Below are 56,330 nucleotides of genomic sequence, written 5' to 3' on the forward strand. Positions count from 1 at the left end.
TCGGCGTGTAGAAACGGAACGTGTTGCGCTCTTCGGTCTTCGCCGTATACATCGCGGCATCGGCGTTGGCGATCAGGGCTGCCGCATCGGAACCATCCAGCGGATAGCCGGCCACGCCGATGCTCGCACTGAGCACGACCTCGTAATCGTCGACCACCAACGGCTCGGACAAGCTGACCAGCAGCCGGTTGACGATCGCGCGCGCATCCTCGCGCAGGCTGACCCGGTTGATCAGCACGGTAAACTCATCGCCGCCGATGCGCCCTGCCACATCACTTTCGGACAACTGTCGCCGTATGCGTTCGGCGACCTTGACCAGCAGGCGATCGCCGATCGCATGGCTGTAGCTGTCGTTGACGATCTTGAAGGCGTCCAGGTCGATGAACAGCACCACCACCGCCAGCCGCTCGCGCTCGGCTATTGCAATCGCCTCGCTGCAACGCCGCTCGAACTCCGCCCGGTTGACCAGCCCGGTCAGCGGGTCGTGCCGTGCCAGATGCTCAAGCCGGTGCTGATGCAGTTTCGCTTCATGGATGTCGGTGAACACCGCGACGAAATAAAGCACCTGATTGTCCGCATCGCGGATCGCGCTGATGCTGATGTGCTCGGGATAACTGCTGCCGTCGCTGCGCGTGCTCTGGACTTCGCCGACCCAGTTGCGACCGGCGGCAATCTCGCCCCAGATCGACTTCGGCAACGGCTTGCCGTCGGCCAGCCGGCGGCTGTCGTCGAAACGCCTGCCATGCAAGGCCTCGCAGGTGAAGCCGGTGATCTCCGTGTGCGCGGCATTGGTCGAGATCACGCGGCGGTCGGCATCGGCGATGATCACACCCTCGACGATGCTGGCTAGCGCCTCGGCCGCGATCTGTCGCTCCTGCTCGATCGCCACGCGCTCGGAAATGTCGCGGATGATCGCCTGGCGCACCGGCAGGTTGCCCCAGTTGACCACACTGCTCTGGGTCTCCACCGGTCGTTTCGTGCCAGCCTGGCCAAGCAGGACATTGCAGGCGGCACGACCATCGTGCTGCCCGCCCAGCGACTGCTTGAACAGATGCACAAAACGGTCACCGATCAGTTCGGTCACCCCGCGCCCGATCCATGCCGAAGCGGTACGGTTGACATCGAGAATCCGCCCGCTGGTCTCGTCGACCATCACGATCGCATCGGCGGCACTGTCGAACAGCAGACGATAGCGCTCCTCGCTGCCGCGGATGCTTTCAAGAATGCGCCGCCCCATGCGCAGCCACAACAAGGCCGCGATGATGGCAGCAGCCACAACACTTCCGAAGAGTACCTGGCCCAGCCACACGGCGCCGTTGGCGATCTCGCGCGAAAACAATTTGCTGCGAGGATCGATGTAATCATTTATCGCATGGATACGGGTGCGCTGCCGATTGATCTCCTCCCTCGACAAGCCACCTGCCGCATAGCTTCGTTCAAGCCCGTTGGAAATCGATCCCAACTCCGCAATCGAGCTATCCGTAGACCGCCATGCATCGAGCGCCTCCTTCATATAAGGGGCATCGGGAAAATGACGCAGCATGAAGATTACGCCCGGTATCGCTATGGTCACCGTCTTGGTTCGCTGCAGCGCCTTTGCGACCTCGTCATAGTCGAAATGATCCTGAGCGATCTTGTCCCGTGCCCAGCGGTCGGTCATCAAAATGTCGTAGTTGCTCTTGAAGGCAGCAAGATTTGCGGCATCGCCATTGGTGGCGTATGCATCGAGATCGACCACGATCTGTTTCTGGGCCTTGGACCAGATGCTCTCGCCGTTCAAGAAACCGGCGAGAGCGACCTGAACCTGCATGGCTCCCCAGGTCAGCACCAGAATTAGCCCCACGATTGCCACCAGCGCATAGGCCAATGGCATCAAACGCCGTAACAACGTCCTTTGAAATGTGATCGTCGAAGTACGCATCGCGTCCTTTGTATCACGAATGACGCATCACACTTTGGCCATGCATTTCCCGCGGACTGCTTTCCTCAGGCCACAGCACCGCTAAGCATTTCCAGAACGCGATACGGCTCAACGCAGCGATCAGCGAGTATCCGCATACTGATGTAACTGCGCTTGATGCATTCACTGATATGTGCCACTGCGTCGGTTGCCGGCGATGTTCCCATCAGGGTGCACACTATTTCCAATGCCTCCCACGGATGGGTGTCGTCGTACGCGGCATGCAACTGCAACCAGCGCAGTGAATGGGCCCTCGTGCTCGACGGAAAGCTTTCCGCATAGCTTTTACTCTCATAGATTAGTTGAGACCACTCGCCTGTGGCACCCTCGACCGCATAGTTGGTGGCAGCGATACCCGCAGCCAGGTTGTCTCGGCTGCTGACCTCCTCGCACCACTTGGCCAGAACCTCGGTACCGCGCGGCGGCCTTCCGAGCAGCACTTCGTCGCGGGAAACACCCGCTCCTTCCGCCCAGTGCAACCAGTACTCGGCATGATTCTGCTCGACTCGAATGTTGCGCACCAGCCACCGTCGCGCAAGATTGTCGCCCGGACTGCGGCCATACCGGGTTTTGAGCAGACTCAGCGCCATGTAAGCGGGAAAACGCTCGATGACGGGCCAGATGCCCGTCATGAAATTGACAGTACCTGCGCGATCCAGCGTGCCGTTGCTCATCATGCTCCACAGCTCATGCTGCACCACGCTCTGCTTGGTGCTTTCACAATCGGCCACCATGTCCTGCGCCCATTGCGGGTAGCTGGTCAATTCGGTCAATGCGCCGGTACGTTCGAAATGAGTGTTCATCTGATTCTCCTCGTGATTGGACTTTCGGGTGGGTTGCTGCGTTGCGCGGCCGGCACCAGAGGCTCTTGTGCCTGGCCATACCCCGGCATCGGGAAGTGATGCCGGAAATCCTGGATGTGTGTTTCCTGCTTCATGGCGCATGACGCGGAGGCCGGCATGATTCCTGGCACTCCGTCTAGCTGAAACAGCGATGGGCCGATGGCGAACCAGCGTAGCGCCCTGTCCACACCGTTCATGGGAATGAGGCTCCTGCGACGGGCTGCCCGTCTGGATACCGTGCCGCAATCCGATCGATGCATGGCGAGGATTGACATGCCGATGGGGCAGATATATTTTACCTTTAGGTAAATTAACCATAAGGTTTTCTCGATGCCCCCCGATCCGCTCAGCACCACGTTCGCCGCCCTCGCCGATCCCACCCGTCGCGCCATCCTGGCGCGCCTCGCCGCCGGGCAGGCCTCGGTCACCGAACTGGCGCAACCATTCGACATCACGCTGCCGGCGATTACCAAGCATCTCAAGGTACTGGAACGTGCGGGCCTGGTCGCTCGCAGCCGTGAAGCTCAATGGCGGCCGTGCCGCCTGCAGCCGCAGCCGCTGCGCGAAGTGGCTGACTGGGTACAGCCCTACAGGGTCATGTGGGAACAGCGTTTCGATCAGCTGGAGGAATACCTGCGCGACCTGCAGGCGCAGGAAAGCACTGTTTCCGCTGCCGCGACATCACATCCCCGCACCACAGCACCCCACCAGGAAAAATCCCATGCTGCCAGAAAGAAATGAGGCTGCCGCCACAGCGCCGGAACAGGAACTGCGCATCACCCGTGTATTCAATGCCCCACGCCACCAGGTATTTGCCGCGTGGACCGACAGCACACAGATACGTCAATGGTCGGCGCCACACGGCTTCGTCATCACCCATTGTGAGGGCGACGCCCGCAAGGGCGGTCACTGGCGTTGCTGCATGCGTACTCCGGAAGGTGTGGAACTCTGGCTAGGCGGGATCTACCACGAAGTGATCGAGGATCAACGACTGGTCTTCACCCACGCCTGGGACGACGAAGATGGCAAGCCCGGCCGTGAAACCCTGGTGACCGTGCAATTCGAGGATGCCGACGGTGGAACCCGCATGCATTTCCACCAGGCTGGCTTCGACTCGACCAGCAGTCGTGATGGCCACCGTGGCGGCTGGAACGAATGCTTCGAGCGCCTGGCTCACCGGCTGTCCGTACAGGCATGACCCGATCCGTGCCGATGTTCAAAAAGATGACGGGCTCACCGCCGCAGCAGTCCGTTTCCGTCCTCCTTCCCGTGCCTGCCGCTCATGCACGCCCCAGTGCGCCGATATCTGCCGCCTCAAGCACGGCCGTGGGTGCGCCACGGCGAGTCACCGCCAGCATCGCGCGACCGACGATCTCGGTACTCAGCACGGTATTCGGCAGCAACCGGCGCAGCAGCGGCAGCAAGGGCCGCGTCAGCGCATAGAACCAGCGATACGCACCCGTCTTCGAGCGGATGCCGTGCAACGGCTGGATGATGCCGGGCCGGAACACGTACACCGCCCTGAACGGCAGGTGCTGCAGCGCGTTCTCGATGCGACCGCGCACCCGCGCCCACATAACCTTCCCCGCCTCGCTGCTGTCCGCGCCGGCACCGGAGACATAGACGAAGGTCATCTGCGGGTTGAGCCGTGCCAGTGTCTGCGCCGCGACCAGGGTGAGGTCATGAGTCAGGTGCGCGTACTGCGTCTCCGTCATGCCCGACGAGGTCACTCCGATGCAGAAGAAGCAGGCATCGAAGTTTGTCAGCTCGGATTCGATCGCGTTGTAATCGAACAGATCCTGATGCACCAGCTCGCGCAGCTTCGGATGCTGCTGGCCGATGGGTGTGCGGCCGATGGTCGTCACCTGCCTCACGTCATCGGCAAGCAGGCATTCGCGCAGTGCCCCTTGACCGACCATGCCGGTGGCACCGAACAGCAGAACATTCATGATCCGATTCCTTCGGTACACCCGAACAGATCACAGGATAGAGCGGATCAGGTCTGCCCAACGCAGGGAACATGCTCCTTCCCTATCTGCCCGCCAGCCGCGTGAACCCATCCGCGCTCCACGCTTCACTACCCACACCGTGGTGGACGAAGAACAGGCCATCCGTATCATATTTCTGTTTCACGGCCACCAATTTCGGATAGTTCGTACCCCAGAACGACGTCTGCCACGCCGGCTCGAAATAATCGCTCTCCGAAACATCAGGAGCCGGCATGAGGCTGCCGAAGGTCATGTATCGCACGCAGGCGCACATCACCTATAAATGTGCGGCAATCTCCGCATGCCTGATCGACATGGCCAACCTGGAGCAGACATCATGCGCAAAACCATCCTCGCCTTGTTGCTGACCGTCGTGCCGCTCGCGGCCAGCGCGGCCGATTGCCGCTACAGCGCGCCGCGCAATGCCGACCTCGATGCCGCCGATTTGAACAGCCTGCTCCTGACGCTCGGCTCCGCTGACCTGGACATCCAGAGCGTACCGGGCTTGAACAGGATCGAGGTACGTGGCACCGCCTGCGCCTCGGATGCATCGTGGCTGAAGGATCTGCAGATGAGCGCCAGCCGCAATGGCGCCCAGGCCACGGTGGACACCCGGCACGACCGGGGCAGCATCACCTTCAGCCTGTTCGGTTCCAGCTACGCGTACCTGAAGTTGCAGGTGCACGTGCCGGCCTCGCTCGCTATCCAGGTCGACAGCGGTTCCGGCGACGTCAATGCGAGCAACCTCGCCTCGCTGGATTTCAGCTCGGGCTCGGGTGACCTGACGGCGGACCACATCACCGGTACGCTGGCCCTGAAACTCGGCTCGGCCGATGTCAAGGCGCAGCACGTCGGCAGCATCGACCTGCACCAGACCGGCTCGGGCGACGTGCACGTCGATGGCGTGAGCGGCGACGTGCAGGCAGAGCATTCCGGTTCGGGCGATCTCGACTTCCGCAACGTGGGCGGCAGCGTCAATATCGGTGCCACCGGTTCCGGTGACGTCATGCTCAGCAACATCGGCCACGATGCCCGGGTCGGCAGCACCGGTTCCGGCGATGTCACTGCCAACGGCGTCAATGGCAATTTCACGGTGGGCGCCAGTGGCAGCGGGGACATCCACCATGCAAACGTCAAGGGCAAGGTCAGCGTGCCCAAGAGTGACGACGACTGAGTCGCGGCATTCAAAAAGGCAGGCATGCCGGGAGAACATGATGAAGCTGTCCCGATCCATCCTCCATCCGCTCTTGGCCGGCGCTTTTTGCCTGGTGATGCTGCCAGCCTCCGCACAGTCCCGGTCGCAAGCGCCACGGACCGGGCAGGCCGAGCAACCAGACCGCACGGTGGCGGGCCAGACCCTCACCTCGACGCACGATCCGAAGGTACGGATACGCTTGCCGCCCACGGCCCGCTATGTGGGCGCCAGCCGCTGGGTGCTCTACGGTATGGCCGATTGCGAACTGCATGCCTTTGTCGAGGCGGACGCTCAAAAGAACGTACAGCGCATCTACTGGATCCAGTTCGAAGCTTATCTGCCGTCCCGGCCCGAGCTTCACCATACCTACGACTCGAAGCGGCACGCCACGATGGGCGGCATGGACTTCTACGTGGACACCTGGGCGGAGGCAAGCGACGCCAAGGATCCGCCGGGATCGGATTCGGAGCACATCAAGGCACTGATTCGTGCACAGGGTTACACGTTGCCGGCAACGCTGACCTCGGTGCGCTTCGTGCACCTGCTGGATGCCGCCAAGCGCAAGGAGCTGATGGTCATCTACAGCGAGAATGCCGACGCCACCGGTTTCACCGCAGCCGACCTGAAACCGGGCGGCAAGGCCTACGACCGGTGGCCCGCGGTCGAAAAAGGCCTGATCGAGCGAGGCGAGCGGAAGATCTCGTTCGACTGAGGTTGTGGCCATGCAAGCCACGCCCGGAAAGACCTGGGGCAAGTTGCAGCCAACGCGATTGCATTGAAGCGGACGCGCGAGGAAACCGGAAGCATCCCTAAAGCGACGCCGCGATGCGCCCTGCCTCCGCCAGCACGGCATCGCTTCCGGCACCGTCTACCGACGATGCGGCGTAATAGGCGGCCACCAGCAACGGCTTGCGCTGCGGCGGCCAGATGATCGCGATGTCGTTGCTCTCACCGTGTGCACCGCTGCCGGTCTTGTCGCCCACTTGCCAACCACTCGGTAAGCCTGCGCGCAGCTTGTCGGCACCGGTGCGGGTAGCGCGCAGCCATTCGGCCAGCTGCCGGCGCGAGGTCACGGAAAGCGCATTGCCCAGCAGCAGCGTGCGCAGATCAGCGAGCATGGCGTTCGGCGTGGTGGTATCGCGCACATCACCCGGAGCGCCCACGTTGAGCTCCGGCTCGACGCGATCCAGCCGCGTCAGCGGATCGCCCAGCCCGCGCGCGCAGGAAGTCACCGCGGCAGGTCCACCCAGACTGGCCAGCAGCAGATTCGCCGCCGTGTTGTCACTCACCGTGATCGCCGCCTGGCAAAGCTCGGCCACGCTCATGCCCGGCGGGCCGATGCGGTGGCTGGTCACCGGCGCCCAGGCCAGTACAGACTTCTTGTCGAAGACAATGCGCCGATCCAGCCGCTCCGCGCCGCGATCGACCCGAGCCAGCACCGCAGCCACCGCCAGCAGCTTGAACGTGCTGCACATCAGAAAGCGCTCATCGGCGCGATACCCGACGTGGCGCCCATTCCCGGTGTCCAGGATCGCCACACCCAGCCGGCCACCGTGCCTGCGTTCCAGCGCGGCCAGACGCGCCGCCGCAGTTTCCCCTGCATTGCCAAGGGAAAGCGCGGGACGAAACACCAGCGCCGCGGCAATTGCGGCGGCACCCTTGAGCAGATTCCGACGGTTCATGCCGTTACCTTTACGTAGAGGAAAACCCGCACCTGTCACGTGCGTCGCCCAACCCTACGTACCAGGGCGGGCATTTCGCGGCGTGGCCTGTGGCGATGGCAAGGCAGCTGCAACAAACAACAGTATCCGGCTCACCAGCAGGCCGAAACGGCCGAAGAAGGAACTGAAACGGCTCACAAGAAGGTCGGAGAAAATCAGCACGGCCCTTTGCCCGTACTTGCCGGCCTCATCAGCCTCTCCCGGGAATCTCCAGGCCTCGCTTCACCGCTGGCCGGGCGAGTGCACGATCGAGCCATGCACCGACGTTGCTGAAGTTGTCGTATGCCACCAGTTCACGCGCCTCGTAGAAGGTGATGAGGTTGTTGACCCAGCCAAGCGTCGCGATGTCGGCAACCGTGTAATCGTCGCCCATGATCCAGTGGCGGCCTTCGAGGCGAGTATCGAGCACACCCAGCAAACGCTTCGATTCCGCGACATAGCGCTCGAGCGGGCGCTTGTCGGCAATTTCCCTGCCGGCGAACTTGTTGAAGAAACCCACCTGGCCGAACATCGGGCCGATCGACGCCATCTGGAAGAACACCCACTGGATGGTCTCCCAGCGCAATGCCGGATCGGCCGGAATGAACCTGCCCGCCTTGTCCGCCAGATACAGCAGGATCGCGCCAGACTCGAACAGACCCAGCGGCCTGCCGCCGGGGCCAGCCGGATCGATGATCGCGGGGATCTTGCCGTTGGGGTTGAGCGACAGGAACTCCGGTGTGCGGCTTTCGCCCTTCATGATGTCGACGAGATGCGGCTCGTAGGGCAGCCCGCTCTCCTCCAGCATGATCGATACCTTCACGCCGTTCGGTGTGTTGAGCGAATAGAGCTGGATACGATCCGGATATCGGGCCGGCCAGCGAGTGGCAATCGGGAAATCGGACAGAGTGGACAAGTCGTGCTCCTGTGTCTTGAGGCAGATTGCCAGGACATGTGAGGATGGGTTGTTGAACGGCAAGAACGGAAACGCCGATCCGCTGGCGTCGGGGAACTTCAGCTGCCGTCCCTACTTGTAGATTCGGCCGGTCTTGATCACGAACGCGATTTTCCCGGTGTTGTGGATATCCCGCGTCGGATCGGCCGTCAACACAACCAGGTCGGCACGCTTGCCGGTCGCGATCGTGCCGCGTTGCGCAGTCTGCCCCATCGCTGCGGCACTCACTTCCGTGGCAGCGTGGATCGCCTCCACCGGCGTGAAGCCGCAATGCTCCACCAGCAACGCCATTTCCGCGTGTACCGACGGCAATGCGTTCAAATCCGGTCCGTGCGCATCGGCGGGCACTCCCGAACTGTCCGTACCAACATCGATCAGCACACCTTGCTGATGCGCCAGCCGGGTGACGGCATAGCTCCACGGCACGATGCCAGCGCCCACGCTTTGCGAATGATGCTGCGCCTCGTCAACAAAAGGCAGCAGCGTGGCATCGAGTATCGTGCCGCGCTGCTTCATCGCCTTGAACAGCGCGAGGATCTGCGGCGCATCCGGCCGGATATGCGCGAAATCGCCGAGGGCACGCACCCGATAGTCGTCCGGCACCTTCGGAGCCGCCGCCCAGACCAGGTAAGGGCTGTGCGAAATGGTGTCCACGCCGGCAGCCACAGCATCACCCGGTGTGGCCGGGAAAATCGTCGCATGGGTCCATACCCGCAACCCCTGTCGGTGCGCCTCTGCGGTGATCTTGGCAACCAGGTCGGCGGGCAGGTTGGCGTACAGCTTGAGCGCGGTCGCCCCGGTGCCCTTGGCTTCGGCCACGGCGAGCGGAATGTCGGTGGTCGACGTGATCGCCTGCATCCATGGTGCATGCCCCAGCGGCTCACCCGCGGAAGCTTCCTGCGCACGCACGTCCTCGACAAAGAACGTCGGGCCGGCCATCAACGCCACGTAAAAGATGTCCGGTGCTGCCAATTCATCCGAATTCGCCTGCCCGGCGAGATAGGCAAGCAGGCGATCGTCGCCGGCCATGTCGCGGATGGCAGTGACGCCACCACGCAGGAGCGCCTGCAGGTGTGGCTGGTAGTGCGCGAAATCCGGCTCGGCCCCGGTCAGATGTACATGCGCGTCGATCAGGCCCGGGATGACATAACGCCCGCTCAGGTCTTCCACGTGCACCGCCTTCGGTATCGCCCGGCTGCCATCCGGGTAGATGGCCGTGATACGTCCGTCCTCGATCGCGACGGACATGTCCGGCTTCGCCGGGGAGCCGGTGCCATCGATGATCGTGACGTGGGTCAACAGCAACGGTGGCTCGGCAGAAAAAGCCGGTACGGCCAGCGCAGACAGCATGAGCAGCGCCATGCGCTTAACGAAGACAGTGGCAGACATGCTTCCTTCCCGTTCGATGGCAGCGCAGGTGACGCGGGTACTGTGCTGTAACGGGCCGGCGGCTTGCAAGCATCGACAACGCGAATCCGACGAACGGGTGTCATCACGCAGTTTCAAGAACGGCTACTTGATTCCGCGGTTTTCCTTGTTCACTTCCTTGACTTCAGCCACGTTCGCCAACACATGCACGAATGAAGAAGGATGCGCACCGATTGTCCCTCATTGCGCCGCGTGCATTCGCCTGATGCGCACCGTGCTGCCGCCTTCGTAGGTCACCACATAGGTGGAGCCTTCATGCGTCTGCTGCGCCACGTTCACGGGGTCGGCCTGGATGGCTTGCTGCAGAGCGTCCTGGTGAAATGCAGCCAGATCGCCATCCGGAATCAGCATCAGGGGCGGGCTGACCTGCTGGAAGCTGGTGAAGTGGCCGCCGCACTTGGTTGTCTTGGCCTCGAACTTGAACCAGCCTTGGCCGCAGCTCACGCCAGATACTTCCGGCAGGCGCTTGAGCCAGATGAAATACTTGTTCTCGTGGGTGATCCAGACCCGATTTCGCCGAGTATCGGCGCCACCGATATCGTCCGACTTCCAGAGACGGACCAGCGAAGCCTCGTGGCAGTCGGCCGATGCGCATTCCTGCAGCACCAGATATTCGTTGTCCTGCAAATGGATCGGCTCGATGCTGAGGATGTCGTCCTTCACCAGTGCCTGTGCGGGGAACACCACCGAAGGCATGCGCGGATCGACCTTGAAGTCACCGGAGATCAGGTAGCCGCCATGTTGCGACGTATATCCAGGCGCGGTAACCGTCACGGGAGACAGGTTCGTCTGCGCCGCCGCCGAAAGGCCCAGCAGGCACAGACCAGAACCCAGCAACAGACTGTTTGCCATGGGCCTTTTCATGCGAACTCCTGTCAGCCATCGAACCTGATGGATGTCGAAACCAGCTACGCATCCCTGCATTGATTTGCTGTCCCGTCAGCAAGATACAGCGAAATCGACCAGCCCGGAACGCCGTGCATCTAAAGGGAATCTCGAAGAGCCTCTCAAGACGCCATCCCTGCGAAAGCCTGAATCCAGTGCCGTTGTTGCTTCCAAAGCATTGGGAGCGGCTGGATCCCTGCCTTCGCAGGGATGACGAGCTTGATGCGAGAGTATTCGCGGTGCCCCGAGATGGGGCTTCGGCTCCGCCACGGCAGGGAAACCTTTTCGCCCCCAGCTTGGCCGCTTGAATCCATGGCAGGCTGACCGGAAACTGAGCGCTCTCGATGCGATGGAGCGACCTGGCCATGACCAGTTATGTGGCGCTGCTGCGCGCGGTCAATGTCGGCGGTACCGGCAAGCTGCCGATGAGCGAGTTGAAAACCATGTGCGAGGCGGCCGGCTTCACCGACGTTCGCACGTATATCGCCAGCGGCAACGTCGTGTTCACCAGCAGGCTCACCGAGTCCGCGGTGAAGAAGAAACTGGAGCAGCAGCTGCACGTCTATGCGGGCAAACCGGTCGGCGTCATCGTGCGCACGGCGGCCGAGATGGCCCAGGTGCTGGCCGGCAATCCGTTTCCGGACGAGCCCGGCAATCGCGTCGTCGCGATCTTTCTCGATGCAGCACCACCCTCGAATGCGCTGGACGCCGTAAAGCACCAGAAGGATGAACGCCTCGCTTGCGGCACGCGCGAAATCTACGTGCACTACGGCGACGGCATGGCTGATTCGCGCCTGACGATACCCGCCGCGAAAACCGGTACCGCGCGCAATATGAATACGATCGCCAAGCTGGTCGGGATGGCAGGCAAGTCCTGAGTAATACGCTGTGGGCGAGGTGTTCAAGTCATCGTTGCCTGCCACATGAACTCGGCACAGGTTTGCGCTTCGACGCATCCGGACTCGAACAGGAGTGGCCGGGCATGAATGAAGACATTGCAGCAATGCCCCTTCCAGGCTCCCGGTCGCCGGTCAGCATGTTCGAAGCGCCCGACCTGGGGCATTTTTCGTTCACTGTACCCGTGGGATGAGCAGCGAGCTCGCCCGTGGTCTGCCTGCTCTGGGCACGCGTTGCCACGATCATGTATCCGCCCTACCGCTGGCATGCCGGTGTGCAACGACGTCGAACGGAATGGTGGCTCAGTTACCTTTGAACCATGGCAGGGTCGCTGCAGAACGTGCATCCTTCCCTCTATCTCCAGGAACCTGACAGCCGATGCCCACACGCACGACGAAGTACCTGCTCTCGCTCACGGTTACCGCACTGCTCGCGCTCTCAACCGCTGCGACCGTCCAGGCGAACACCTCCGGTGAAGCCCAGTGGCAGCGTGAAGCACAGGCGGTCACGATCACCCGTGACGACTGGGGTATCGCGCACGTGCACGGCAGGACCGATGCCGATGCAGTATTCGGCATGGCCTATGCCCAAGCCGAGGACGATTTCAACCGCGTCGAGACCAACTACCTCAACGCCATGGGTCGCCTCGCCGAGACCGAGGGCCAGTCCGCCATCTGGCAGGACCTGCGGATGAAGCTGTTCATCGATCCGGCCCGGCTGAAGTCGCTCTACGCGAAGAGTCCCGGCTGGCTGCAGTCACTGATGAACAGCTGGGCCGACGGGCTCAACTACTATCTCGCCACCCATCCTGACGTGCATCCGCGCGTCATCAAGCACTTTGAACCGTGGATGGCGCTCAGTTTCAGCGAGGGCAGCATCGGCGGCGATATCGAGCGCGTTTCACTCAACCAGCTGGAGGCCTTCTACGGCCACAATCCCGCAGCGCTCGCCCGCGCGGATTCGCCGTCGAGCTGGCAGGAACCGACCGGATCGAACGGCATTGCGATCGCACCGAAGCTCACCGCCGACGGGCATGCATTGCTGCTGATCAACCCGCACACTTCGTTCTTCTTCCGTTCCGAACTGCAGATGACCAGCGACGCCGGGCTCGATGTCTATGGCGCGGTCACCTGGGGACAGTTCTTCGTCTATCAGGGCTTCAACCACCATATCGGCTGGATGCACACATCCACCGGCGCCGATGTGGTCGACGAATTCGCCGAGACGATCGTGCACAGGGACGGCAAGCTGTTCTACCGCTACGGCAAGGAACTGCGGCCGGTCACCACGCGCGAGATCAGCGTGCCCTATCGCGCGAAGGATGGCTCGATGGCCGAGCGCAGCTTCACCGTATACGCCACGCATCACGGCCCGATCGTGCGCGAGGCAAACGGCAAGTGGATCGCCATCGCGCTGATGAACAAGCCACTCGAAGCCCTCGAACAAAGCTGGCTGCGCACCAAGGCCACGGACTACGCCAGCTACATGAAAGTGGCCGAACTGAAGGCCAACTCGTCCAACAACACCATCTTCGCCGACGACAGGGGCGAAATCGCCTATATGCATCCGCAGTTCATCCCGAAACGGGACGACCGCTTCGACTACACCAAGCCGGTCGACGGCAGCGACCCGGCCACCGACTGGCAGGGCCTGCTTCCGCTCGATGCCGCGCCGCACCTGCTCAACCCGCCGAATGGCTGGATCTTCAACACCAATGACTGGCCCTACTCCGCCGCCGGCCCGTACAGCCCCAAGCGCGCCGACTATCCGCGCTACATGGACACCTTTGGCGAGAATCCGCGCGGCATCCACGCCACGCGCCTGCTGACCGGCCAGCAGGGTTTCACCATGGCATCGCTGATCACCGCCGCCTTCGATTCCTACCTGCCCGCCTTCGCGCGCCAGATCCCGCTGCTCGTGGCCGACTACGATGCGCTGCCGGCCAACGATCCGCTCAAGCACAAGCTGGCCGGCCAGATCGCGCTGCTGCGCCACTGGGACTTTCGCTGGGGCATCGCGTCGATGCCGACCTCGCTGGCCGTGTTCTGGGGCGATACCTTGTGGGACGAAGTCGACAAGGCCGATACCGCCGAGGGCCTGTCGATCTATGACGTCATGGCCGAGAAAGCTGGCGCGAAGGCGCGCCTGAATGCGCTGGTCGAGGCGTCTGACCGGCTGCAGAAGGACTTCGGCAGCTGGGGCGTGCCATGGGGCGAGATCAACCGCTTCCAGCGCATCAACGGTGACATCGTGCAGCCGTTTGACGATACGAAGCCCAGCATCCCGGTGCCATTCACTTCCTCACGCTGGGGCTCGCTCGCCTCGTTCGGCGCGCACCGCTGGCCCGGCACCAAACGCTACTACGGCACCAGCGGCAACAGCTTTGTCGCGGTGGTCGAGTTCGGTGACAAGGTTCGCGCCCGGGCCATCACGGCCGGCGGCGAAAGCGGCCATCCGGATTCACCGCATTTCAATGACGAGGCCGAACGCTATACCACCGGCAATCTGCGCACGGTCTACTTCTGGCCTGAACAGCTGAAGGGGCATACCGAACGGGTCTATCACCCGGGAGAGTGAGGCCGGCCCGATCGGGAATTCGGATCAGGGCTTTATTGCAAGGCTTGCGCAGCTGCCGGAGAGTTCAGCGGCGCGAGCGGAATATCGCTGCCCGACATGCATCCGGTGGTTCGACGGCCTGCAACCACGACTCCGCGGCAACGATCGACATACATGGACCAAACGCACAGACACGGATTTCGCGGCTGGTCGCCTCCCGACGCAGTGAATCCAGTACAGCGCGCAGGATCGTGCCGGTGAAAGGCGTATACAGATAAAACACCGTCCCGTTGGAAAGGTCCGCCTCACGCGCGTCCTGCCGGACAAATGTCACCCGGGCCAGGTTCAGCGCGCGGGCACTGCGCCGCGCACAATCGACGTAAGCTGACTCCAGCTCGATCCCGACGCAGCCTGCTTCTGTACAGATGGCAGCCAGCAACGGAACGTGGCCCAGTCCCGAGCCCAGATCGACCAGCACATCCCGCCCGGTAAGTCCGACGCGCTCGATCAGGTCAAAGGCGACGCGCGCCGGCGTAGGCTGATAGAACACCATCTCCGGCACCACCTCGACAGCCATGTCGTCGGGTTGATCGAACTGCAGGATCCCGCTGACCAGTTCGTCGAGATGGTCGTAACGATCGCCACCTTCCCGATCTGCGTCGTACTCATCGTGGCCGGATACATGTGACCATGCGCGCAACCGATCCTGTCCGGCACCCCGTTGAATCTCGCTGCGGATGCACAGGTACAGCTCGCGGTTCACCGCATCCAGCCGCGCCTGAATCGTCCGAGCCCGACGATAGAGTTCCGCTTCGCCCTCACTCCCGGCGATCCGATCCTGCGGAAAATGTGCGTCAAGACGGTCAAGTGCCTCGATGCGCTGGCGCAGCCGATCCGGTTTGTCCAGCAAGCAGTCCTGCTCCAGCTCCGTTAGCAGGTTGGATCGCATACTCAGCATTCGCATCGAACATTGATGGCCGTGTTTCGACAAAGCCTGCCGGAATCACTGCCGCAGGATTTCAGTGCGGCCGCGCGTGAAAATTCATCAGCGGAAAATGAGGATTCCGAATTAGTGGCCTCTCGCGATGCAGCAGCCACGATCCGACGATCAGATGAAGGAAAAAATGCAGTGCAGCGTGACATAGACGATCACTTCGGCAAGAACAAATACACAAAAGCCGACACAGAACTTCACGACCGGCCCTTCATTCCAGAATCGATGCAACATCTTTTGCACGGCTGCCGCGTCGCCTTCAGCTTCGGTCGTGCCCATGCGGATATCCTTTGACGATGGTTGCTTGCTCGGCCCCGGGAACCCCGTGATCACTCCCGCTGCGGGCATCATCACCGCTCAAGGATCGGGAGGCAATTGATCCCGCCTTATGCCTCTCCTATCTGCGCCGAGTCGGAAGACGTCATTCGTGCAACGACCGTGCAGCAAGCCGCTCATTACGCGCTGACGCCCTGGCCAGCTATCCCTTTTGATTCGTTCCATCAACCACGTCATTCGTTCCAGGAGCGGGCCATGAAACGTCCCCGCCCACCGGACAGCACATGCATCACCAACTGAAGATTGCGAGCCCGCGCCTGCGCTGACTTGAGTCGCGCGAAATAACGCAGGATCTCTTTCTGCAGGCTGGGGATCAGCGCGTCCCACGCCTTGCTCGCGTCGGGATTCCGCTCCAGCGCTTCACCAAACCACAACGGCATCGGATGCACGGGGCCACTCCGGTAGGCGTCGTCAAAGTCCACTTCAAGGCTGACAACATCACCTACAGCGGTTCCGGATGCCTTGCGCATATCGCCATGCAGATACAGATAGAACGTGCCGTCGCCGACCGGCATCATGTTGGTGTGCCATGGCATGCCGGGCGTGCCATTCACTCTTACCCGCACCGGCAACGGTCTGCGCCAGCCATGCCTCAGCCTTGCAACCTGCTCCGCACTGACCAGCACATAAGGATTGATATTGTTGATTTCGATTCTCGACCGAAAACGCAACGTACTCACATGACCTCCAGGCATGACGCGGCCGTCCATGGGCCGCATGGATGCTGTCCGAACGTTCACCCGAGCCAATGCCCCATCCTGCTGGTTATTGAGCTCAAGAGTTGTTCGATCCAGCTCCGGAAGAAGTTCCAACACTCAGCCAGGCCACTTCGCGATACGAATCGGCGACTACCCAGGCGCCACAGGCGATCGCCGTGGACATCAGGAGCGGCGTCCAGGATTCGTTGCCGGGCGCAGCGATGAGGCCGGGTAGCCAGACCAGGATGGTGATCACGCTCAGCATGGCCGCTTCCAGCGTCGCTGCCAGGCGCGGGCAGATCGCGAAGAGCACCCCGATGCCGGCGGCGATGCTGCCAGCCCCGGTCAGATAGGCCCAGCCGTAATGCCAGGGCAACCACGCCGGGATGAACTGGGCGGTCTCCTTGGCGTAGACAAAATGAGATAACCCGATCGTCGGCAGCGAAAGCACAAACAGCAGCCTCGCCCAGCGCACGCCGCTGGTGCCGACAAGGAATTCCAGATGACTCCTTGCCCATGCACCGGCATGCAAGACAAACAGAATCCACCCGCCGGCGAGGATCACGGTGATCTCGCCGAGGCCCAGCCAGGTGGCTTCCATCTGCGGCACGAACAGGACCGCCGGCAGTTTCAGCAACACGGCCCAGAGCAGCAGAAAGACAAACAGGACACCGGACGAAAAGGCGACCGTGCGCCTCACGAGCAGACCAAGACCAGCCGCCAGCTCGATCGCCGCAAACGCATAAACGAAAAACTGCCGCCCCGGCAAATGCTCGATGGGAATGCGCTGCCATACCGAGGCGAAGTCACCGTAGTGGAAGCCGCGAATACCCAGGCCGATCATCACGATCGCCAGCAGTACCTGGCCCAAACCCATGCCGGCAGTATTCCTGCTGGCAGCGCCGATGGACAGGTTGTTCCGGAAAAACGCAGACCTTCCGGAACGCACGTCACCCGGCAAACTTGATTTGTCCATACATCGTTCCCCCTATCAGAGCGATTGGAGCGTGCAGATTACGAAGAATCAGGGGCAAGAAACGTGATCCGGGATCAAAATGTTTCTGGCGTCCTTGTTGCGACAGGCTGTTCTGTCCCTTGGGCTGCCACATGCGGCCCCCATGTATGGCTGGACAGCAGTATCACCGGAAGCATTCTCCCGATCATTCCATGGAGGCAGCCCATGTCGAACTACCGCAAGACCCCGGAAGCGCTTTCGCGGCTCACTCCCGAGCAATACCGCGTCACCCAGGAAGCCGCCACCGAACGCCCCTTCGACAACCTGTACAACGCGCACAAGGAACCCGGCCTCTACGTGGACGTGGTTTCAGGCGAGCCGTTGTTCACCTCGCTGGACAAGTTCGACAGCCACTGCGGCTGGCCCAGCTTCACGCGACCGGTGCAAGCCGAACACGTCGTCGAACACCACGACAACAGCCACGGCATGAGCCGCACCGAGGTGCGCTCGCGCCACGGCGACAGCCATCTCGGCCATGTCTTCCCCGATGGCCCACGTGAAGCTGGCGGTCTGCGTTACTGCATCAACTCCGCCTCGCTGCGCTTCGTTCCGCTCGACCGGCTCGAAAGCGAAGGCTACGGCGACTATCGCAAGCTGTTCGACAACCGGGAACCCACCGCATGAGCACATCCAGCGAACGTGCCATCCTCGCCGGCGGCTGCTTCTGGGGCATGCAGGATCTGCTGCGCCGCCAGCCGGGCGTGCTTTCCACGCGCGTGGGCTATGCCGGCGGCGACGTGAAAAATGCCACCTACCGCAACCACGGCACGCATGCCGAAGCCATCGATATCGTGTTCGACCCGCAGGTCATCAGCTACCGCACCCTGCTGGAATTCTTCTTCCAGATCCACGACCCCAGCACGCCCAATCGCCAGGGCAACGACCGCGGCAGCAGCTATCGCTCGGCCATCTTCTACACCAGCGAGGAACAGAAGCGGGTGGCGGAAGACACCATCGCCGACGTGGATGCCTCGGGCCTGTGGCCGGGCAAGGTGGTGACCGAGCTGTCACCCGCCGGCGATTTCTGGGAGGCAGAACCCGAGCACCAGGACTATCTGGAACACTACCCCAGCGGCTATACCTGCCACTTCATCCGGCCCGAATGGAAGCTGTCACGGCGTGCGTAATGCGTAATGCGTGGAAGGCTGGCTCACGGTTGCCGCCAGGGCACCCCGAAAAACTCCCTCATGTCGTCATTACGACGAGGGGCGGAAGGGTTCCGAAACAACGGAGCTGGTCATCGCTTCGCTGTCGTACGGCTCCTCCTGTCTCCGCCGGAACGACGACAAGAAACGGCTGGTCAGGACTCAACCTGCCGCATTCGTAACCGCCTGCACGTGAGCTTGGCCAGCGGCGACCTTCGCCACGGTGACGTGCGTGGTGAGCATGGCGCCCATGGCCAGCACGCAAACCAGCAGGCAGGCACTGAACAGGGTCTGCAGCATCAGGGTCTCGAATTTCATGGTGGTTCTCCTTGGCTGGGATAGGAAGCTTTCGAGACTTAGGTGGCAAATGCCGTGCCAACCAGGCGCAACCCCGCGAAGCCGCATTCCCAAGCCATTTCCTCCACCGCCTCCGGAAACCGCCGACTGTCCGCGGACGATGTCCGTGCTGTCCGGACACCGCCGACAATCGGCGGACAAGGTTTCCGCCCGAAGACTCATCGACTGATCACCGGGCTGTGGCTTCGCCGGTTTGCCGGGAGCAATAACTTCCAGCACTGGTGCGCCGGTCCGGACGTGCAAATATCGAGGGACTTCACTTCCGGGCTGGATAGATCATGGGCAGCAGGATTCTTGCGATGGTTTGCCTTGGTGCACTGATGGCGAGCACGGCATATGCCGCCGACCCGATCAGAACCAAACCGCAGTACGGCAGCTGGGGTTTCGACCAGGCCGGTGCCGACATGTCGACAAAACCCGGGACGAACTTTTTCCGCTACGCCAACGGCACCTGGCTCGATCGCACGCCGATCCCCGCCGACAAACCCGCCGTCAGTCTGCGGCTGGCCATGACCGATCTGACCGAGCAGCGCCTGCACGACATCATGGAGTCGGCCGCGCACTCCGGGCAATCGCCAATCACACTGGATGGCAAGGTGGGTGCGTTCTACCAGTCGTTCATGGACGAGGCGCGTGTCGACGCGCTAGGTGTCAAGGCCATCGCACCTCAACTCGACGCGGTGCGCCATGCCACCACGCGTGACGCGCAGGCCGCACTGATGGGCCGTACCAATGTCGACTTCGATGGCGCGCTGTTCAATCTCTTCATCGACGTGGACCTCAAGGACACGAAGCATTACGCGGTGTATGTCAGCCAGGCTGGCCTCGGCCTGCCCGACCGCGACTACTACCTCAAGCCCGAGTTCGCGAAACAGAAAGCCGCCTACCAGGCTTATGTCACTCAATTGCTTGCCCTGACCGGCTGGCCTCACCCCGACGCCGCTGCCAGGGATGTCCTGGCCTTCGAAACGGCCATTGCCCAGGCCAGCTGGAGCAAGGTCGAGCAACGCGATCCGGTAGCCACCTACAACCCGATGAGCCTGGCGGATCTGCAGCAGATGGCCCCGGGCTTTGCCTGGTCCGACTATCTGAAGGCGGCACAGCTGGGCAACCTGAAGCACATCGTGGTGGCAGAAAAAACCGCATTCCCCAAGCTGGCCGCACTGTATGCGCACACGCCGCTGGCGACGATCCAGGCATGGCAGGCAGCGCGCATTGCCGACAATGCCGCGTTCTACCTGTCGCAGCCGTTCCAGAATGCCTACTTCGAGATGCACAACAGGACGCTCTCCGGCCAGCAGCAGATGGCGGCGCGCTGGAAGCGCGGCGTACAGGTGGTGTCGGGTGGCGATTGCGGCATGGGCGAGCGACTGGACTGTTTCGGCAATCTGAGCTGGGCGGTCGGCCAGTTGTACACGAGCAAGTACTTTCCGCCGGCATCCAAGGTGCAGATCGAGCAGCTGGTGGCCAACCTCAAGACGGCTTACCACGCGCGCATCGAGAAGCTCGACTGGATGGGCCCGCAGACCCGACAGGAGGCGCTGCGCAAGCTGGATACCTACACCATCAAGGTGGGCTATCCCGACCATCCGCGCGATTACTCGCAGGTTGTGGTGCGCAGCAATGACCTGATCGGCAACGTGCTACGCGCGGCGACGGCGGACTGGGCGTTCTACGTCGGCCGCATGAATGGACCGGTCGATCGCAGCGACTGGTCGATGACGCCGCAGACCAATGACGCCTACAACGGTTCGCTGCGCGACATCGTGTTTCCGGCAGCCATCCTGCAGCCACCGATCTTCGATCCGCATGCCGATCCCGCCATCAACTACGGTGCGATCGGCGCCGTCATCGGGCATGAACTTACCCATGGCTTTGACGACGAGGGCCGCAAGATCGACGCCAGTGGCGCACTGCGCGACTGGTGGACGGCAGACGACGCCAGGGCCTTCGAGCAGCGCGCGAAGAAGCTCGGCGCGCAGTATTCGGCGTTCGAGCCGTTGCCCGGCGTGCACATCAACGGCGACCTGACCATGGGCGAGAACATCGCCGACCTCGGCGGGTTGACGCTGGCGCTGGATGCCTACCACGCCTCCCTGCACGGCCAGCCGGCGCCCGTGATCGACGGCTTCAGCGGCGACCAGCGCGTATTCCTCGGCTGGGCCCAGGCCTGGCGCGGCAAGCTGACGGACGATGCGATCCGGCGCCAGGTCACCAGCGATCCACACTCGCCGCGCGCGTTTCGCGTCAACGGTCCGGTGCGCAACATCGACGCCTGGTACAGCACCTTCGACATCAAGCCTGGCGACAAGCTGTATCTCGCCCCGGCGGATCGGGTACGGATCTGGTGACAATGCACGGAACGGGGGACAGGATGCGGTTCCGGAAGAAACCGCCTCCGTCCCAGCTTTTTTGACATCGTTTCTCAGGCGCTGCGCTGCCGGTCCAGCGCAAGGACCTGATGCAGCGCGGCAACCACCTGGGCGCCTTCGCCCACGGCCGCGGCCACGCGCTTGGTGGAGCCAGCGCGCACGTCGCCGATCGCGAACACGCCGGGCACGCTGGTTTCCAGCGGCATAGGTTCGCGCCCGACCAGCGACCACGACGGGCCATGGCCAGGCTGGCCGGTGCAGATGAAGCCGTGTGCATCGACTTCGATATCGCAGCCCTGCAGCCATTGTGCGTTCGGTTCGGCACCGACGAAGAGGAACAGATGACGCAGCGGTCCGCTCCATTGCGAACCGTTGTCGCGATGGCGGAACGTGGCGCCGGCCAGGCCGCTGGTGGCGTCCCCGCGCAACGCCGTCACCTCGGTGCGCGTGTGCAGCGTGACGTTGGGCAAGGCGGCGATCCGCTCGATCAGGTAACGCGACATCGATGCTTCCAGCCCCTCGCCGCGCACCACGAGATGCAGATGCTTCACCCGGGGAGAGAGGTACGCCACCGCCTGTCCCGCCGAATTGCCGGCACCGATCAGCGCGATCTCCTCGCCTTCGCAAAGCTTCGCCTCCACCGGCGATGCCCAGTAGGACACCCCGGCACCCTCGAACATGGCGAGATTCTCGATATCGACTCCGCGGTAGCGCGCACCCGAAGCCACCACCACGCTGCGCGCACGCATGCCCTGGCCATTGTCCAACCGCAACGTGAAAAGCTCATCGGGCCGGCGCTGGCTACCGCCGCACTCCAGAGCCTTCACGCTGACCGGAATGGCAATCTCCGCACCGAACTTCTGCGCCTGGGTGAACGCACGCGCAGCCAGCGCATGGCCGGAGATGCCGGTGGGGAAGCCCAGGTAATTCTCGATGCGCGCCGATGCACCGGCCTGTCCGCCAAACGCGCGGGCATCGAGCACCAGCACCGACAATCCTTCCGACGCCGCATACACCGCGGTAGCCAGCCCGGCCGGGCCGGCTCCCACCACGGCCACGTCGAACACGCGTTCCGGATCCAGCTCCGGCGTGATGCCGACACAGGCCGCCACTTCGATGTCCGATGGATGCCTGAGCAGGTTGCCGTTGGGACACAACACGATCGGAAGGTCCTCGGCCCGCAGGCCGAAACGCTCGACCAGGGCGTGGCCTTCGCCATCGTCGGTCACATCCATGACCGAATACGGGTAGCCGTTGCGCGAGAGGAAACCCTCCAGCCGTACCAGCGCCGGTTCACCCGGTCGCCCGGCGAGGATCGAACCGGCGCCTTCGGCGATCAACGCCGTGCGGCGCAGGATAAAGGCGCGCATCACGATCTCGCCCAGCTCGGCCGAACCGATGATCAATGCGCGCAGATGGGCGCCATCGAACGACAACACCTCGCAGCCGTTGACGCCTGCGCGCCCCTCGGCCAATGCCGAGCGTCCGGCGAGCTGGCTGATTTCACCGGTGATCCCGCCAGCCGGGAGTATCGCGATCAACTCCTCCCCGCCGGCCGCGTGACGTCGTCGGACCAGCACGTCGCCGGAGATCACGATGAACACCGGTGCCTGACGTTCACCGACGGTATAAAGCACCTCGTTCGGCTCGAAACGTTTCGCTCCCGACGCTGCAAAGCGTCGCGCCACGTCGATCTGAGCGGCATTGAGCACCGGGAACAACTGCTCACGTCGTGTGTGGGCCAGGCTCATGCGCTTGCTCGCGGGGGGACGACGTTGCAGTCTTGCGCCACGCCCATCGCCTGGCAAGCCGTACCGGGCCACCCGATTTCCCGAACAGCTTCAGGGAAAGTCCGGGTCAAAGCGCACGTTCCGAATGATGCAACTTCAGGAAGGCGCACCTTGATTCCAGCTTCGGTTGTCAATCCGCCATGGCCGCCACGGGCGCCTGGTCGGCGGCGACCTTCGCCACGGTGACGTGCGTGGTGAGCATGGCGCCCATGGCCAGCACGCAAACCAGCAGGCAGGCACTGAACAGGGTTTGCAGCATCAGGGTCTCGAATTTCATGGTGGTTCTCCTTGACTGGGATAGGAAGCTTTCGAGACTTAGGTGGCAAATGCCGTGCCAACCAGGCGCAACCCCGGAAAGCCGCATTCCCAAGCCATTTCCTCCACTACCTCCGGAAACCGCCGACTGTCCGCGGACGATGAGGAGGCTGTCCGGACAGGGCCGGCGGACAGCGGACACGATGCCCGCTGCATGGCCCATCACCGCAGTGAGCCGCTCTGCTGCAGGCATCGAGCCATCGGGTTGATGGGGCAAGCGGCCCTCTGGCCAGTACCAGCAAGCCTGTCTGGCTGCCTCCGACCCATGGCCTGCCACGCATCCATGCCCTGCATGCCGGCAACATCTCATATCCATGCAAAAGCAATTATTGCATTGACAACCATATACACGACATATAATATTTCGCCGCCTTGGATGCTGTGTGGCCGTCGCTCCCTGGAATCGAAAACGCCCAGACAGCCTTCCCTGCGGGCACCAGGAACTGCCCTCTGGTCGGCGCCTCTCCAGCACCAAGGTCATCGCGATGAGCACCGAATTCCGTCCACCCAGCCTGGGCTTGTCCACCATCGGACTGTCGCTGGCGATCTTCATGCAGGTGCTGGATTCGACCATCGCCAATGTGTCGTTGCCGACCATCGCCGGCAACCTTGGCGTGAGCAACGACCAGAGCACCTGGATCATCACGTCGTTTGCCGTGAGCATGGCGATCTCGCTGCCGCTCACCGGCTTCCTCACTCGCCGCCTCGGTGAGGTGAAGCTGTTCATCGGCTGCACGTTGCTGTTCGTGCTGTCCTCGTTCATGTGCGGCGTCTCGCAGAGCATGGGCATGCTGATCCTGTTCCGCGCGGTGCAGGGCGCGGTCGCCGGCCCGATGTACCCGGTCACCCAGAGCCTGATGATCGGCATCTACCCGACCCACAAGCGCGGCATGGCGCTGGCGCTGCTGTCGATGGTGGCGGTGGTCGCGCCGATCGCCGGGCCGATCCTCGGCGGCTGGATCACCGACAACTATTCCTGGCCGTGGATCTTCTTCATCAACGTGCCGATCGGCATCTTCGCCAGCGTGGTGGTGACCCGGCAGATGAAGGGTCGCGTCGAGAAGATCGTCCGCTCGAAAATGGATTACGTGGGCCTGACCACCCTGGTCATCGGCGTGGGCGCACTGCAGATCATGCTCGACAAGGGCAACGACGAGGACTGGTTCAACTCCACCTTCATCGTGGTCACCTGCATCATCGCGGCGATCAGCCTGGCCGTGTTCCTGATCTGGGAGCTGACCGACAAGGACCCGATCATCGACCTGCGCCTGTTCCGCCACCACAACTTCAAGTTCGGCACGTTGGCGCTGGTGCTTTCCTTCGCCGCCTACTTCGCGATCAACCTGCTGCTGCCGCAGTGGCTGCAGCGCAACCTGGGCTATACCGCCACGTGGGCCGGCTTCGCGGCATCGCCGCTGGGCATCGCGCCCTTGCTGCTGACCTTCATCGTCGGCCGCTACGCCATGCGCTTCAACCTGCGCCTGCTGGCTTCGGTGGCCTTCGTGATCATGGGCGTCACCTGTTTCCTGCGCTCCGACTTCTATCTCGACATCGACTTCTACCACGTCGCCATGATGCAGCTGATGATGGGCCTCGGCGTCGCGCTGTTCTTCATGCCGGTCACCGTCATGCTGCTGTCGGACCTGGAGCAGAACGAGATCGCCGCCGGCTCCGGCCTGGCCACCTTCCTGCGCACGCTGGCAGGCAGCTTCGCCGCCTCGCTCACCACCTTCCTGTGGGATCGCCGCGCGACCGTGCATCACGCGCAGCTCGCCGAAAACATCAACGTCTACAACCCGATCGCACGGAACGCGATCACCCAACTGGGCAGCGGCGATCCGCAGACCGGCGCCAGCCTGATCAACAACATGATCACCCAGCAGTCCCTTCAGATAGGCTTCAACGAACTGTTCCACGCGCTGGGCTGGATCTTCATCCTGCTGATCCCGGTGATCTGGCTGACCCAACCGCCGTTCACCGCCAAGTCCAGCGCGGCGGCAGCGGGCGGGCACTGAGCACCTCCGGTGCCACGCAAGAACGAATACGAAACTCCCGTCATGCGTTCAATCGGAGATGGCCAATACACACTCGTCCGCACCACAACTGCGGCAACAGACGGCGAATATCGACAGGCTGTTCGACGCGGCGGCCCGACCAAGCAGCCCATCCAGATAGCCACTGAAAAACTGGCAGCGGGAATGCCCGCCATCCACGCACAGCGGGCTGTTGCGAATATGCAGCTGCTCGCCCTGGTGCTCGACTTCGACAAGCGCACGCAGCGCGGGCACGCCAATGCGTTCGATCGCTTCGCCAAGGGGAAGTCCGGCATCAAGCGCGAAGTCACGTTCGAACACCCAGGCGCCCGTGCGTTGTCCCGCCAGGAAAAGTGACGATTCGCGCGCTGCCTCGGGGACGGAATCTTCCAGAGCCAACAGCCGCGGGAGAATGTGCGGATAGTCGTTTGCAAGCTTCGGCAACACCTTGTCGACGGCCTCCACGTCAGGCCCCAGCGGCATCAGCTCGACAAAGGGTGCGGCTTCCACCGGCGCAGGTGCAGGCGGCAGTACACGCGGCACCATGAAGATGAACTCCGGTTCCGGTTCCTGCTCCTGCTGCGGTTCCGGCTCGGCTGAAACCGCCAGGGCGGCGACAGGCTTGGTTGTTTCGCCTTCATCGGCCACGGCCACAGGGGCCGTTACCCGCTCGGTCTTGATGGCCGGCGCCGACACGGCAACCACAGCCTGCCGAACCACCGGACGCGACGCGGCGAAATGTGGCTTCGGGGCACCCTCTTCGAACTTCGCCGTCTTGAAACTGATGATGCGCTCATTGGCATCCAGCGATGCCTCCAGCGCCCGCCTCTTCAGCCAGGGTCCGCGTACGACCATCGTCATCAACACGCCATGGTGGTCCTGCACCAGACGCTGCCGCTGCAAGGTGAATCCGCTCGACATGACGAGTCGGCCGACCTCGATCAAGAGACCCTCCCGTGTTTCCGAAAGGGTCTGGATTTCCAGCTCGATCATTAGGCCCCCCTGTAGTCGATGCTGGTGAACTGAATTGTGGGCACACCTTATCGCTTTTCCCGCGAACAGAAAATGCGATGTCGCCCGAAGCGACCATTCGATCGCAGGTGCCCTTACCGTTGCCGTCGTCTCCCGACTCTGGCTGAAATGCACTGAAGATCATTCGGAGCAGAAGATCAGGACACTCCCGTCACCGCCGGCATCCATGATGGCGCATCACTCTGCCCGCCTCGCACTTGACCAGGCCTGGATGCTTCGCCACTGCCCGCATGCCGGGCACGACGGAGTCCGGGAAGAAAAGGTACCCTTGGGCCTGTCTTGAAGGGCCACCATCCATGAGCAAAGGCACGCACGACTATCAGAGTGATCCGCGCAACGAAACGATCAGGATCAGCGTCAACGGCGAACTGCTGCCGCGCCACGAGGCGCGCGTGTCGGTGTTCGACAGCGGCTTCGTGCTGGGCGACGGCATATGGGAGGGCCTGCGTCTGCACGACGGCGGCCTGCCATTCCTGGACCAGCACCTGGATCGTCTGTACGAAGGCGCCCGCGCTATAGATCTCGACATCGGCCTCGACCGCGAACAGCTGACCCGCCGAATCGTCGACACGCTGCGCGCCAACGGCATGCGGTCGGACGTGCACATCCGGCTGATGGTGACGCGCGGCGTCAAGGCGACGCCACACCAGGACCCACGCTTCGTGATCGGCGCCGCGACCATCGTCATCATCCCGGAATACAAGCAGCCGTTGCCGGCCACGATCGAGCAAGGCATCCGCCTGTTCACCGTGCACGTGCGGCGCGGCGCCCCGGACGTGCAGGATCCGAAGCTCAACAGCCACTCCAAGCTCAACTGCATCCTCGCCTGCATCCAGGCGCAGAAGGCCGGCTACGACGAAGCGCTCATGCTCGACCCGCATGGCTTCGTGGCGACCTGCAACTCCACGCATTTCTTCATTGTGCGGCGTGGCGAGGTGTGGACGTCGACGGGCAATTACTGCCTGGGCGGCATCACCCGCGCCAACGTGATCCGGCTGTGCCGCGCACACGGCATCCCGGTGTTCGAGAAGGATTTCAGCCTTGTCGATGTCTACGGCGCGGAGGAGGCTTTCGTCACCGGCACCTTCGCCGGCGTGGTGCCGGCCTGCGAGATCGATGGACGCACGATGGGCGACGGCAAACGCGGGCCGATGGTCGAGCGGCTGCAACGGCTCTACATGGAACTGGTGAAGACGGAAAGCCGGTCGGAACCCCGCATATGAACCCGCATCGCGATGGCCTGCGCATCGCGATGTGGTCGGGGCCACGCAATATCTCCACCGCCATGATGCGCGCCTGGGAAAACCGCGATGACACCATCGTCATCGACGAGCCGTTCTACGCGCACTATCTGCTCGCAACCGGCGTCCAGCATCCGGGACGCGACGAGGTGATCGCCGCGCAGAGCACGGACGCGTCGAAAGTCGCCGCAATGCTGACCGGCCCGATCCCGGATGGCATGCCCCTCTGGTACCAGAAGCACATGACCCAGCACATGCTTCCGGACATGCCGCTGGACTGGCTCGACGATGTCTGCAACTGCTTCCTGATCCGCGAACCGGAGGCGGTGGTTGCGTCCTTCACCATCCAGCGCCCCGACGCTGCCGCGTGGGAACTCGGCTTCGCGCAGCAGGCGCGATTGTTCGATCATGTGTGCGACCGGCTCGGCGCCGCGCCACCGGTGATCGACGCCACCGACGTGCTGAAGAATCCCGCAGGCATCTTGAATGCGCTATGCATGCGCCTGCGCATCCCCTTCAGCGCACGCATGCTGCAATGGCCGCGCGGCCCGCGCACCAGCGACGGTGTGTGGGCGCCACACTGGTACGCCGCCGTCGAGCGCTCCACCGGTTTCGCGCCCTGGCGCGAGCACGAGATCAAGCTGACCGCTTTCCAGCACGGCCTGGTCGAACAATGCCGACCGCATTACGACAAGCTTTCGCCGTACCGGCTGGCGGCCGTGCAGGCACCTGCGCCACGCTGACCGCGCGCCCTTCCCGGAATTTCCGCTACGCCCTCCATCACGATGGAGGAGAACCCGGACCAGAACGCCGTTCGGAGAACGCCGCCCCTGCCCCTCTGTTTTGCTTTGACCCCGGACACTGATCCAGCCTGTGGCCATCATGCGATAGTTGTGCGGCCGATGGGCAGGTATTGCGCCTGCCCCACACTGTCCGGGGAATCCGACCATGCCCGTCGAAAGCCGCCTTGCATCTGCCCTGCCACCAGGAAATTTCCGCCCGCTGCCCTTGTTGGCCGTATTGTTGGCGGGGTCGTGTCTTGCTTCTTCCGCGTGGGCGCAAACACCCCGCTTGTCGCCGCTGACGCTGTCGTTCGTGAGCCACGCGCAGCCGCTGCTGGCGATCAAGCATGTGCGGGTGATCGACGGCACCGGCGCGCCGGCGAAGGAAAACCGGACGGTGCTATTGCGCGATGGCCTGATCGCCGCCGTCGGCAAGCACGTGAAGGTGCCGAAGGATGCAACCGTGATCGACGGCAGCGGACAGACGCTGATTCCGGGTCTGGTCGGCATGCATGACCACATGTTCTACCCTGCGCCCAAGGTCAACCCGATGGCGAAAGAGGCGATCTACCCCGAACAGGCATCGAGCTTTCCCAAGCTGTACCTGGCCGGTGGTGTCACCACCATCCGCACCACCGGCAGCACCGAGCCGTACACCGACCTGGAGCTGAAGAAGGCGATCGACGCCGGCAAGATACCGGGACCGAAGATGCACACCACCGGACCGTATCTCGAAGGCAAGGGCAGCTTCACGCCGCAGATGCACGAGCTGGTGGACGCGGCCGACGCCACCGATACCGTCAACTACTGGATCAGCGAAGGCGCGACCTCGTTCAAGGCGTACATGCACATCACACGCGCCGAGTTGTCGGCGGCGATCGCCGCGGCGCACGCGAAGCACATCAAGGTCACCGGGCACCTGTGCACGATCGGCTTCACCGAAGCAGCTGATCTCGGCATCGACGACCTGGAGCATGGACTGCCGGTGGACACCGAGTTCACCGCAGGCAAGCAGCCTGACGTCTGCCCCGACACCAAGGCTGCCGTGGCCAACCTGGCGACTATGAGCGTCGACGATCCGCGCATCCAGCAGCTGATCAAGTACCTGGTGTCGAAGCATGTCGCCGTCACCTCGACCCTGCCGGTCTTCGAAACCTTCGTGCCCGGTCGCGCGCCGGTGGACCAGCGCGTACTGGACGCGATGCTGCCGGAAACGCGGGTGGAGTACCTGGCCAGCCGCGAGCGCATCGCCAAGAATCCCGACACGCCGTGGACGAAGGTGTTCAAGCTGGAGGAGGATTTCGAGCATGCCTTCGTGCAGCAGGGTGGCACCCTGCTGGCCGGGCTGGATCCCACCGGCTACGGCGGCGTGATCGCCGGCTATGGCGACCAGCGCGAAGTGGAGCTGCTGGTGGAAGCCGGCTTCACCCCGCTGCAGGCGATCCAGATCGCCACTCTCAACGGCGCACGCTTCATGGGCGAGGACAGATCCATCGGCTCCATCGAGGTGGGCAAGGCCGCCGACCTGGTCCTGATCAAGGGCAACCCGGCGACCCACATCAAGGACATCGAAAACGTCGCGCTGGTGTTCAAGGACGGCGTGGGTTACGACCCGGCCACGCTGGTCAAGGCGGCGAACGGAACGGTGGGCGTGCGTTGAGCGGCGGATGATGGCGCTGGAGGCGGGATTGCCGGTGGCGACGACGCGCCGGAAAACCGAAATGCGCGGGCGCCTCGTCCGGGGCGAAGCTGCGGACAGGCACGCCGAGCCCCGCGCCGATCGCTTCGGCGATGGCACGAAACGGAAACGGCACATGTAATACGCTCCTGGATCAACGAAACAGCCATGACGTCATACCGGTATGGGCACTAACAGGCAAAACATGGCGACTGCGCAGGACGGAAATCAGCTTGGGCACTACCTGAAGGATCGCCGCACCAGACTCGACCCGGCGCGCCTGGGCTATCCCATGATCCGACGTCGCACGCCCGGCTTGAGGCGCGAAGAGGTGGCGCAACGCGCCAACGTCAGCATCACCTGGTATACGTGGCTCGAGCAGGGGCGTGGCGGTGTACCGTCGGCCGATGTACTCGACCGGCTCGCCAGTGCGCTCGCCCTCACGGACGTCGAGCGTGAGCATCTCTTCCTGCTTGCCCAGAACAGGCCGCCCGAGGTCCAGCATCGGCAGACCGAGGGTGTCTCGTCGCAACTGCAACGGATCCTGGACACGCTGGAGTTCAGCCCGGCCTACGTGAAAACGCCGGACTGGGATGTCATTGCCTGGAACCGCGCCGCCGAAGTGGTATTGCCCGATCTTCTGGCGCTACCCGAAGGGCGGCGCAACCTGCTTCGCCTGATCTTCTGCCAGCCGCATGCGCGGGAGAAGATGCTCGACTGGGAAAATGTGGCGCGCTTCGTCGTCGCCACGTTTCGCGCCGAAACCGCCAAGATCGGTGTTGGCACCTACACCAGGGCATTGATCGACGAGTTGAGCCAGGTCAGTCCGGCATTCAAGGCCATGTGGCTTGAGCATGACGTCAGCACACACGGCGAAGGCACCAAACACCTCCAGCATTCAATACTGGGACGGATCACGCTGGAATATTCGGCGTTCGCGGTCGACGGCAAACCGCATCTCGGCATGGTGATCTACAACCCGGTAACGGCAAAAGACAAAGCGGGCGTGCGAGCGCTGATCGAAAATGCAACGGAAATCGGTTCGCCTGCTGCGTCGAGAAGCCGCGCAAAACGAGCGCAACGGGATCAGGTTCGCTTTTGACTTGATCGAACTTGCAGCATGACGGTGGCGATCCGGCCGCCACGCTCGCGCGGGCGGCACCCATTACGTCGTCGAACTTCGCGCCCCGCTTGATCGGGCAACGGTCTTCAGGGCTGCCCTCCTGCGTGGATCGTCGCCTCATTGATCGTGCGCACCCTGCCCTCGTCCACCTTTTCGATCTTGCGGTCATAGGTGTACAGCCCGTTGTGCTCGCCCTCAACATCCGTGATCTGGGTGTAGACGCTGCCGGACACACCGATCGCCGGGCCCTTGTCACGCAGCACGGCGGTATTGGCAACATAGCCGGCGGTCAGCGCGGCGCGATCCCTTACATCGCCGTAGGGATTGATCGGCGTGCCGGGCCAGACGTGCCCGGGAATGCCCAGAGTCAGGCCACCGTGCTCGCCGTCGATGGCGGCGCGGTCGGCATCGGGGCTGGGCAGGCCGGGTCCCTGGTAGTCATGAATGTCGATGACGTCGCCGGCGTGCGGATCGCCCCTCGTGTCGCAGCAGTTGGCGCCGCTGCGTGCATCGACCAGGCGCGAAGGGTCGAGTTGCCTGATCTGCGCCGCCAGTTCGGCGGCGGCCGGAATGCTCCACTGGCCCCAGCCTTCGTTGAACGGGATCCAGCCGATGATCGAGGTGTCGCCCTTGAGCTGCTCGACGATGGCCGAGACGTCGGCGCGGAAGCCGGCCTTGTCGGCATCGCTGAGCTTGTCGTTGCGCCCGTTCGGCAGCGCCGGCATGTCCTGCCACACCATCAGGCCGATGCGGTCGGCCCAGTAGTACCAGCGCGCCGGCTCCACCTTGATGTGCTTGCGGATGGTGTTGAAGCCCAGATCCTTGGTCTTCTGTATGTCGAACTTGAGCGCCGCGTCGGTGGGCGCGGTGTAGATGCCGTCCGGCCAGTAGCCCTGGTCCAGCGTGGCCAGCAGGAAGGTCGGCTTGCCATTCAGCACGATGCGGTTGAGTCCGCCCACCTTCGCGATGCCGATGGTGCGCAGGCCGGCATAGCTGGTCACGTCGTCGCGCTGGTCGCCCTGCGCAAGGGTGGCCTTGAAGGTGTACAGGAACGGATCCTGCGGGCTCCACAGGCGCGGATGCGCGATGGCCAGGTGCAGTGGATTGCTGGCAGGTCCGCTGGCTTCGCCCACCGGCTTGCCGTCTGCATAGGCGGTGACATGCAGCGTGGCGTCTGCATGGCTGCCCTGCAGCCTTGACGTCACGTCGAAGGCGTCCAGGCTGGATGCCGGGGTGAAGTCCAGTTGTGCCAGGCTGGCGGCCGGCACCGGCTCAAGCCACACCGATTGCCAGATGCCCGAGGCCGCAGTGTAGAAGATGCCTTCGGGTTTCAGCCGCTGCTTGCCGACCATCACGTTGGCGCCGTCCACGGGCGCATGCACGGCGACGACGATCTCCTGCGGGCCGTGCGCGTGGAGCGCCTGCGTGATGTCCGCGCCGAAAGACGTATAGCCGCCCGCATGGCGCGCCACCTGCGTACCGTTGACGTACACCGTGGCGTCCTGGGCCACCGCGCCGAAGTTCAGCCGCACGCGCTGGCCATGCGCGGTGAAAGAAGCTGGAACGTCCACCAGCCGGCGGTAGACCATGAAGTCCGAATGCTTTTGCACGCCCGAGAGTACCGATTCAATTGGATACGGCACCAGCACACGGTCCTTCAGTGTCTGGCCGAACGGTGGCGCGCCCTGTACGTCGGTGGCCGCGTACTGCCATAGCCCGTTCAGGCTCATCCATCGGGGATGCTCCAGCGACGGACGCGCGAGTTGCGGTCGCGGATACTCGGGCAACGCGTTGTGGGGAGACACTTCGGCCGTCCATGGCGTGGCCAGGGGCGCCACCTTGCCGTTCCAGACAGCCGACTGATCCGCCGCCGCCATCGCCATCGGGGCAAGGCCCGCGACCGCGGCCATGCCGATCCAGGCCCTGGCGCCCCATACGTTGATGTAGTTCGTCATCCACTATTCCTCAATGGGTCTTGCCCGAGGCCGACATGGAAGGCGGCGCATCGTGCGGGTCAGTGCCCCAGCTCTTGCTTGGCTCGGGGCCCATCGTGAGCACCAGCGTGGCGCCGTTGGTGATGTCGGCGTGGCTGAACCAGGGTTTGGTCCACGGCTTGCCGTTGAGCGTGGCGGACTGGATGTACATGTTCCGCGCCGAGTTGTTGCGCGCGACGATCTCGAAGATCTTGCCGTTGCCCAGATGCAGGCGTACCCGGTCGAAGATCGGGCTGCCGATGATGTAGTCAGGTGTGGAAGGGTCGACCGGGTAGAAGCCCATCGCACTGAGTACGTACCAGGACGAGGTGGAGCCCTGGTCGTCCATGCCGGGATATCCATAGCCGGTGGCGTCGCTGCCATACAGGTCGGCGAGGATGCGGCGGACCAGCGCCTGCGTCTTCCAGGGCTGGCCGCTCCAGGCATAGAGGTAGGCCGCCTGCTGGTCCGGCTGGTTGCCTTGGACGTATTGCCCGACCATGCCGGTGCAGTCGCGGCAAATGCCCTTGGGCGCGTAAGGCGTGGAAAAGAACGTGTCGAGCTTGGCGTTGAACGCGTCGCGCCCGCCGAGCAGGTCGATCAGGCCCTGCACGTCTTGCGGCACCAGCCACAGCGTGGACCAGCCCGAGGCCTCCTTCATCATGAAGTTGTAGTACGGCTCGGCCGGATCGAACGGCGAAATCCACTTGCCGTCCGCGGTGCGGCCGCGCATGAAGCCGATCGACGGATCGAACACGTTGCGGTAGTTCGCGGCGCGACGCCGGAACATCGCCGCGTCGTCCTGCTTGCCGAGCCGATGGGCGAGATCGGCGAGCGCATGATCGTCCCAGGCATATTCCATCGTCGTCGCCACACCGGCCTTGCCTCCGGCATACGGCGGACTTGGATTGCCCGGCGGAACGATGTCGGAGATCCAACCGTTCTTGACGTATTCGGCCAGGTAGCCGCGTGGCCCCTTCGGATCGGTCGCATTCTTTCGCAGCACCTCGTAAGCGCTGGCATAGTCGAACGGGATACCGCGCTGCATGGCGCCGTCGTAGAGGAACACCGCGTGATCACCGTGGAACGAGGTGTTCATGTAGCCACGCTCGTGTGCCCGTTCCAGCTCGGACCGCATGATGTCCTGCACGACCTTCGGCTCGAGCAGCATGAGCAACGCGATCTGATTGCGGCCGGTATCCCAGTACGGCACGGGGCTGTAGAGATCGTACGCGGCGACCTGAAGCTGGCCTTTGGCGTCGGTGTAGTGCTCGCCCTTGCGCGCGACAACGCGCGGGCTGGCAAAGGAGTGATAAAGCGTCGAGTAGAACATCGCGCGCTGTTTAGGCGTGCCGCCGGAGACTTCGACACGATCGAACAGTTGCGCCCATGCCGCGCGCGCCTTGGCGTGCACCCTATCGAAGTCGCTATCTGCCGCGTGCAGCCGCTGCGCGGCCTCGTCGGCACTGTGGCCGTGGGCGATCCTCACCAGCACCTGATCGCCGTCCTTCGTGTCGAAGGTCACGTAGGCACCCGCGTAGCTGCCGGATACCGTGCGCTGGCCGGCCTGCACGTCTTCGTTGCCGAGGCCCTCGCCCTTGTCGTTGACGTCGGCGTGGAAGGTGCCGAAGGCAGCGAACGGACGGGAAAACTCCGCCACGAACCAGGGGCCATCCGCGTCATGGTTCCCCCGCCCTCCCGTATCGACGCCGCGGATCGTGCGGTCGCCTACGACTTCCACGTCGCCGCCCGAGCGACGAAGGTTAACCACCACATTCGAGCGATGGCTCGCCGGAAAGGTGAAGAGCATCAGGCTGGTCCACTGCGTCACCGTCAGTTCGGCGCGGGTGTGGAACGTGGCAAGGTCGACGGCGTAGTAACCCGGTGACGCCTTCTCGGTCGACTTGTCGTAATACGACGAGGCGTAGTCCGGCGGCACGGTCCAGTCACCCACCACGGGCATGATCATCGGCGCAGCGCGCGCGCCGTAGGTCGAGCCACCGCCGGTGAAACCGATCATGGCCGGACGCCCATAGGCATAGGACACCGGGACGCCCGTGGCAAAGCTGAGATCGGCATTGATGTTGACCGGCGCCGCATCCGTCGAGCTTTGCGGCAGGCTCGCGCCCGGCGATGTCATGCCTGAATACAGCGGCTCGCCGGGTGGCGGCGCATTGCCGATCAACTCTTGCTGGTCCAGCGGCGCGGTGCCGACCAGGGGATTGGCTTCATCGAGGGCCGAGGTGGCGGAGGATGCCGGTCTGTTGTCTTTGGCATGGCCCGCGACGAGCGTTCCAAGCGCGAAGATCGACAACGCGATGACGAGAGCACGGCGGGGAAGGCGTGCCATGGAGGAATTCATGATGTCTTCCTGCGATGGAGTGGGGATGCATGTGCTGTTGCGAGGACGGGATCAGGTGATACGCCTGACCCCGTCTGTTCTTGCTTAGCCGCCATCACCGAACTTGTACGTGATGCCCACGTAATACTGGCGCCCGGCATATTCGAGCTGGTACAGGCGCGCCCGGGTATCGTCGCCCAGGTACTCATGGGGCGTCGACTTCGTCAGGTTGATGATCGACGCGGTCACCATCAGGTGCTTGTTGAACTCGTAGTCACCGTTCAGGTCGATCTGGTGGTACGGCTGCGAATAGATGGGAAGACCCGACGACAAGCCCTGCATGGTGCGACCGGTCCAGTTGTCGCTGGCGCGCAGCAACAGCCCATTCTTTTCATAGAACAGCGAAACGTTGGCCGCGTACTTGGCACTGCCGATCAGCTCCGATTTGCCGACTAGCGTGTCACCCAGCGAGACGGGCGTTTCATTGGTCTTGTTGAGCGTGTAGTTGGCGATGTAGCCAAAGCCCGAGTCCCAGGTGTGCTGCGCGTAGAGCTCCACGCCCTTGGACGTGCCCGAGCGGCCGTTGGCGTTGGTGCTGTACTGCATGAAGTTCTGCTGCGTGCCGCCGACGTCCACGTTGATGTTGTTGACGGTGACCGGTACGACGAAGTTCTTCACCTTCTTCTCGAACAGATCCAGGCCAACCACCGAGTGGGGCGCGTAGTACCACTCGCCCGCCAGGTCGAACTGGGTGGCCGTGAACGGCTTCAGGTCCGCGTTTGCGCCGCTGCCATACCAGCCCGGCGGCGGTGCGCCGAACTGCTTGCGGTCGTTGTAGTAGTCGACGGTATTGTTGGTGAGGCTGCCCAGCTGGGCCAGGTCGGTGTAGTTGGCGCGGGCCAACGCCTGCGAGCCGGCGGCGCGCAGCACGAAGTCGTCCGCGATGGTCCATGCAATGTTGAAGCTTGGCAGGAGCTTGTTGTAGCGCTTGGAGGTAGAGGCGTTGGAGAACGTCTGGATGACCGACTGTTCGCGCGGAAGGTACTGGAAGTCACCCGGTGCGCAGGCGCCGCCGCCGGCATTCACGCCGGAGGCCGGGCAGATCAGGATGTTGCCGCCCGCATCGTGGTAATACACCGCGTTGTTGGTGGTGATCTCGTCGGCGACGGTGAGGTCCTGCTTCGTGCTGACAAAGCGCAGGCCCACGTTGCCGCGTAGCGTTCCCGTATCGAAGTTCGCCTGGACATAGGCGGCGGCGATCTTTTCCCCAATGGAGGATTTGTTTTCGGGGTGGTTGTAGAGCACCCGGTCGTAGGTGGAATTGAGATAGTTGTAGTAGGCCGGGAAATTGATCGCCGGGAAGATGTTGTCGTTGTATGCCCCGGTGTTGCCGTCGAGCGGGTTCGCCTGGAGGAAACCCGCAGGAAGCTGGCCGGCATTTGGATCGCAGGTCTGGAACTGCGACGTGGTGCCCTTGCAGTACCAGCGCAGTTCATTGCTCTGCTGCTCGGCGTGGTTGTCGCGATACTTGGCGCCGAACTGCAGCGACTGCATCCAGCTGGAATTCAAGTCCCACGTGAAGTCCGCCTGGGCGAAATTCTGCGAGTTGCTGGTATTGACCATGTTGGAGCCGGTCGAGCCAAGGTCCACCTGACCCTCGCCGGCCAGCATGTTCTGCAGCACATCCGGCGAGGCCGTGATGGTCGGCTTGCCGTTCAGTGTCCACGCAGCCCCGTTGCTGCCGTCCACCCACTGGCCGTTGACGAAGTTGCGCGGCTTGGCAGCCATGCCCAGCTCCACCGACGGGCCACCCGTCGCCCACGTGCGGCCGACGTTGAACGTCCCGCTGAGGTTGCCCCCGTTGTCCCACTCGCCTTCGAGGTTGAGGGTCTGCGAGGTGGCCTTTTCGACGGAGTAGTTGCCGTTGAGCCACGGGATCTCCGTGGAGCAGACGTCAACCGGCTGGCGTTGCGCGCCGGTGCTGGGGTTCGTCAGCGAGTTGCAGCCCTGGCCTGCAGGCGGAAGTACGTAGTTCGCACCGGTGACGACGGTGTGCGACGGGTCGAACGTCAGGCCATTGGGTGCGAGCAACCGGCCCTGCTGGTCCGTATAGTCGCTGCTGCTGGGCAGGCCCCACTCCGGAACCTCCAGGGTATTGGTGATCTGGGTTTGCTGGCGCTCGAAGCGGAAGTAGTTGCCCGTCAGCAGGAAATGGTCGCTGGGCTTGAACTGCATGGTGGCCTGGGCGCCCTGGGTCTTCAGGTCCAGCTGGTTCCGGCTGGTGCTGAACTGCTGCGGCATCCAGTAGCCCGAATAGCTGTTGCCGGCCTGGTCGACCACGCCGCCGCCGGGCCACAGGGCGAGATTGGGTGCCACGTCAGGACCGTACGGCTGCCCCTTCGTGTTCGTCGGCCGATGGGTACACGTTGCCGGGTCGGTGCAGTTGTTGTCCCACCAGTGCCAGCTCGAGGCATTGGCCATGTAATCGATATCCCGGCGCTTCTGGTACGAGCCTGCGACCAGGAAACCGAATGTCTGGTCCTTGTTCTTCCAGGACCACAGGGCCGATGCTTGGGGAGTGATCTTGCTGCTGTTGTCGGAACCCGCTCCATTGATGGACACGAAGCCGTCATTCGCCTTCATCTCCAGCGGGCGGCGTGTGCGCAGATCCACGTTGCCGCCGATGCCGCCTTCGTCCAGGCGCGCTTCCAGGCTCTTGTAGAGCTTGATGTCCGAAAACATGTTGGCCGGCATCATCGTGTAGTTGAACGAGCGCGTCAGGCCGGCCGAGGTATCGGCCGAGGCCACGTAGTTGCCGTTCAATTCCGTCAGCGTCAGCTCGGGCGCAAGGCCGCGGATGCTGACCGTCTTGCCCTCACCGGATTCACGGGTGATGACCACGCCGGGTACGTGCGCAAGCGCGTCGGCGATGTTCTTGGCGGGGAACTGCGCAATGTTCTGCGCGTTGATGACCTCGACGATGGAATTGGCATCGCGCTTGTCCTGCACGTTCTGGTCGATCGACTGCGCATAGCTCGTGACGACGACCGCTTGCAGGGTAACGGGATTGGTTGAGCCCCCGTTTTTCTCCTTGTCTGCCTTCTTTGCCTGCGTGCTATTGGTCGCTTGTTCTGACGACGGTGCGGTAGTCGCGGGTGCAGCGGGTGGGGATGCCTGCGCGGCAAAGGCAACCCCGGGTATTCCAAGACAAGCTCCAAACGACATGGTCGCCACGGCGAGCGCGGCGTACAACGGCTTGCGGACAGAGACTTGTGGCAGGTAAGTCATGTTCCTTGCTCCCCATTTGATGTGTGTTCTTCCGGAGTTGGCGCGGTGATCTCCCCGTTTGATGCCGTGCAACCGGATGCGTGGTTTGTGCGGTCGTTGTCTTTCTTCTCCTCTCAATTGAATCGATCTAAATTTTCGGTATCCAATGAGCGCTGGACCCGTTGGCGGTGGGGGCCTCAAGACTCCGGAAGCGCTATTGCGAGCGCCCGGGCCTGATACTGCAAAGTGATGCTTCGCCGCGTGCCCCGGTACAAACCGTGTCGGACAGATGGGGGAGGCTGAAGCTGCGGGCGCACGTGCCGTCGTACTGGCAGCCGTACGGCGAGGTGGCGCGGGTGTGACGGCCAGACATGCTCTCCAAGCGCCAATGCAACCTGCCGAAAAGCAGGGAGGTGCTGCCATGGCGACTGCATGCTGCGCGTGGTCCTGTCATCAGGGGAATGCGAACGGCTTCTGGTTTCATGCGGCGGCTTTCAACTCCTCGACCTGTCTGGCAGGAAGCAGCGGCACCCCGGGAGTACACGCCAGTGCGCGCGTCCCAAGTCCCTCCCTCCCACCTACCCGATCGAGCCATCCGGTCCTTCGCAGCCATGACATGGCCTAGAGCCACCTTCGATTTGGATCGATCTAAATCCCCTGAGGCCAATTAGTACGCCGAAGACGCAATATGTCACGCTGCGGCGCAAAAAAAGCCGTGGCTACTGCAGGCGCCCGTTGGCGGCGCAATACACATCTTCTCCAGACCGCCGCCGCGGTCGACCCATGTCGATCCCGCACGCACTCGTTCGTCGCATGGAAGTAAGTGACCATACCGGCGGCCCACGAAGGAAACAGCCATGTCCTACATCGATGGTTTCGTGATCGCCGTACCCAACGCCAACCGCCAGCAGTTCATTGCGCATGCCAAAACCTTCGATGCCATTTTCCTGGAGTTCGGCGCCACGCGTGTCGTGGAGTGCTGGGGCGACAACGTGCCCGAAGGCAAGCTCACCGATTTCCGTCGCGCCGTGCAGGCAGCGCAAGGCGAATCCGTGGTGTTCTCCTGGGTGGAGTGGCCCGACAAGGCCACCCACGATGCCGGCATGGAGAAGTTCATGAAAGATCCGCGCATGGCGGCCGCCAGCGACATGCCTTTCGATGGCAAGCGCATGATCTTCGGCGGCTTCGTGCCGGTGGCAAGCCTGTCGGTGTAGTGATGGCAGGTCGCTCCACCCTACCCGTTCGCCCTGCAAGACCAAGGGTTGCTCCTCTGCAAAGGAAAACCATCATGGCTACCAACACCCTCCGTCTCCATCGCGTGCTGCGCGCTCCACCCGAGCGTGTCTATCGCGCCTTCCTCGACGCCGACGCCATCGCCAAGTGGCTGCCGCCGAACGGCTTCACCTGCAAGGTGCACCAGCACGACGCACGCGTCGGTGGCAGCTACCGGATGTCGTTCACCAACTTCTCCACCGGCAACGGCCACAGCTTCGGCGGCACCTACCAGGAACTGGTTCCGGGCGAACGCATCCGCTACAACGACCGCTTCGAGGATCCCAACCTGCCCGGCGAGATGACGACCACCATCACCTTCCGTGCCGTGTCCTGCGGCACGGAATTGCTGGTCGTGCAGGAAGGCTTGCCCGAGATGATCCCGGTCGAGCAGTGCTACATGGGCTGGCAGGAATCGCTGGTGCTGCTCGGCAAGTTGGTGGAGCCGGAAATCCCGGACTGACCCGCGACGATATCCTGCATCACGCCGATGCTGGTGATCGTCTACCGGCGCAACGGCGTCGAGCACACAACCACACCCATGCTGCGCGATCAGGTCTGATCGAGAATACGAGGCAGGGTCAGAGTCACACGCAGGTTGCGAAACAAGGACTCTGACCCTGAGGTATCTGTTACAGACCGCCTAGACGCTGTCCAGGAACGTCGCGGACGGAACAAAAAACAGCGTACCCGTGACGGCCTTGCTGAAGTCCAGCAGGCGGTCGTAGTTGCCCGGCGGGTTGCCGACGAACATGTTGACGAGCATCTGCTCGATCCGGTCCGGAGATCGCGCGTAGCCGATGAAGTAAGTGCCGAACTCGCCCTTGCTGACGTCGCCGAACGGCATGTTGTCACGCACGATCTGCAACTGCTCGCCATCCTTCTCGATATTGGTCAGGACGTTATGCGCATAGGGAGCTTTCGCCGCATCGGCCTGCTCGATATCCGAAAGCTTCGCCCTACCGATGATGTTTTCCTGTTGCTCGACGGGCACCGTATTCCATGCCTTCAGGTCGTGCAGGTACTTCTGCACGATGACGTAGCTTCCACCGGCAAAGGTGGGGTCTTCGTCGCCAATGATCGCCGCATCGATGGCGTCCCGGTCCACGGGATTCTCGGTCCCGTCGACGAAGCCCAGCAGATCGCGTGCGTCGTAGTATTTGAAGCCGTGCACTTCGTCTGCCGTCGAAACCGCGTCGCCGAGCCGGGACATGATCTGCGTCGCCAGCTCGAAGCACAGGTCCATGCGCATGGCACGGATATGGAAGAGGATGTCTCCCGGCGTGGAGACGGCGTGGTGCTGTCCCTTGATCTCGCGAAACGGGTGCAAACCGACAGGCCTCGGCTGCCCGAAAAGTCGATCCCACGCATCCGACCCGAAGGCCATGATGCAGGACAGGCGACCATCCGGCTCGTGGAAACCCACCGCACGCAAGAGAGACGACAGGTCACCACAAAGTGCTCGAACCGGTTCTTCATGCTGCGGCTCAGGATTCAGCGTCACCACGAGAAAAATGGCGGCACTCGTAAGCTTGGCGACAACGGGTTGAGGAATGACTGGAGACACGATCCACCCCTGAGGAGTTGCTTTTCCTAAGTATGGCCGGGGTTCGTTGGATTCCCAAAACAAGCTGCTGCCTGACGGAAAAGCCGAGCCGGCTCGTTCGCCATCGCCACACTACGGCAGACGGATTCGCCGCACGATGCCGCTGCAGCCAAGCCTTTACCAGGCTTGTCCGGAAAGGCGGCCTTCAGTTCACTGGCCTCCCTTGCTCCTGTGCCTGTGCGCCGCCTGCTTTGCGCGGTTACCGCAGATTTCCATGCTGCACCAGCGGCGGTTCCTTGCTCGGGTATGGTCCGCGAATAGCAGGGTGCAGGTCGCACCCTCGCATGCCTTCACGTGCGCAAAATCCTCTTCAGTCACCAACCGCGCCAACGCCAGGCCGATCGGCAGCAACAACGATTCCGGTGACTTCCAGCGGCGCATGGCCAGCAACTGCATGCCGTGCCCGTGACCGGTTTTGGGAGTGACGACTTCGTAGCCCTCGTCGCGCTCGAGTAGCCGGTTCAGCGGCGCGAGTTCTTCGACCGTGGCCGACTTCAGCGATCGGCCCTTGTGTGTGCGTACGAAGCCTCGAAACCACTCGCGCAAATCCCGAGCCTGGGCGGCAACGCGGTCCAGCTCTCCCGGCATGGCCTCCTGCCGCATCCCTTGCAGCACATTCGGTGGAACCAGATGCGCCTGCTCAAGCCACGCGAGCAGGCCCTCGCCATCCTCGATCCAGTCCAGACGCGCATCGACAGGCGTGGCGACGGAATTGAGGAAATCGAGGCCAAGGCAATCGGCAACAAATATGGCGGGCGCTGATGGGGGCATTGGGGTCCTCTCAATGGCTCAACAGTAACCTTCTAAAAAGTACTTGACAAGTTACTTTTGCTTTCATAACCTCTTTGCGTCACTTAAACAGGTTACTCGGACACGGCATAAGCGACTCCGTACCGGGCGAAGTCGAAAACACACCAGCAACAGCTTGAATGGGACTTCCAATGTCTACGAAAAACATCATCGCGGTTCTGGTCCCTGGCGCCTGGGCAGACGGATCGAGCTGGGAAAGGGTCGTCAGGAAACTCCAGTCAAAGGGACTCGGAGCAGTTAGCGTCCCCATTCCGCTGACTTCGTATGCCGACGACGTCGCCGCACTCGAAAGGACGCTTGAAAGGGTTGATGGCCCGGTGGTGTTGGTGGGGCACGCCTATGCCGGTGGCGTCATCAGCGGCACGCGAAGCGACAAGGTCAAGGCGCTCGTGTATGTCGCGGCCCTGGCGCCGGACGAAGGCGAAACCGTGGCCGATATCTTCTACCGCGCCGAGCCTCATCCGAAAGCTCCGCAGCTGGCGCCGGACAGCCATGGCTTGATATGGCTTCCCGAGGAAGCTTTCGCCCATGCCTTTGCTCACAAGGCCTCTGTCGAGGACCAGGCATTGCTCGCCGCCCTGCAGCGGCCGATTTCGCCGGCTTGCATCACGGCTTCAGTGGACCGCCCGCGCTGGAAGGATCTTCCCTCCTGGTATCTGGTCGCCGAGGAGGATCGGATGATTCCCCACGCGATTCAGGAATTCATGGCCGGGCGGATGAAAGCGCGGTGCACTTCCCATCCGGTCGACCACGTGCCCAGCGTGACCGCGCCCGATCTCGTCACCGACCTGATCTTGCGGGCCGCCCGCGAGATCGAGTCATGACCAGGCGATCTGCGGCATGCAAAGGCACATGGCAATGCCGCATGTCGAGGCATGTATTCGAGGCCCAAGGCGCCCGGCAGCGTGCTTCATGCGATGCGCCCCCGATTGAACCCCGTTGCTACTCCCTCTGAAAACCACGCCCCCACCCCCGAGGAGAACCAGCATGTCCACCGTCCAGTACCGCACCGCCGATGTCGATGGTTTCAAGGTGTTCTATCGCGAGGCCGGCTCGCCGACGTCGCCCAAGCTTTTGCTGCTCCATGGCTTTCCCAGCGCCGGTCACATGTTCCGCGACCTGATTCCGCTCCTGGCCGACCGCTTCCACATCATCGCGCCGGATCTCCCCGGCTTTGGCCAGTCGGCCATGCCATCGCGGAGCGAGTTCAGCTACACCTTCGACAACATCGCTGCGGTGATCGATCGCTTCACCGAGGTCGTGCAATTCGACCGCTTCATCGTTTACGTCTTCGACTACGGCGCCCCCACCGGTTTCCGCATCGCAGCGCGGCATCCGGAACGTATCGCCGGGATCATTTCGCAGAACGGCAACGCCTATGTGGAAGGCCTGAGCGAAGGTTGGAATCCGATCCGCGCCTACTGGACGGACCCTTCCGAGGAGAACCGCAAGGCTCTTCGTGCATTCCTCGCTCCCGAGGCCACCAGGTGGCAGTACACCCATGGTGTTCCGGACGAGTCGTCGGTATCGCCGGACGGTATCGCCCTCGACAACTACTACCTGGCACGCCCGGGTGCGGACGACATACAGCTGGACCTGTTCGGTGATTACAAGAGCAACGTTGCGCTGTATCCGAAGTTCCAGGAGTATTTCCGCACGCACAAGCCAGCTTTCCTTGCCGTTTGGGGCAAGCACGATCCGTTCTTCCTTCCGCCAGGCGCCGAAGCGTTCAAGCGCGATATTCCCAGGGCCGACGTGCGCTTCTTCGATACCGGGCACTTCGCCCTGGAAACGCACGCGACCGACATTGCCAGCGCCATCGAAGAAGTCTTCGTCCGCTGAAGTCGCAGTGACCGGCGGAAGGCATTGCGCCTTCCGCCACGCGCGTTCGAGTCCCCCTACCGACAAGGAGAATGGCCATGAGCAAAACCGTTGCCATCGTTACAGGTGCCAGCCAGGGCATCGGCGAGGCCACCGCGATCCGCCTTGCACGCGACTTCGGGGCGGTGGTGCTGGTCGCCCGCAACAAGGCGAAACTGGAAGAAACGGCAACCGCCGTGAAGAACGCCGGCGCCGAGTCCCTCGTCATCGATATCGACCTGGCGGAGCCCACGGCCGCGAAGAAAGTCATCGACCTCACGCTCGAAAAATTCCGACGAATCGATGCCCTGCTCAACATCGCCGGTGCGGTGCCTCAAATCGACGTGTTCGAGATGACCGACGAGCAGTGGGACGCCGGCATGGCCCTCAAGCTGCATGGTGCGCGTCGGCTGACCATCGAGGCGTGGCCTGCCTTGAAAGACTCGAAGGGTTCCGTCGTACTGATCTCGGGAAATTCCGCCGCGTTCCCCAAGGCACCGTATGCCGCAGTCGGCACCATCAACGCAGCCATCGTTGCACTGGCCAAGGCATTCTCGGATCGCGGTATCGCGGATGGCGTGCAGGTCAACAGCGTACTTCCCGGTGCCGTAATGACCGGGCGCAGGCGTTCCTATCTGGAGCACTGGGCGCCTCTGCACGGCATGACCGTAGAGGACGCCACGGCGAAATTTCCGCAGGACGTCGGAATCGCCCGCTACGGCAAACCGGACGAGATCGCCGACCTCATGGCGTTCCTCGTCTCTCCGGGCTCGCGCTGGCTGACCGGTTCATCGATTCGCATGGACGGTGGCGAGCTCAAGTCGATCTAGGGATGCTCCGATTGCATGTAACCGGCGCACCTGCAGCAACGAAGATCAGATGACGTTTTGCAAGGGCGGCGCGCAGTCGATGTTCGGAGCGATGACAGCTGTCGGTTCCTGCAGGCAGGTATTCACACGTTGTACCAAGGGCGCCCGCATATGAATACACGTTCCCCGGTTCCATCGAAGCTTTCCGACGAGGTGCAGCCGGCCTCGTCGTACCGCCTCTGGGCGGCCATTCCGCTGCGCCTGATCGTCGGCTACGGCTTCATGGAGCATGGTTTTGCCAAGCTTGCGCGCGGTCCCGAGGCGTTCCCCGCCATCGTGCACGCCATGGGGCTTCCCTTTCCTCATCTGCTTGGATGGGCGACGATCGCGACCGAGATAGTGGGCGGGCTGGCGATCCTGCTCGGGGCGTTTGTGGCCGTGGCCAGCCTGCCGATGGCGGTTGTCCTGCTGGTGGCCATGTTCACGGTGCACCTGCCCTACGGGTTCAGCTCGATCAAGCTCATCAGCGTGACCGCAGCCGGTGCCCAGTTCGGACCGCCAGGATACGAGACCGACCTTCTCTACCTAGCCTGCCTGCTCACGCTCGTGCTCGGTGGCTCTGGCCCCTGGTCGCTCGATGCGCGCAGGCAGCGAGCAAGGCACGACGATCCGAGGCGGACCATCGGCTGACCGCATCGACACTCGCAGGCCGGAAGCGAAGCCGACCTGAACCGTGCAAGGAGATCCCGGCAGCCAGAGGGGAGCCAGCTCTCTGGACTTAGCGACCTCCCCTTTTACCTGACAGAACGACCTGGTGCCGCGGCGCCAACAGCGCGGCGATCCGGTCCTTGCTCCCGGCGATGCGTTCCAGCCGTGGATAGCGCAGTGGTCCGCGATAGGGAATGCGCGCGCTCACGCTGCGCCCGTCCGCCTCGAAGCCGAGTTCGATCGGTACGGTCGCGGAGGCGCGCACCGCGGCTGCCAGGACCTCGGGCGAAAACGGCTTTCCATTGATCGACTGGATCTTGACGCCCGGCGCCAGGCCCGCGTCGAAGGCCGGCCCTTGCCACGCGACGGTGCGCACGTCGCCGTTCTTGGTGACGGCAAGCCCGATGGAATAACTCAAATTGCTGACACCGCCATCGATTTCGTCCTGGCGAAAGGTTTCGGTCGGCGTGTCGGTGAATGTCAGCCGCCAGCCATCGAGGGCGAGACCATCGAGGACGTCGGCTTTTTGCGAGGCGAGACGCGCGTGCAGGAAACCGGCCCAGTCGTACGGCGTCACGCTGTTCAGCGCCGCGCACACGTCGTCGAAGGTGTAGGTTTTGGTAATCCGCGAACTGCCGTCGATGGCGAAGAAGGCATGCGCAAAATCGTCGAGGCTTTTGTGGCCGCCGCTTTGCTCGCGGATCAGCGCATCGACGTACAGCCATAACATCACGCCTTCCGGGTAGTAGTCCTCGCGCCGCTGCCAATCGCGCCACAGCACCGGATGGCCGATGACGGAGAGCGGATCGAGGCTGCTGTCGGCCAGCGATTTCCACGAGCGCCCAGGACGCTCGGCGACAACGGCTGCATCCAGCGCGAGCTTGTCGAGCGTCTCCTGCAGGCTGCGCATGCCGCTGCGCGCCGCGAGCACGCGACCCCAGAATTCGGTTTGCCCTTCATAGACCCAGAGCAGGCTGTCGCGCATCGGCTCGTTCAACGTCGGCACCCACAGGTCGGCCGGCTGCCGGAAACGGCCGTTCCAGGAATGTACGTATTCGTGTGCAATGAGATCGCGGTTGTTGAGCTGCTGGTCGGGATGGGTGAAGTAGTCGGCGGGCAGGTTGTCCTCGGCCGATTCGAGATGCTCGATGCCGCCGGCGGAGAATTGGTCGCTGAGGGTAACGAGCGCGTCGTAGTGCGCGTAATGCGGCGCACCGAAGACGCGGCCGGTCTGGTCGATCAGCGCACGCAACCCGGCGAGGTCTTCCGGGGTTTCCGCCAGGTCGGCCGCACGTTCGGCCAACAGGTCGAGGCGGAACGGCGGCGCGCCTTCGGGCGCAAGGTTGATCTGGCGCACATAGCGGCTGGCCGCCACCGGCGAGTCGGTGAGCGTCTCCAGGCTGGTGGGCTTGTACACAGTCGTGTCATCCATGCTGCGCTCCACCTCGAGCGCACTGAACGCGTGCAAGCCGGGCGGCAGCTTCAGCGTCGCAGCGACGGGAATATCGCGCGCGAACCAGCCGGCCGGATACAGCAGCACGCGATGCCATTGCAGCAGGGCCGAGTCCGGCAGCAGCTGCGCGTCCGCGGCGCGGGTGACGTACTGGAACTCGAGATCGATCGTCCGCGCAGCGGCGGGAACATCGATGTGGAAAGCATGGACATTGACGGGATCGCGTTGCCAGGCGATGCGCTTGCCATCCGCACGGATCACCAGACCGGCAAGATTCGCCACCGCTGCGGTTTCCGCGTGGCTGGCGAACTCCCAGGCCGGATAAAGCAAGGTCATCGGACCGGAGACTTGCACGGGTATCGACTCGCGGATACCGAACACCTTGTGCCGTGTATCGGTGGCGTCGACAGCGAGGATGATGGTTCCGGCGAAGGCGACGTCGCGCGGCGCAGCGATCGGCGCCGGATACGGCAGCGGCTGCGGCCCTACCCCGACCTCGGCGGCAGCCGTCAACGACGTCAGCGCGAGACAGGCCGCGACGCACGCGGCGATCGTCTTCCTGCGTATAGATGCAACCGCATCAGCGGCGTTGCCGTGCATGCGCGCTTGGCCAACTTGAACAACGAATAGTGATCGCGACACGGTGTCCTGATCCTTGTGAATAGTGATGATGCGATGGCCGGGGGCACGACCCTAGGCAAGATGGCTGCCGACGGCATTCATGAGCAAACCGGCCAGATGCTCGACTGCCGTGTCGCCACGAAGCGAGGAACGAACGAGATGGAGAGGCACCGCATCAAGCACTGGAAGATCGAATATGCCATCGAGGCAAACCATATCGTCGGGGACACAGGAGTTTATCTCCGTAGATCCCTCTACTGATCTTGGTGCCCTGGCCTCACGCGAACGGGCCAAGGCAGAGGCCGCAGGACATGACGAGACACTGCATTCGATCCATGTCGGACTCGATGCAACGACTTGGCAACTGATCCACACCAGCTTTTGGCATCAACCGCCCGAGGCGAAACAAGGCGTTGACGCCTATGACATCGAATATCTCGCTTTTCCCCGCAACAAAGGTCTCAGCGCATGAAGCCCATCCAAGTATACGTCGGTGCACTCGCGATAAGCCTGGTCGGAGCAAACCTGGCAGTGGCATCTCCCGCTCCCCCTGCTATCCATCGAACCAGCAGCGTCGACCATCAGATCATCGAGGCATTGCTCGCAAGCTACACTCGTTGCGTTACGGAGCACGACGAGGCAACAACGCGGTAGCCAAGCCTGCCCATCCAGTCTTGTTCATGGCGCCCTCGTTTCTCGATGCACTGCGTAGACAAGAGATCGCCATGCCTTGGCTCTTTTCTTCAAGGGCGAAATGACGCTACTGCCGCGCGGGCAATATCCGCAAACAGCTCGTCACGCTGCGCCTCCGAAGCATGCGAATCAGTGAGGAAAGCGGCAACGATCACCGTGTGACCGTCCGGCCCGCTGAGAATGCCGATGTCGTTGAACGCAGCCGTCCTGCCATCCAGTGAATAGGACGTGCCTGCCTTGTCGGCGAGACGAACTCCTTGCGGCACACCCGCCCGCAAACGGTTGGGAATGGTTTGTGCGGCCATCAGGTCGAGCAGATGCTGCGTGGAAGCCGGTGACAGCAGTTCATTGCCATGCAGCTTGCGCAGAAACGCGACAGCGGCATCCGGCGTGCTTCGATTGGTCGGAGCGGCAAGAAAAGCCTTGAAGCCGCGACGATAGCGTTCGAGCGACACTTGTGCGGACTCATTCGCAGGCATCTCCTGTCCGGGCCCCAGGTCCCGAAATATCCGCGCCACTCCAGCCTCGCCCATGTCCACTCGCATGCCATCGATGCCATGTGCCCGCAGGAACGCGGTCACTGCTTGCGGACCGCCGGCCACCTTCACCAGCGCATCCGCAGCCGTGCTGTCGCTTTCGCTGACCGCGGCCTTCAACAACTGTTCGACAGTGAACGTCATCCGCTCACTGCGGAAATGCGCGCCGATGGATGGCACGGCCGAGCCACTTACCACGTCCGCACGAGTCAGCGTCACCTGCTGTTGCAGCGAGAGCTTGCCTGCGTCGATCCGTGAAAGGACCGCAGCGGCCACCGGCGCCTTGAACACGCTCATCATGGGAAAGGCCTGGCCGGCGTTCACGCTGGCTTCGGCACCGCTTTGCAAGTCGAGTACGACGACACCCAGTGTTCCCGGACGCGCACGCTGTGCCAGCGCATCAAGTGCCTGCTGGAGCTGGACATCCGGTGTTTTCGTCGCGGAGGCATCGAGTGCTTTTGCGGATGGCACCATGCAGGCGAACGACAGCGCGAGCATCACCACGGCCATGGTGGAGCAACCAGTACGTGTGCGAGCCATGGAACGCTTCCTTGTCGATGAGGGGAACCGACGCAATCTTGCACACGATTATGGCGAAGCCATGGCGCATCGCTGTCCAGGCCTGGGCGCGCTGCCCTGCATCAACCACCAGCAGGGGAGTCGGCTACTATCGAGGACACCAGCAACACGCGCTTAAACCTTCCGGGACTTCAGGGCATCAGATGGCACGCTGCACAGCCCTGCCCTGCCGGCTTTCTCGCTGAACTTTTCCACCTGCTCGCTGAACTTTTCCACCTGGGCGATCCCGATGAGATTTCTGCTGAGTGCCTTGCTCGCTATCGGGCTGTTGATCACCACCCATCCTGCACGATCGCAACTCGTACCTGGCTCCGTGGATATGCACTGGGATGAAGGTGCGGAAGACTGCACGGCAAAACCCCATCCTCCCATCCAGGTGCACCCGTACAACGATCACACCTACATCTTGCGGGAGAACCTGTGCGCCACTTTCGAGGCGCCGTTCATATACCTGCTGGTGGGCTCCAACAAGGCGCTGCTGATTGACAGCGGCGACGTAGCAGACCCGAAGCTGATGCCGCTGGCACGGACGGTCATGGACTTGTTGCCGAGTCATGGCGCCTCGAAAATACCGTTGATCGTCGTCCACACGCACGGACACCTGGACCATCGCGCGGGTGATCCGCAGTTCGAGCATCTTCCCGATACCACGATCATTCATGCCGACCTCGACCACGTCCGAAAGTATTTCAACTTCACTAACTGGCCCAATGGCGTTGCCCAAATCGACCTCGGTGACCGTACCGTCGACGTGCTGCCGGTTCCGGGCCATTACCCGTCGCACCTTGCATTCTATGATCGCAATACGGGGCTCTTCTTCTCCGGCGACTTTCTGCTGCCAGGCCGGCTATTGATCGATAACACCGCCGAGGATCAGGCCAGTGCGAAGCGTGCCGCGGATTTCGTCAAGAACCGTCCGATCAGCCATGTGCTGGGCGGACATGTCGAGATGAATCTCGCTGGCGAAACGATTCCGTTTGGATCCACTTACCATCCGAACGAGCGCCCGCTGCCGATGACCAAGGCCGACCTGCTCGCATTGCCGGCCGTCCTGGATGGGTTCAACGGCCTTTACGCCGAGCACGACGGATTCACCATCATCAACCAACCGCATGAGCTGATGGCATTGGGGTTGGTGGCCTTTCTTGCACTCGTTGCCGTCGTGGCGCTGGTGATTTGGCTGGTACGGCGCTGGAGAAGCCGTCGGAGACAACGGGTACTGGCTACAACTCTCGTTTTGTAGCGCCTGACATTCCGCCCAGTACTTGGCTGTCGTGTGTTGTGACTCTGATTAAATCAGTTTCAGGCCCCATGTCGATCCCGCATGCACTCGTTCGTCGCATGGAAGAAGGTGGCCATACCGGTCCCCACGAGGGAAACAGCCATGTCCTACATCGATGGTTTCGTGATCGCCGTACCCGACGCCAACCGCGAGCAGTTCATTGCGCATGCCAAAACCTTTGACGCCATTTTCCTGGAGTTCGGCGCCACGCGGGTGGTGGAGTGCTGGGGCGACAACGTGCCCGAAGGCAAGCTCACCGATTTCCGCCGCGCCGTACAGGCAGAGAAAGGTGAATCCGTGGTGTTCTCCTGGGTGGAGTGGCCCGACAAGGCCACCCACGATGCCGGCATGGAGAAGTTCATGAAAGATCCGCGCATGGCGGCTGCCAGCGACATGCCTTTCGATGGCAAACGCATGATCTTCGGCGGCTTCGTGCCGGTGGTAAGCCTGTCGGCGTAGCCAGGGATGACCTGATCAATGAATGCCACGCAAGCGCCGCCGTGGCTGGCTGTCCGGCGGACTTATCGGCAAGCTCGGAAAGTCCGCAAGTTCCCACTCACCACGGGACCCGCCGCCCCAGGTAATCAAGATACTGAAGGCCTGCTTTTCCCGCCTGCGCGTCGATGGTGTTTGCGAGGTTGGGAATGCTCTCCTCGATACTCAAGCGCGCCTGGGGGCCGCCGATCTCGGTGCGCACCCAGCCCGGAGCCATGAGCAGCAGGGTTCTCGAATCGTCGGCGTGACGCGCGGCGAAGCTGCGCATGAACATGTTGAGCGCCGCCTTGCTGCTGCGATACACCTCGAAGTGTCCGCTCTCGTTGTTGGCGACACTGCCCTGCCCGGATGACATGATGCCGATCGTGCCATCGGGAAGTACAAGATCCTGCAGCGCTTCGATGACGCGCATCGGACTCAAGGCGTTGGTGACCATCACGCGGACGAACTCGTCGGTCGACACATCCGCGACCGTTTCATGATCGGCATTCTTGACGCCGGCATTGACGAACAGCATGTCGAACTTTCGCGATGCCAGACGTGCACGCAGCGCGCCCACCTGATCCGGATGGACGATGTCGACAGTCTCGATCTCAAGCCGCCCGCTGCAAGCCTCCGCCAGGTCGTGCAGTCTGGATGGGCTTGCACCACGCTCGGTGGCAACAACGTTCCAACCGCGTTTGAGGTATTCCTCCGCCAAGGCGAGGCCAAGGCCGCGGGAGGCGCCAATGAGCAGAAGCTTTTTGTTCGAGGAGAGAGGTGGCATCAACCATGTCCTTTATCGACGCATTCAACGAAGAGCGACACGTCGCGGTCCGTCCGAAACGGAAAGACAGCATCCCGGAGCCAAAGATCCGGCATCAAACCGTCAAATTGATCGCTGGGCAGTAGCTGCCTTGGGTAACGGACGGTCAGACCATGTCTGGCGGACCATCATCAGTTCATTTCGCGCTCCTGTTCACTTCCACCTTTGCACAACAACCTGTGCGCTGCGGTTGAATTCGCAAAGGTGCGTTGCCATGGGCCAGCTCTTCCAGCATCACGCAGTCAGCGCCCGACCCGCCGGGGCACGATTGATCGCAGCTGTCCACAAAGGAAGCGATGCTCCGTTCGAGTTCCTGCAGTTCAGCGAGCCTCTGTCGTATCTCCACCAGATGCGTGAAGGCGAGATCCCGTGCCTCGGAGCATGAGCGTTCGCGATTCTGCACCAGCGACACCAGCAGCCGGACCTTGTCAATGGGAAATCCGAAATCACGGCAGCGGCGGATAAAGGTCAGGCGGCGGACATCGGCCTCCCCGTAAACACGTTGGCTACCGGGTTGACGAGAGGCTGTCGGCAGCAGGCCGATTTCTTCGTAATAGCGGATGGTGGGAGTGGTCGTATCGGTGACTTTGGCCAGGTGCCCGATCTTCATTTCCGTGCTCATAAGGTCTTGAACTTCAAGTTACTTGAAGGAATAGGGTAGTGCCATTCCACCGGAAATGAACCTCATGACTGACCCAACTGCACCCGGACCCGCTTGCTCGCTGGAAGGACGCGCATTTCAGGAGCGCATTGCCTGGATTGCGGAATTGAACCGGAAGCATCTGCGCCACGCCCGGCGCCAGGGCACCACGCTGACGCTGATCTATGACCCGGCCGCGCGACACGACGTCGAAGCACTGGTGTCACGAGAGCAGGAATGCTGCGCCTTCCTGGAATTCAGGATCACCCACAGCAGCGAGGGAGTCTGTCTCGACATCACCGTGCCTGCCCACGCCTCCCGGGGTGCAGATGCACTGCTGGCACCTTTTCAAGGCAGCCGATCGACAGCAGAGGCGACTGCATGCTGTGGAGCCTGTATCGAACCGGTTAGCCCCGTGAAAGCTGGGCGGATCGCGGGAGCTGCCACAGCCACATCGGCGACAGCGGTCATCGCTTGCGCCGCCTGTTGCTTGCTTCCCCTGACCTTCCCGGCTGTCGCCGCAACGGCGATGGCGGGCGGCCTGCTGGGATGGCTGGCCGGCGCGCATGTATGGCTGACCGTTCTGGCGGTACTCGCCGTCGTGGGTGCATGGCTATGGGTATGGAGACAGTCCGTGAAGCACAAGGCAAGACTGGCCAGCTCAACCCTGGGGCTCATGGGGCTCGCAAGTCTGGTGCTGGTTCTCGCGCTCGCATGGCCGCATATTGAACCAAAGCTGATCACATGGTGCCTGTGACACTACCCACTTCGAATATGCCGGAACCGGGGTCAGCGTCGACTTTTTGAAGACGTTGCCCTATCTAAAGTGCACACCGCCCCCTGTTTTCGCTCCCTGTTTTCGCTCGGCGTCGAGGCAAAAGACTCAACGGTGAGTCGGAGAGTGTCAGCGATGAGATGCCATCGCTTCAGTGATGGCATCGGAAGACTCAAGCGGCATGAGCAGGGGCTACGGGTCGGCGTGCCCAGGAAAGTGCATGCTCACCGCGGTTTTTGCGTGTCGATCTGCGCGCCCGTCGTTCGTCGAAGAGTATGAAAGACATCCTCGTCGCCCTGAACCAGGAGAACACACATGGCCAGCAAGAACACGATCTGCCTTTGGTATGACGGCACTGCCCTGGATGCCGCGACGTTCTACGCCGAGACGTTTCCGGACAGCGCCGTGGGCACGGTCTATCGTGCGCCGGGTGACTATCCCGCCGGCAAGCAGGGCGGTGTTCTGACGGTCGAATTCACGGTCATGGGCATCCCGTGCCTGGGATTGAACGGCGGCTCCGGGGTCCCGCACACCGATGCGTTCTCGTTCCAGGTGGCTACCGACGACCAGGCCGAAACCGACCGCCTGTGGAACGCGATCATCGGCAACGGCGGCCAGGCCAGCGCCTGCGGCTGGTGCAAGGATCGGTGGGGGCTGTCCTGGCAGATCACCCCACGCGCCCTGATGGCCGCGATCACCGACCCTGATCCCGCCGCCGCCAAACGCTCGTTCGACGCGATGATGACGATGACGAAGATCGACATCGCAGCGATCGAGGCGGCGCGGCGTGGCTGACAGTGGCCACTGTCAGCCGCTTTGGCATAGGAGTCAGAGTCGCCCATTCGAAAAATGCACTCTGACCCGAACGTAACTTGCTTAAGCTAAAAATCCTCGCTTTCGTCATTCCTGCGCAGGCAGGAATCGCCTTGCAACAGCGAAGCTGGTCACCCAGTGGCGTCGGCATTGCGCGGGTTGTCAAAGGCACTTGATCCTCGCCTACGCGAGGATGACGAGCTTGAGTAAATGCCATTCAACGCTGCCCCCGCTTTTCCATGGCGTCATGCAATAACCGGGAACCTTCCCATGCCCCCCACCATCACCGCCTTCGAACACTCGCCCGATCGCGGCAAGGGACTCGCGCGCGACATGCGCGTCCGCTGGGCGCTTGAAGAAGTGGGCCAGCCTTACGAGGTTCGCCTGGTTTCTTTCAGCGCGATGAAAGAACCCGCGCATCGGGCGCTGCATCCTTTCGGGCAGATTCCCACCTATGAGGAAGGCGATCTTGTCCTGTTCGAATCGGGAGCGATCGTGTTCCACATCGCGGAGCACCATGCAGGCCTGCTGCCGGACGATGCGAATGCGCGGGCGTGCGCCATCACGTGGATGTTTGCCGCAGTCAACACGATGGAGCCACCCATCCTTGAACTCCAAACCGCCAAGTTCCTGGAGGGCGACAAGCCCTGGTCCAGGCAACGCCTGCCTCTCGTCCTGGATCGCATCCGTGACCGGCTGGGCCAACTTTCCGTTCGCCTTGGCGATGCCGACTGGCTCGACGGCACATTCAGCGCAGGCGACCTCATGATGGCGGGCGTGCTGCTCAGGTTGAAAGCATCGGGCCTGCTGGACGAGTATCCGAATCTCGCCACCTATGTCGCCCGCGCCGAAGCGCGCCCCGCCTTCAAGCGTGCTTTCGCCGATCAATTGGCGGTATTCACTGCTCAGCACCCGAGCGGCTGACGAAGTTCCGCCCCGGTTTCCATCGGGCAAGCTCAACTCGCTTCCTGTTTGCCGGGCTACGGACGTGGCGATTCCATCTGCTCTCGCGCATAACGCGTGGGTGGCATTCCGACATGGCGGGTGAATGCAACGCTGAACGTGCTTGCGGAACTGTAGCCGACGCGCTGCGCAATCTCGGCGACGCGGCCTTCGTTGCGGCGCAGAAGATTCTTCGCGAGTGCCATGCGCCAGGTAAGCAGATATTCCATCGGCGCGACGCCGACCGCGCAGTTGAAGCGCTCGAAAAAGGTCGAGCGCGAAAGCGCAGCCTCCTTCGCGAGCTCGGACACCGTCCACGCGTGCGTCGGGCGTTCGTGCATCCGGCGGATCGCGGAAGAACGGGATCAGCTCACTCCGATCCTTTGTTTCTAAAACGCGATCACTTGAGACGCGTCAAGTAAGCCTTGAACGCGGTTGCCCATGTTTGGCCGCCATCCCGTGAGTAGGCGATCTCATAGCGATGAGAGTTGGCCGTGATGTCGGACCAAACGCCGCGTACCAGAACCGTGCGGCCCTTGAAAACGGTCGTGCCGAAGAACTCGCCCCGACCGTCCTTGAAGGTTCCGATGGTCGGGGCCTCGATCTCTCCCGAGTCACTGTCGATGTAAGTCTGGCTCCACTGCCCGGCCTTGGCGTTATAGACGAAGAGCGTCGCGCCCTCCCAATGCCCACTGGGACCGTCGGCCTCGATTTCCTCAAGCCACGCGCGGCC

General features: G+C 62.7%; 53 protein-coding genes and 1 pseudogene (2 of these 54 running past the window's edge). 28 read left to right on the forward strand and 26 right to left on the reverse strand.

The window, feature by feature from the left end; translation table 11 throughout:
* Positions 1-1,873, reverse strand: partial view of a putative bifunctional diguanylate cyclase/phosphodiesterase gene (locus tag ACYVKM_RS10960; protein ID WP_460877615.1) — the 5' portion only. It extends 839 nt beyond the left edge of the window; the window shows 1,873 of its 2,712 coding nt (coding positions 1-1,873); its start codon is at positions 1,871-1,873; the stop codon falls past the left edge of the window.
* Between the two features lie 113 nt (positions 1,874-1,986).
* A complete protein-coding gene (locus ACYVKM_RS10965; protein ID WP_460877616.1) occupies positions 1,987-2,763 on the reverse strand; it encodes a TenA family transcriptional regulator in 777 nt (258 codons plus the stop codon).
* 369 nt (positions 2,764-3,132) lie between these two features.
* On the opposite strand from ACYVKM_RS10965, the gene ACYVKM_RS10970 reads away from it, so the two are divergent.
* Together ACYVKM_RS10970 and ACYVKM_RS10975 are read left to right on the forward strand one after the other, a co-directional pair.
* Positions 3,133-3,543, forward strand: coding sequence for an ArsR/SmtB family transcription factor (locus ACYVKM_RS10970; RefSeq protein WP_460877617.1), 411 nt, complete (start codon positions 3,133-3,135; stop codon positions 3,541-3,543).
* The gene (locus ACYVKM_RS10975) at positions 3,524-4,000 is read left to right on the forward strand and encodes an SRPBCC family protein (RefSeq protein WP_460877618.1); all 477 of its coding nucleotides are present in this window, start codon (positions 3,524-3,526) and stop codon (positions 3,998-4,000) included. The genes ACYVKM_RS10970 and ACYVKM_RS10975 overlap by 20 nt, the downstream gene beginning before the upstream one ends.
* An 82-nt stretch (positions 4,001-4,082) precedes the next feature.
* Here the strand turns inward: ACYVKM_RS10975 and ACYVKM_RS10980 are convergent, their stop codons facing one another.
* Entirely contained in the window at positions 4,083-4,751 is a 669-nt protein-coding gene (locus tag ACYVKM_RS10980) for an NAD-dependent epimerase/dehydratase family protein (protein ID WP_460877619.1), read from the reverse strand.
* Positions 4,752-4,833: 82 nt separating this feature from the next.
* Positions 4,834-5,043: a BBE domain-containing protein gene (locus ACYVKM_RS10985; RefSeq protein ID WP_460877620.1), complete on the reverse strand. Its 210-nt coding sequence runs from the start codon at positions 5,041-5,043 to the stop codon at positions 4,834-4,836.
* 84 nt (positions 5,044-5,127) lie between these two features.
* Between ACYVKM_RS10985 and ACYVKM_RS10990 the strand changes: the two genes are divergently transcribed.
* Positions 5,128-5,964, forward strand: a complete 837-nt coding sequence (locus tag ACYVKM_RS10990; RefSeq protein WP_460877621.1) for a DUF4097 family beta strand repeat-containing protein — start codon at positions 5,128-5,130, stop codon at positions 5,962-5,964.
* 40 nt (positions 5,965-6,004) lie between these two features.
* Entirely contained in the window at positions 6,005-6,697 is a 693-nt protein-coding gene (locus tag ACYVKM_RS10995) for a hypothetical protein (RefSeq protein WP_460877622.1), read from the forward strand.
* Between the two features lie 97 nt (positions 6,698-6,794).
* Here ACYVKM_RS10995 and bla (ACYVKM_RS11000) read toward each other — a convergent pair whose 3' ends face one another.
* The 4 genes from bla (ACYVKM_RS11000) to ACYVKM_RS11015 form a co-directional block, all read right to left on the reverse strand.
* The gene (gene bla, locus ACYVKM_RS11000; RefSeq protein WP_460877623.1) at positions 6,795-7,667 is read right to left on the reverse strand and encodes a class A beta-lactamase; all 873 of its coding nucleotides are present in this window, start codon (positions 7,665-7,667) and stop codon (positions 6,795-6,797) included.
* A 229-nt stretch (positions 7,668-7,896) separates the two neighbouring features.
* Positions 7,897-8,601 (reverse strand): glutathione S-transferase N-terminal domain-containing protein, encoded by a 705-nt coding sequence (locus tag ACYVKM_RS11005; protein ID WP_460877624.1) that lies wholly within the window; start codon positions 8,599-8,601, stop codon positions 7,897-7,899.
* Between the two features lie 111 nt (positions 8,602-8,712).
* Complete coding sequence (locus ACYVKM_RS11010) at positions 8,713-10,029, reverse strand: amidohydrolase family protein (protein WP_460877625.1); 1,317 nt, start codon at positions 10,027-10,029, stop codon at positions 8,713-8,715.
* A gap of 219 nt (positions 10,030-10,248) precedes the next feature.
* A complete protein-coding gene (locus tag ACYVKM_RS11015) occupies positions 10,249-10,920 on the reverse strand; it encodes a hypothetical protein (RefSeq protein ID WP_460877626.1) in 672 nt (223 codons plus the stop codon).
* 398 nt (positions 10,921-11,318) lie between these two features.
* On the opposite strand from ACYVKM_RS11015, the gene ACYVKM_RS11020 reads away from it, so the two are divergent.
* Positions 11,319-11,831 (forward strand): DUF1697 domain-containing protein, encoded by a 513-nt coding sequence (locus ACYVKM_RS11020; RefSeq protein ID WP_460877627.1) that lies wholly within the window; start codon positions 11,319-11,321, stop codon positions 11,829-11,831.
* 397 nt (positions 11,832-12,228) lie between these two features.
* Complete coding sequence (locus tag ACYVKM_RS11025) at positions 12,229-14,427, forward strand: penicillin acylase family protein (RefSeq protein WP_460877628.1); 2,199 nt, start codon at positions 12,229-12,231, stop codon at positions 14,425-14,427.
* 64 nt (positions 14,428-14,491) lie between these two features.
* On the opposite strand, the gene ACYVKM_RS11030 is transcribed toward ACYVKM_RS11025, so the two are convergent.
* Positions 14,492-15,355, reverse strand: a complete 864-nt coding sequence (locus ACYVKM_RS11030) for a hypothetical protein (protein ID WP_460877629.1) — start codon at positions 15,353-15,355, stop codon at positions 14,492-14,494.
* Between the two features lie 24 nt (positions 15,356-15,379).
* On the opposite strand from ACYVKM_RS11030, the gene ACYVKM_RS11035 reads away from it, so the two are divergent.
* Positions 15,380-15,694: a hypothetical protein gene (locus ACYVKM_RS11035; RefSeq protein WP_460877630.1), complete on the forward strand. Its 315-nt coding sequence runs from the start codon at positions 15,380-15,382 to the stop codon at positions 15,692-15,694.
* A gap of 215 nt (positions 15,695-15,909) precedes the next feature.
* Here the strand turns inward: ACYVKM_RS11035 and ACYVKM_RS11040 are convergent, their stop codons facing one another.
* Positions 15,910-16,446 (reverse strand): YdeI/OmpD-associated family protein, encoded by a 537-nt coding sequence (locus tag ACYVKM_RS11040; protein WP_460877631.1) that lies wholly within the window; start codon positions 16,444-16,446, stop codon positions 15,910-15,912.
* 64 nt (positions 16,447-16,510) lie between these two features.
* Positions 16,511-17,311 carry a DoxX family protein gene (locus ACYVKM_RS11045; protein WP_460877632.1) on the reverse strand — a complete coding sequence of 267 codons (801 nt, stop codon included), beginning with the start codon at positions 17,309-17,311 and terminating at the stop codon, positions 16,511-16,513.
* A 303-nt stretch (positions 17,312-17,614) separates the two neighbouring features.
* On the opposite strand from ACYVKM_RS11045, the gene msrB reads away from it, so the two are divergent.
* A complete protein-coding gene (gene msrB, locus ACYVKM_RS11050; RefSeq protein ID WP_460877633.1) occupies positions 17,615-18,073 on the forward strand; it encodes a peptide-methionine (R)-S-oxide reductase MsrB in 459 nt (152 codons plus the stop codon).
* On the forward strand, positions 18,070-18,576 hold the full coding sequence (gene msrA / locus ACYVKM_RS11055) for a peptide-methionine (S)-S-oxide reductase MsrA (RefSeq protein WP_460877634.1): 507 nt from the start codon (positions 18,070-18,072) through the stop codon (positions 18,574-18,576). Before msrB ends, msrA begins: the two co-directional genes overlap by 4 nt.
* A 180-nt stretch (positions 18,577-18,756) precedes the next feature.
* Here msrA and ACYVKM_RS11060 read toward each other — a convergent pair whose 3' ends face one another.
* Entirely contained in the window at positions 18,757-18,912 is a 156-nt protein-coding gene (locus ACYVKM_RS11060; RefSeq protein WP_460877635.1) for a hypothetical protein, read from the reverse strand.
* A 317-nt stretch (positions 18,913-19,229) separates the two neighbouring features.
* On the opposite strand from ACYVKM_RS11060, the gene ACYVKM_RS11065 reads away from it, so the two are divergent.
* Complete coding sequence (locus ACYVKM_RS11065; protein ID WP_460877636.1) at positions 19,230-21,302, forward strand: M13 family metallopeptidase; 2,073 nt, start codon at positions 19,230-19,232, stop codon at positions 21,300-21,302.
* 74 nt (positions 21,303-21,376) lie between these two features.
* On the opposite strand, the gene ACYVKM_RS11070 is transcribed toward ACYVKM_RS11065, so the two are convergent.
* A complete protein-coding gene (locus ACYVKM_RS11070; protein WP_460877637.1) occupies positions 21,377-23,074 on the reverse strand; it encodes an FAD-dependent oxidoreductase in 1,698 nt (565 codons plus the stop codon).
* Between the two features lie 169 nt (positions 23,075-23,243).
* On the reverse strand, positions 23,244-23,390 hold the full coding sequence (locus tag ACYVKM_RS11075; protein ID WP_460877638.1) for a hypothetical protein: 147 nt from the start codon (positions 23,388-23,390) through the stop codon (positions 23,244-23,246).
* Between the two features lie 523 nt (positions 23,391-23,913).
* Between ACYVKM_RS11075 and ACYVKM_RS11080 the strand changes: the two genes are divergently transcribed.
* On the forward strand, positions 23,914-25,443 hold the full coding sequence (locus tag ACYVKM_RS11080) for a DHA2 family efflux MFS transporter permease subunit (RefSeq protein ID WP_460877639.1): 1,530 nt from the start codon (positions 23,914-23,916) through the stop codon (positions 25,441-25,443).
* 48 nt (positions 25,444-25,491) lie between these two features.
* On the opposite strand, the gene ACYVKM_RS11085 is transcribed toward ACYVKM_RS11080, so the two are convergent.
* Positions 25,492-26,454, reverse strand: a complete 963-nt coding sequence (locus ACYVKM_RS11085; protein WP_460877640.1) for a hypothetical protein — start codon at positions 26,452-26,454, stop codon at positions 25,492-25,494.
* Between the two features lie 335 nt (positions 26,455-26,789).
* Between ACYVKM_RS11085 and ACYVKM_RS11090 the strand changes: the two genes are divergently transcribed.
* The 4 genes from ACYVKM_RS11090 to ACYVKM_RS11105 all read left to right on the forward strand — a co-directional run bounded on the left by ACYVKM_RS11090 (position 26,790) and on the right by ACYVKM_RS11105 (position 31,296).
* Entirely contained in the window at positions 26,790-27,716 is a 927-nt protein-coding gene (locus tag ACYVKM_RS11090; RefSeq protein WP_460877641.1) for an aminotransferase class IV, read from the forward strand.
* Entirely contained in the window at positions 27,713-28,477 is a 765-nt protein-coding gene (locus tag ACYVKM_RS11095) for a sulfotransferase-like domain-containing protein (RefSeq protein WP_460877642.1), read from the forward strand. Before ACYVKM_RS11090 ends, ACYVKM_RS11095 begins: the two co-directional genes overlap by 4 nt.
* Before the next feature lie 205 nt (positions 28,478-28,682).
* Complete coding sequence (locus ACYVKM_RS11100; RefSeq protein ID WP_460877643.1) at positions 28,683-30,176, forward strand: amidohydrolase family protein; 1,494 nt, start codon at positions 28,683-28,685, stop codon at positions 30,174-30,176.
* A gap of 223 nt (positions 30,177-30,399) precedes the next feature.
* Positions 30,400-31,296 carry a helix-turn-helix transcriptional regulator gene (locus ACYVKM_RS11105; protein ID WP_460877644.1) on the forward strand — a complete coding sequence of 299 codons (897 nt, stop codon included), beginning with the start codon at positions 30,400-30,402 and terminating at the stop codon, positions 31,294-31,296.
* A 107-nt stretch (positions 31,297-31,403) separates the two neighbouring features.
* On the opposite strand, the gene ACYVKM_RS11110 is transcribed toward ACYVKM_RS11105, so the two are convergent.
* From ACYVKM_RS11110 to ACYVKM_RS11120, 3 genes are all read right to left on the reverse strand, one after another.
* The gene (locus ACYVKM_RS11110; RefSeq protein ID WP_460877645.1) at positions 31,404-33,272 is read right to left on the reverse strand and encodes a glycoside hydrolase family 2 protein; all 1,869 of its coding nucleotides are present in this window, start codon (positions 33,270-33,272) and stop codon (positions 31,404-31,406) included.
* 10 nt (positions 33,273-33,282) lie between these two features.
* Positions 33,283-35,640 (reverse strand): GH92 family glycosyl hydrolase, encoded by a 2,358-nt coding sequence (locus ACYVKM_RS11115; protein ID WP_460877646.1) that lies wholly within the window; start codon positions 35,638-35,640, stop codon positions 33,283-33,285.
* 96 nt (positions 35,641-35,736) lie between these two features.
* Positions 35,737-38,919: a TonB-dependent receptor gene (locus ACYVKM_RS11120; RefSeq protein ID WP_460877647.1), complete on the reverse strand. Its 3,183-nt coding sequence runs from the start codon at positions 38,917-38,919 to the stop codon at positions 35,737-35,739.
* 836 nt (positions 38,920-39,755) lie between these two features.
* On the opposite strand from ACYVKM_RS11120, the gene ACYVKM_RS11125 reads away from it, so the two are divergent.
* Both ACYVKM_RS11125 and ACYVKM_RS11130 read left to right on the forward strand, forming a co-directional pair.
* On the forward strand, positions 39,756-40,112 hold the full coding sequence (locus ACYVKM_RS11125; RefSeq protein ID WP_460877648.1) for a DUF1428 domain-containing protein: 357 nt from the start codon (positions 39,756-39,758) through the stop codon (positions 40,110-40,112).
* A 74-nt stretch (positions 40,113-40,186) separates the two neighbouring features.
* Positions 40,187-40,633 carry an SRPBCC family protein gene (locus tag ACYVKM_RS11130; RefSeq protein ID WP_460877649.1) on the forward strand — a complete coding sequence of 149 codons (447 nt, stop codon included), beginning with the start codon at positions 40,187-40,189 and terminating at the stop codon, positions 40,631-40,633.
* Positions 40,634-40,813: 180 nt separating this feature from the next.
* On the opposite strand, the gene ACYVKM_RS11135 is transcribed toward ACYVKM_RS11130, so the two are convergent.
* Both ACYVKM_RS11135 and ACYVKM_RS11140 read right to left on the reverse strand, forming a co-directional pair.
* Complete coding sequence (locus ACYVKM_RS11135; protein ID WP_460877650.1) at positions 40,814-41,737, reverse strand: Dyp-type peroxidase; 924 nt, start codon at positions 41,735-41,737, stop codon at positions 40,814-40,816.
* 189 nt (positions 41,738-41,926) lie between these two features.
* Positions 41,927-42,460 (reverse strand): CGNR zinc finger domain-containing protein, encoded by a 534-nt coding sequence (locus tag ACYVKM_RS11140; RefSeq protein WP_460877825.1) that lies wholly within the window; start codon positions 42,458-42,460, stop codon positions 41,927-41,929.
* Here ACYVKM_RS11140 and ACYVKM_RS11145 point away from each other — a divergent pair.
* From ACYVKM_RS11145 to ACYVKM_RS11165, 5 genes are all read left to right on the forward strand, one after another.
* Positions 42,407-42,538: a hypothetical protein gene (locus ACYVKM_RS11145; RefSeq protein WP_460877827.1), complete on the forward strand. Its 132-nt coding sequence runs from the start codon at positions 42,407-42,409 to the stop codon at positions 42,536-42,538. The genes ACYVKM_RS11140 and ACYVKM_RS11145 overlap by 54 nt on opposite strands.
* A gap of 179 nt (positions 42,539-42,717) precedes the next feature.
* Positions 42,718-43,410, forward strand: coding sequence for an alpha/beta fold hydrolase (locus tag ACYVKM_RS11150; protein ID WP_460877651.1), 693 nt, complete (start codon positions 42,718-42,720; stop codon positions 43,408-43,410).
* 163 nt (positions 43,411-43,573) lie between these two features.
* The gene (locus ACYVKM_RS11155) at positions 43,574-44,428 is read left to right on the forward strand and encodes an alpha/beta fold hydrolase (RefSeq protein ID WP_460877652.1); all 855 of its coding nucleotides are present in this window, start codon (positions 43,574-43,576) and stop codon (positions 44,426-44,428) included.
* A gap of 77 nt (positions 44,429-44,505) precedes the next feature.
* Complete coding sequence (locus ACYVKM_RS11160; RefSeq protein ID WP_460877653.1) at positions 44,506-45,276, forward strand: SDR family oxidoreductase; 771 nt, start codon at positions 44,506-44,508, stop codon at positions 45,274-45,276.
* A 150-nt stretch (positions 45,277-45,426) separates the two neighbouring features.
* On the forward strand, positions 45,427-45,945 hold the full coding sequence (locus ACYVKM_RS11165; RefSeq protein WP_460877654.1) for a DoxX family protein: 519 nt from the start codon (positions 45,427-45,429) through the stop codon (positions 45,943-45,945).
* Between the two features lie 88 nt (positions 45,946-46,033).
* Here the strand turns inward: ACYVKM_RS11165 and ACYVKM_RS11170 are convergent, their stop codons facing one another.
* Positions 46,034-48,016, reverse strand: coding sequence for a M61 family metallopeptidase (locus tag ACYVKM_RS11170; RefSeq protein WP_460877655.1), 1,983 nt, complete (start codon positions 48,014-48,016; stop codon positions 46,034-46,036).
* A gap of 217 nt (positions 48,017-48,233) precedes the next feature.
* Between ACYVKM_RS11170 and ACYVKM_RS11175 the strand changes: the two genes are divergently transcribed.
* Entirely contained in the window at positions 48,234-48,509 is a 276-nt protein-coding gene (locus tag ACYVKM_RS11175) for a hypothetical protein (protein ID WP_460877656.1), read from the forward strand.
* Between the two features lie 271 nt (positions 48,510-48,780).
* Here ACYVKM_RS11175 and bla (ACYVKM_RS11180) read toward each other — a convergent pair whose 3' ends face one another.
* Complete coding sequence (gene bla / locus ACYVKM_RS11180; RefSeq protein WP_460877657.1) at positions 48,781-49,806, reverse strand: class A beta-lactamase; 1,026 nt, start codon at positions 49,804-49,806, stop codon at positions 48,781-48,783.
* Between the two features lie 268 nt (positions 49,807-50,074).
* Here bla (ACYVKM_RS11180) and ACYVKM_RS11185 point away from each other — a divergent pair, with 268 nt between their 5' ends.
* Both ACYVKM_RS11185 and ACYVKM_RS11190 read left to right on the forward strand, forming a co-directional pair.
* Positions 50,075-51,088 (forward strand): MBL fold metallo-hydrolase, encoded by a 1,014-nt coding sequence (locus ACYVKM_RS11185; protein WP_460877658.1) that lies wholly within the window; start codon positions 50,075-50,077, stop codon positions 51,086-51,088.
* A 141-nt stretch (positions 51,089-51,229) separates the two neighbouring features.
* Positions 51,230-51,586, forward strand: a complete 357-nt coding sequence (locus ACYVKM_RS11190) for a DUF1428 domain-containing protein (protein ID WP_460877659.1) — start codon at positions 51,230-51,232, stop codon at positions 51,584-51,586.
* 97 nt (positions 51,587-51,683) lie between these two features.
* Here the strand turns inward: ACYVKM_RS11190 and ACYVKM_RS11195 are convergent, their stop codons facing one another.
* Together ACYVKM_RS11195 and ACYVKM_RS11200 are read right to left on the reverse strand one after the other, a co-directional pair.
* Positions 51,684-52,388, reverse strand: coding sequence for an SDR family NAD(P)-dependent oxidoreductase (locus tag ACYVKM_RS11195; protein WP_460877660.1), 705 nt, complete (start codon positions 52,386-52,388; stop codon positions 51,684-51,686).
* 175 nt (positions 52,389-52,563) lie between these two features.
* Positions 52,564-53,037: a MerR family transcriptional regulator gene (locus tag ACYVKM_RS11200; protein ID WP_460877661.1), complete on the reverse strand. Its 474-nt coding sequence runs from the start codon at positions 53,035-53,037 to the stop codon at positions 52,564-52,566.
* A gap of 76 nt (positions 53,038-53,113) precedes the next feature.
* Between ACYVKM_RS11200 and ACYVKM_RS11205 the strand changes: the two genes are divergently transcribed.
* The 3 genes from ACYVKM_RS11205 to ACYVKM_RS11215 all read left to right on the forward strand — a co-directional run bounded on the left by ACYVKM_RS11205 (position 53,114) and on the right by ACYVKM_RS11215 (position 55,579).
* A complete protein-coding gene (locus ACYVKM_RS11205; RefSeq protein WP_460877662.1) occupies positions 53,114-53,824 on the forward strand; it encodes a hypothetical protein in 711 nt (236 codons plus the stop codon).
* Positions 53,825-54,157: 333 nt separating this feature from the next.
* A complete protein-coding gene (locus ACYVKM_RS11210; protein ID WP_460877663.1) occupies positions 54,158-54,637 on the forward strand; it encodes a VOC family protein in 480 nt (159 codons plus the stop codon).
* A gap of 288 nt (positions 54,638-54,925) precedes the next feature.
* Positions 54,926-55,579, forward strand: a complete 654-nt coding sequence (locus tag ACYVKM_RS11215) for a glutathione S-transferase family protein (protein ID WP_460877664.1) — start codon at positions 54,926-54,928, stop codon at positions 55,577-55,579.
* Between the two features lie 56 nt (positions 55,580-55,635).
* Here the strand turns inward: ACYVKM_RS11215 and ACYVKM_RS11220 are convergent.
* Both ACYVKM_RS11220 and ACYVKM_RS11225 read right to left on the reverse strand, forming a co-directional pair.
* Positions 55,636-55,950 (reverse strand): annotated as a pseudogene (locus ACYVKM_RS11220) (helix-turn-helix transcriptional regulator); the annotation flags it as partial.
* 47 nt (positions 55,951-55,997) lie between these two features.
* On the reverse strand, positions 55,998-56,330 hold the 3' portion of the coding sequence (locus ACYVKM_RS11225) for a hypothetical protein (protein ID WP_460877665.1). 216 nt of this gene lie beyond the right edge of the window; 333 of the gene's 549 nt are visible here — the last part of the coding sequence; the start codon falls outside the window, past its right edge; it ends in the stop codon at positions 55,998-56,000.

The organism is Rhodanobacter koreensis (assembly GCF_054782855.1).

Excerpts from the sequence above, each read along its gene's own strand:
- ACYVKM_RS11190 (WP_460877659.1), top strand. The coding sequence starts at position 51,230 with ATGTCCTACATCGATGGTTTCGTGATCGCCGTACCCGACGCCAACCGC.
- ACYVKM_RS10980 (WP_460877619.1), bottom strand. The coding sequence starts at position 4,751 with ATGAATGTTCTGCTGTTCGGTGCCACCGGCATGGTCGGTCAAGGGGCA.
- ACYVKM_RS11010 (WP_460877625.1), bottom strand. The coding sequence starts at position 10,029 with ATGTCTGCCACTGTCTTCGTTAAGCGCATGGCGCTGCTCATGCTGTCT.
- ACYVKM_RS11170 (WP_460877655.1), bottom strand. The coding sequence starts at position 48,016 with ATGCACGGCAACGCCGCTGATGCGGTTGCATCTATACGCAGGAAGACG.
- ACYVKM_RS11115 (WP_460877646.1), bottom strand. The coding sequence starts at position 35,640 with ATGGCACGCCTTCCCCGCCGTGCTCTCGTCATCGCGTTGTCGATCTTC.
- msrA (WP_460877634.1), top strand. The coding sequence starts at position 18,070 with ATGAGCACATCCAGCGAACGTGCCATCCTCGCCGGCGGCTGCTTCTGG.
- ACYVKM_RS11205 (WP_460877662.1), top strand. The coding sequence starts at position 53,114 with ATGACTGACCCAACTGCACCCGGACCCGCTTGCTCGCTGGAAGGACGC.
- ACYVKM_RS11040 (WP_460877631.1), bottom strand. The coding sequence starts at position 16,446 with ATGGACGGCCGCGTCATGCCTGGAGGTCATGTGAGTACGTTGCGTTTT.
- ACYVKM_RS11195 (WP_460877660.1), bottom strand. The coding sequence starts at position 52,388 with ATGCCACCTCTCTCCTCGAACAAAAAGCTTCTGCTCATTGGCGCCTCC.
- ACYVKM_RS11200 (WP_460877661.1), bottom strand. The coding sequence starts at position 53,037 with ATGAAGATCGGGCACCTGGCCAAAGTCACCGATACGACCACTCCCACC.
- ACYVKM_RS10990 (WP_460877621.1), top strand. The coding sequence starts at position 5,128 with ATGCGCAAAACCATCCTCGCCTTGTTGCTGACCGTCGTGCCGCTCGCG.
- bla (WP_460877623.1), bottom strand. The coding sequence starts at position 7,667 with ATGAACCGTCGGAATCTGCTCAAGGGTGCCGCCGCAATTGCCGCGGCG.
- ACYVKM_RS11165 (WP_460877654.1), top strand. The coding sequence starts at position 45,427 with ATGAATACACGTTCCCCGGTTCCATCGAAGCTTTCCGACGAGGTGCAG.
- ACYVKM_RS11110 (WP_460877645.1), bottom strand. The coding sequence starts at position 33,272 with ATGACGAACTACATCAACGTATGGGGCGCCAGGGCCTGGATCGGCATG.
- ACYVKM_RS11120 (WP_460877647.1), bottom strand. The coding sequence starts at position 38,919 with ATGACTTACCTGCCACAAGTCTCTGTCCGCAAGCCGTTGTACGCCGCG.
- ACYVKM_RS11095 (WP_460877642.1), top strand. The coding sequence starts at position 27,713 with ATGAACCCGCATCGCGATGGCCTGCGCATCGCGATGTGGTCGGGGCCA.
- msrB (WP_460877633.1), top strand. The coding sequence starts at position 17,615 with ATGTCGAACTACCGCAAGACCCCGGAAGCGCTTTCGCGGCTCACTCCC.
- ACYVKM_RS11210 (WP_460877663.1), top strand. The coding sequence starts at position 54,158 with ATGGCCAGCAAGAACACGATCTGCCTTTGGTATGACGGCACTGCCCTG.
- ACYVKM_RS11085 (WP_460877640.1), bottom strand. The coding sequence starts at position 26,454 with ATGATCGAGCTGGAAATCCAGACCCTTTCGGAAACACGGGAGGGTCTC.
- ACYVKM_RS11025 (WP_460877628.1), top strand. The coding sequence starts at position 12,229 with ATGCCCACACGCACGACGAAGTACCTGCTCTCGCTCACGGTTACCGCA.
- ACYVKM_RS11175 (WP_460877656.1), top strand. The coding sequence starts at position 48,234 with ATGCCATCGAGGCAAACCATATCGTCGGGGACACAGGAGTTTATCTCC.
- ACYVKM_RS10985 (WP_460877620.1), bottom strand. The coding sequence starts at position 5,043 with ATGACCTTCGGCAGCCTCATGCCGGCTCCTGATGTTTCGGAGAGCGAT.
- ACYVKM_RS11090 (WP_460877641.1), top strand. The coding sequence starts at position 26,790 with ATGAGCAAAGGCACGCACGACTATCAGAGTGATCCGCGCAACGAAACG.
- ACYVKM_RS11035 (WP_460877630.1), top strand. The coding sequence starts at position 15,380 with ATGGCCGTGTTTCGACAAAGCCTGCCGGAATCACTGCCGCAGGATTTC.
- ACYVKM_RS11105 (WP_460877644.1), top strand. The coding sequence starts at position 30,400 with ATGGCGACTGCGCAGGACGGAAATCAGCTTGGGCACTACCTGAAGGAT.
- ACYVKM_RS11015 (WP_460877626.1), bottom strand. The coding sequence starts at position 10,920 with ATGGCAAACAGTCTGTTGCTGGGTTCTGGTCTGTGCCTGCTGGGCCTT.
- ACYVKM_RS11100 (WP_460877643.1), top strand. The coding sequence starts at position 28,683 with ATGCCCGTCGAAAGCCGCCTTGCATCTGCCCTGCCACCAGGAAATTTC.
- ACYVKM_RS11045 (WP_460877632.1), bottom strand. The coding sequence starts at position 17,311 with ATGGGTTTGGGCCAGGTACTGCTGGCGATCGTGATGATCGGCCTGGGT.
- ACYVKM_RS10965 (WP_460877616.1), bottom strand. The coding sequence starts at position 2,763 with ATGAACACTCATTTCGAACGTACCGGCGCATTGACCGAATTGACCAGC.
- ACYVKM_RS11150 (WP_460877651.1), top strand. The coding sequence starts at position 42,718 with ATGTCTACGAAAAACATCATCGCGGTTCTGGTCCCTGGCGCCTGGGCA.
- ACYVKM_RS11160 (WP_460877653.1), top strand. The coding sequence starts at position 44,506 with ATGAGCAAAACCGTTGCCATCGTTACAGGTGCCAGCCAGGGCATCGGC.
- ACYVKM_RS10995 (WP_460877622.1), top strand. The coding sequence starts at position 6,005 with ATGAAGCTGTCCCGATCCATCCTCCATCCGCTCTTGGCCGGCGCTTTT.
- ACYVKM_RS10970 (WP_460877617.1), top strand. The coding sequence starts at position 3,133 with ATGCCCCCCGATCCGCTCAGCACCACGTTCGCCGCCCTCGCCGATCCC.
- ACYVKM_RS11185 (WP_460877658.1), top strand. The coding sequence starts at position 50,075 with ATGAGATTTCTGCTGAGTGCCTTGCTCGCTATCGGGCTGTTGATCACC.
- ACYVKM_RS11060 (WP_460877635.1), bottom strand. The coding sequence starts at position 18,912 with ATGAAATTCGAGACCCTGATGCTGCAGACCCTGTTCAGTGCCTGCCTG.
- ACYVKM_RS10975 (WP_460877618.1), top strand. The coding sequence starts at position 3,524 with ATGCTGCCAGAAAGAAATGAGGCTGCCGCCACAGCGCCGGAACAGGAA.
- ACYVKM_RS11125 (WP_460877648.1), top strand. The coding sequence starts at position 39,756 with ATGTCCTACATCGATGGTTTCGTGATCGCCGTACCCAACGCCAACCGC.
- ACYVKM_RS11030 (WP_460877629.1), bottom strand. The coding sequence starts at position 15,355 with ATGCGATCCAACCTGCTAACGGAGCTGGAGCAGGACTGCTTGCTGGAC.
- ACYVKM_RS11155 (WP_460877652.1), top strand. The coding sequence starts at position 43,574 with ATGTCCACCGTCCAGTACCGCACCGCCGATGTCGATGGTTTCAAGGTG.
- ACYVKM_RS11145 (WP_460877827.1), top strand. The coding sequence starts at position 42,407 with ATGCGCCTGCTCAAGCCACGCGAGCAGGCCCTCGCCATCCTCGATCCA.
- ACYVKM_RS11130 (WP_460877649.1), top strand. The coding sequence starts at position 40,187 with ATGGCTACCAACACCCTCCGTCTCCATCGCGTGCTGCGCGCTCCACCC.
- ACYVKM_RS11080 (WP_460877639.1), top strand. The coding sequence starts at position 23,914 with ATGAGCACCGAATTCCGTCCACCCAGCCTGGGCTTGTCCACCATCGGA.
- ACYVKM_RS11020 (WP_460877627.1), top strand. The coding sequence starts at position 11,319 with ATGACCAGTTATGTGGCGCTGCTGCGCGCGGTCAATGTCGGCGGTACC.
- ACYVKM_RS11215 (WP_460877664.1), top strand. The coding sequence starts at position 54,926 with ATGCCCCCCACCATCACCGCCTTCGAACACTCGCCCGATCGCGGCAAG.
- ACYVKM_RS11070 (WP_460877637.1), bottom strand. The coding sequence starts at position 23,074 with ATGAGCCTGGCCCACACACGACGTGAGCAGTTGTTCCCGGTGCTCAAT.
- ACYVKM_RS11065 (WP_460877636.1), top strand. The coding sequence starts at position 19,230 with ATGGGCAGCAGGATTCTTGCGATGGTTTGCCTTGGTGCACTGATGGCG.
- bla (WP_460877657.1), bottom strand. The coding sequence starts at position 49,806 with ATGGCTCGCACACGTACTGGTTGCTCCACCATGGCCGTGGTGATGCTC.
- ACYVKM_RS11075 (WP_460877638.1), bottom strand. The coding sequence starts at position 23,390 with ATGAAATTCGAGACCCTGATGCTGCAAACCCTGTTCAGTGCCTGCCTG.